Genomic DNA, 47,826 nt, shown 5'->3' with positions numbered 1-47,826 from the left:
GTCGGGGGCCACGCAGGCGGCCCAGCGCGCCTCGGGCGCGGGCGCCTCCTCGGCGACGGTGCCCGGCGCGCCCGGGATGCCGACCGGACGGCCGAGCGGGCGGGCGGACAGCGCGTCCGGGGAGGCCTCGGCGGGCTCCTCCGGTCCGCCGGCGATCAGGCGGGCGGAGGCGAGGTTGGCCACGGGGTGGACCGTCTCGTCGACGCGGACGAAGAGGGCCCCGGACTCGGCGCGCAGGACGGCGGCCTCGCCCGGGTCCGGGGCGGGGTCGATGACGGCGAGCAGGCCGGCGCCGGCGGCGACCAGGCCGGCGGCCGCCGCACCGATCAGCCCGGCGCGCCGGCGGCGGGCCAGCGGGTCGTGGATCATGCGGATGTCGCCGAAGACCAGCCCGTGGCGCAGGCGGCGGGTGAGGAAGCGGTGGCCGGAGACCTGCGCGCGCGTGGTCGGTGCCGGCCCCGGCGCCGGTCCGCGCCCGGGCGTGCCCGCGGCTGCGGCGCCGGCTGCGCCGCGCGCGGCTGAGTGGTCGTGCCTTTGTGACATGGTCCTCCCCCGTCTAACCGTGGTGTTCCCCCTCGGCTGCGGGCCCGGGTCAGCTCCGGTCCGCGCCGCCTTTGGCGCACACCCTAGCGCGGGGCAGGCGGGCGCGCCCGGTGAGCGGGTCCGGGCCCCGCGGCCTGCGGGCCGGTCCCCCAAAGGCGCACCCACGGCTCAGCCCGGGTAGGGCAGGTCGATCAGCTCGGGGCCCAGCCCCGCGGCCGCCGCCCCCGGGGCGAGCCGGCCGCCCAGGTACCCATGCGCGGGCGTGACCAGCCCGCCGGGGGTCCCCTTGAGCCGCTCCGGGCGCGGCACCGTGGGGCGGTGGTGGCGCGGCGCCTGCGCGTCCTGCGCCTCCGGGTCCTCGAGCACCTGCGGCTGCGGGCGCGGCGAGGCGGGCGACTCGGCGCGCAGCCGGTCGAGCTCGGTGTCGGTGAAGGCCTGGTTGACCGCGTAGACGACGGTCCCGCCGTCCTCGAAGACCGGGGTGAGCCCGGGCGAGCGGCGCAGCGCCGGGGAGATGAAGTCCGAGGCGGCCTGGAAGGCCCAGAATCGCGGCGGGGAGTCGATGATGAAGCGCACGTCGAGGCGCTCGGCGGCCTCGTCGACGGCGTTGGCCATCCGCGGGTCGCCGAAGTCGCCGGCGCCGAGCAGGTTGGCGCGGAAGGCGACGAGATCACTGTCGGAGCCCAGCCGGGCGACCGGCCAGTTGTAGTGGCGGAACAGCGTGGGCACCCCGGCGTACGGGTAGGCCCAGGCGTGCCCGTCGGCCGGTTCGCCGGAGACCAGACCGCCGCGGACCTCGGGGCGGGTGGCCAGCCACTCGAAGGCGCGCTGGTCGGCCGCCGAGACCATGCGCTGGTTCGCGTGGTTCTCGGCGACTGCCCAGCGGGCCCCGCGCGCGGTGCCGGCGACCGACCACCACAGGCAGCCGGCGCCGACGGCGACGGCCAGCACCACGGTGACCACGCCGCGCGGCCCGCGGCCCCGCGTGAGAAGCGCACCGAGCCCCGCGACCACGGCGCCCAGCCCGGCGGCGGCGAAGGCGACGGTGAGCATCGCCACCGGCATGACCAGGCGGGTGTCGGAGGAGTAGTGCATCGAGGCCACCGCGCCCAGCACGCCGCCGGGGACCCCGGCCCAGGGGCTCAGCGCGTGGGCCAGCAGCGCAGCCTGGAACGCCCAGAGGGCCAGCGCCCACAGCCCGCGGCGACGCAGCACCGACCACACCGCGCCCACGGCGGCGACGACCAGCAGCGGCACCGGGTTGAAGTCGGGGAACTCCTCACTGTGGGTGACCGCCATGGTCACCGCGTCGTGCCAGGACTCGGCGTGGCCGATGCCGCGCTCGAAGTTGTAGCCGGCGATCTCGCCGACCTGCCCGACCGCGGAGAGGACCTGCGGGGCGACCGCCGCCGCGGCCACCACACCGGGGCCGGCCAACCAAGCGAGGTCGCGCAGGCGGCGACGCCACCCGGGAAGCGTCGGGCGCCACAGGCCGGCCAGCAGCCACCAGAGTGCGACGCCGAGGACGACGACGGTGACCGGGCCGGGCTGCAGCTGCAGCACACCGGCGAGCCCGAGGGCGGCCGGCAGTGCGGCCCGGGGCCGGGCGGGCACCGCAACGAAGAGCGCGAGCACCGCCCCGAACGCGGTCATGGCGACCAGGTACGGCCAGGCGCCGATGAAGTAGCCGACCCACATGACGGCGGGCACCCAGGTGACGCACGCCCCACCCAGGGCGGCGGCGACGCGGGCCGGCCAGCCGCGCGAGCCGGCGATGCGCCAGGCCAGCGCCGCCGTCGAGACGGGGAGCGCCAGCGCGGGCAGCACCACGGCGGCGTGCTGGACGGCGGGCACCACCCCGGAGCCGGTCAGCCGGGCGGCCAGGGCGACGGCGGCGTGCCAGGCCGTCGGGTAGTAGAGGTAGGCGCCGGTCTCGATGTTCTGCAGCTCGCCCATCCGCGTCGGCGTAGCGACGCCGGTCTCCAGGATGAAGCGGACCACGCTGGCGTGCCAGAGGGGGTCCCAGCCCTGGTCGACGGTGGCCATGCCGTCGCGCAGCGGGGCGCGCCAGCCCACGGCGGCGCCGACCGCGCCGACGACCCCGACGAAGACGCCGAGGGCCGGCAGCGGCCAGTCCCACCGGCGCGTGACGGCGCGGGCGCCCGCACCGGGTGTGCGGGCCTGAGGCCGGGTCCCGCGGCGCGTTTCGACCCGCGCCTCAGCCCGCTCCTCAGCCCGCGACCGGCGCCGCGGGCGCGGCAGCGGCGGGCGTCGCCAACCCTCGGCACCGACGACCCAGCGCCAGACCAGTGCGACCGCCAGGGCGATGGCCCAGGCGACGAGCGCGGTCACCGGGCCGAAGCCGACGCCGAGCAGCCCGCAGACCCAGGCGGCCAGCCCGTAGACGCCGAAGCTGACAGGCAATGAGACGACCGCCGCCCACGGCAGTCGCAGGCCGGCGGCCAGCCCGACGAGGCCGCCGGGCAGCGTCGCGGTGAGCGCGAGGACGACGATCAGCGTCCAGGAGACGCTCATCGGAGGGTGTCTTCGGGATCGCCGCCGGCGGTGCGGTCGCCGTCGGCGCGGGCATCGCCCGGGTGCGCGGGCGGTGCGGGCACCGTGCGCCTGGTGCGGGTGGTCGCGGCGCGGGCGGCCAGTTCCCCGGGGGCCGGATAGTCGACGCCGACGAGGCTGAGTCCGCAGGCCGGGGCGACCGGCACGGCGGAGCTGCGCGAGGTCTCGGACAGAAGTGCGTGGGCGAAGTCGGGCTCGCGGCGGCCCTCCCCCACCGCCAGGCAGCAGCCGACCAGCGAGCGCACCATCGACCAGCAGAAGGCGTCGGCGCTCACCCGTGCCTCGTAGAGCTGCGGCTCGGCCGGGGTGGAGACGTCGTGCCAGGTGAAGGTCTGCAGGTCGCGCACCGTGGTGGCGTGCTCCCGGGGCTTGCAGAAGGCGGCGAAGTCGTTGAGGCCGACGAGCCTGGCGGCCGTGGCGTTGAGCCGGTCGAGCTCGACGGGCTTGGGCCACACGGCGGTGTCGCGCGCCCGGGTCGGCAGCGCTCCCGAGGGCGAGGTGGTCACCCGGTAACGGTAGTGGCGGCGCAGCGCGGAGAACCGGGCGTCGAAGCCCGCCGGGGCGAAGCTGCAGGCGCGCACGATCACGTCGGGCTCGAGCAGCTTGCGCAGCCGCGGCACCAGGCGTGCCGGGTCCCCGGCGATGGAGCGCTGCCCGAGCACCGCCGCGGGCACGTCGACGTGGGCGACCTGCCCGGAGGCGTGCACGCCGGCGTCGGTGCGCCCGGCGACGGTCAGGGTGACCGGCTCGCGGAAGATCAGCGAGAGCCGGTCGGTGATCTCGCCCTCCACGGTGCGGATGTCGGGGTCCTTCTGCCTGGCCCACCCGTGGAAGTCGGTGCCGTCGTAGGCGATGTCGAGGCGCAGCCGGACGTGTCCGGCCGCCTCCTCGTGGTCGGTGCTCCCCGTCTCCGGGCTCATCGGCTTCCGTGGCCTCTCTTTCCGCTTTAGCGTCCGTACGCAGGGGTGAAGCAGATTAACGGTACCAACCGACACAGACGACCGCCGCGCCTCCCTCGACGGGTGACGCGGCGGTCGGTTCAGGCGGGTGGGAAGGTGCTTTACTTGCCGGCCTTCGGGTCGGTGACGCCCTCGGTGTCGAACTGCTCCTTGCGGACGGTCTCGGAGACGGTCTCGGTGTCCTGGACCTGCTCCTTGTTCAGGGCGATCTTCTCGACCGGGACGGTGTCCTTGGAGACGTTCACGCGCTCCTCGTGGAGGGTGACCGAGGCCTCCTCCTCGCCGATCTTGCCGGTGAAGTTCTTGGCGTCCTCCTCAGAGATCGGGGTGCGCTCGACGCGGACCTCCTCGCGGGTGACCGGGACCTCGACCTGCTCGGTGTCCTCGACGACGTACTTGCGCAGGCGGGCCTCGCCGGAGGCGACGCGTTCCTTGCCCACGTTCAGGCGCTCCTCGGATCGGATGATCTCGTCGGCGTTGCCTGCCGCCTGACGCTGGGCGTCGACATCGGCGGCGGCGCGACGCTCGGCGTCGACGTCGTCCTCGGCGTGGTGCTTGCCGTCAGCGGCGGCACCGACACCGGCACCCGCGCCCGCACCGGCCGCGGCGTAACCGGCCTTGTCGCCGGCGACCTCGCGCTCACCGGCGGCGGCCTCGCGGCGGTCGGAGCCCACACCGGTGATGCCGGGGGCGTCCTGCACGCCGTAGTGGCGGTAGAGCTCGTCCTGCTGCTCCGAGGTCAGGTTGCGGTCGGAGTCCAGTTCCGGGGCGTCCTTGACGCGGTCCTTGGAGAAGGCCAGGTTCAGGGCGTCGCCCTCGAAGTTGGCGCCGCGCAGCGGCACCAGGCTGGAGCTCATGCCGAACAGACCGTGGCCGACCTCGACGAAGGTCGGGGCACCGGTCTCGTCGTCGACGAAGATCTCCTTGATGTCGCCGAGCTTGTCGCCGGTGTTGTCGTACGCGGTCGCCTCGAAGAGCTCCTTGAGATCGCGCTCGTTGGCCATTGTTCGTTCCTTTCGCTCGGCGCCGTCCAGCGGCGCCCGGTCGGTGATGCGTCTGAAAAAGAAAGGTTGCGGGCAAGCCCCGCTTCCTGCCCGCCAGGCTATGGACATCGCAACCGACATGTCCGCCCCACCGCGGCCCTCCGGGGCCCAGAGACCCCGAAATTGAACAGAAAATGAACAGCCCGGTCCGCTTTCGCCACCAAACGCGCCGCCGGTGCCAGCCCATTCATCACGCCCGCTGAATGGTTTGAGCCCGCGACACCCCGTCACGGGCCGAGAAATGAAGATTTGGTAACACTTGGAACCAACTGCGGTGACGACCTTTCTCCAGTCATCTTACGTGTCGCCCGACCGCCGTCGCGATTGCCGACGTCGCGCCCCGCGCCGTCGGTGGTCCGCCTCACCGCCGGTGTCCCTCACCGTCGACGCCCCTCCCCCGTGCGCGGGCTCCCCCACGTATGACGAAACCCCGCGCATGAGATGCGCGGGGTTCGGGCGCCCGGTGGGCGCCGGCTCATACCGGGTCAGTCCGGTACGGGAGAACTACTTCTCCTCGGCCTCAGCCTCAGCGGCCTCGGTCTCCTCAGCCTCAGCCTCGGTGGGCTCGTCGGCCTTGTCCACGGCGTCGGCCTCGGCGGCCTTCTCCTCTTCGGCCTTCTGCGAGGCGGCCACGCGGTTGGCGCGGGAGGCGTCCTTGCCGGCGACCTCCTCGAGAACCAGGGAGATCTGGGACATCGGCGCGTTGTCGCCGGTGCGGTTCTCCAGCTTGATGATGCGGGTGTAGCCACCCTCACGGCCCTCGAACTGCGGGGCGAGATCATCGAAGAGGTGCTTGACCACGGCCTTGTTGGTGACCTTGGCCAGGACCTCGCGGCGGTCGGCGAGCGTGCCGGCCTTGGCCTTGGTGATCAGCTTCTCGGCGTACGGGCGCAGGGCCTTGGCCTTGGCGTCCGTGGTCTTGATGGCGCCGTGCTCGAACAGCGACGAGGCGAGGTTCGCGAGAACCTTGCGCTGGTTGGTCGCCGATCCGCCGAGGCGGGCGCCCTTCTTCGGGGTAGGCATTGATTACTCCTCGTGTGAAAGTTGGTGAGCGGGCGTTCTACTCTTCGTCCTCGGCCTCGTCGTCCACGAATCCACCGGTCTCGGCGTCGTAGCCCTCCAGCTGCGTGGGGTCGAAGTCCTCCGGCGCGTCCTTGAGCGTGAGCCCGAGGCCGGCCAGCTTGATCTTGACCTCGTTGATCGACTTCTGCCCGAAGTTGCGGATGTCCAGCAGGTCCGACTCGGTGCACTCAGCGAGCTCACCGACGGTGTGGATCTCCTGGCGCTTCAGGCAGTTGTAGGACCGGACGGAGAAGTTCAGGTCCTCGATCGGCATGCTGTAGGCGGCCAGCGACTCGGACTCCTGCGGAGAGGGCCCGATCTCGATGCCCTCGGCCTGCTCGTTGAGCTCGCGGGCGAGCCCGAACAGCTCGACGAGGGTGCCGCCGGCGGACGCCATGGCGTCGCGAGCGGTGATGGAGTTCTTCGTCTCCACGTCGATGACCAGCTTGTCGAAGTCGGTGCGCTGCTCGACGCGGGTCGCCTCGACCTTGTAGCTGACCTTGAGCACCGGCGAGTAGATCTGGTCGACCGGGATGCGGCCGATCTCGCCGGCGGTCTGAGCCGCTGGGACGTAGCCGCGGCCGCGCTCGACCACGAACTCGATTTCCAGGCTGCCCTGCTCGTTGAGCGAGGCGATGTGCAAGTCCGGGTTGTGGATCTCGACACCGGCCGGCGGCTCAATGTCGCTGGCGGTGACCTCGCCCGGGCCCTGCTTGCTCAGGTACATCACGACGGGCTCGTCGGAGTCCGAGGACAGCACCATCGACTTGATGTTCAGGATGACGTCGGAGACGTCCTCCTTGACACCGGCGATGGTGGTGAACTCGTGGAGCACACCCTCGATCTTGACGCTGGTCACGGCCGCGCCCGGGATGGACGACAGCAGGGTGCGACGCAGCGAGTTGCCGAGGGTGTAGCCGAAGCCGGGCTCCAGCGGCTCGATGACGAACCGGGAGCGCGACTCGTCGATGTACTCCTCGGTGAGGGACGGTCGCTGAGAAATGAGCATGATTCTCTCCTTTGGCGCCCGCTATATGACGCCGGTAGGTGGAAAGGTGGAGGACGGGACTCGGAGGATTACTTCGAGTAGAGCTCGACGATGAGCTGCTCCTGCAGCGGGATGTCGATCTGGGCGCGCTCGGGCAGCTGGTGCACGAGGATGCGCAGGGTGTCGGGGACGACCTGGAGCCAGGCCGGGACGACGGAGTCGTTCAGGTTCTCCTGGGCCTCCTCGAACCAGACCATCTTCTTGGAGCGGTCACGCACGTCGATGATGTCGTACTGCGAGACCTGGAACGACGGAACGTTGGTGTTCTTGCCGTTCACGGTGAAGTGGCCGTGGGAGACCAGCTGGCGGGCCTGGCGGCGGGTGCGGGCCAGACCGGCGCGGTAGACGACGTTGTCGAGACGGGACTCGAGCAGGATCAACAGGTTGTCGCCGGTCTTGCCGGGAAGGCGGTTGGCCTTCTCGTAGTAGCGGTGGAACTGCTTCTCCATGACGCCGTAGGTGAAGCGGGCCTTCTGCTTCTCCTGCAGCTGGAGGAGGTACTCGGACTCCTTGATACGGGCGCGGCCGGCCTGACCCGGCGGGTAGGGGCGACGCTCGAAGTAGCGGTCTCCGCCGACGAGGTCGACGCGGAGACGGCGGGACTTACGGGTTGCGGGACCGGTGTAACGGGCCATTTCTTCCTAACCTTTCCTTTCCCTTAGACGCGGCGACGCTTCGGCGGACGGCAGCCGTTGTGCGGCTGCGGGGTCACGTCGGAGATCGAGTTGACCTCGAGGCCGGAGGCCTGGAGGGAGCGGATGGCGGTCTCGCGGCCGGAGCCCGGCCCCTTGACGAACACGTCGACCTTCTTCATGCCGTGGTCCATCGCCTTGCGGGCGGCGTTCTCGGCGGCCATCTGCGCGGCGAACGGGGTGGACTTGCGGGAGCCCTTGAACCCGACGTGGCCGGAGGAGGCCCAGGAGATCACGTCACCGTTCGGGCCCGTGATGGACACGATGGTGTTGTTGAAGGTGGACTTGATGTACGCGTGGCCGGCGGCCACGTTCTTCTTCGGAGTGCGGCGCCCGCTGCGGCGTGCGCCAGAGCGTGTCTTCGGAGGCATGTGTTACTTCTTCTTTCCGGCGATCGTCTTCTTCGGGCCCTTGCGGGTCCGGGCGTTGGTCTTGGTGCGCTGACCGTGCACGGGCAGGCCGCGACGGTGGCGGCGACCCTGGTAGCTACCGATCTCGATCTTGCGACGGATGTCGGCCTGGACCTCGCGGCGCAGGTCACCCTCGACCTTCCAGGACGCCTCGATGACGTCGCGGAGGGCGGAGACCTGCTCGTCGGTCAGGTTGTCGGTGCGCAGATCGGGAGAGATGCCGGTCTCCTCGAGCAGCTTGGCGGCACGGGCGGGGCCGATGCCGTAGATGTAGGTGAGCGCGACCTCCATGCGCTTGTTGCGCGGGAGGTCGACGCCGGCTAGACGTGCCATGTGGCAGTACCTTTCCGGTTGTTACGGTGGTTTGCTCCTCTTCCGTCCACGCCAACCGGCGTCCCGTCCGGACCGTTACCCGGAGAGGTACGCCGTGGTGCGCGCGGCTCCAGCCACCGTGGCCGGAGGTGTGCAGCGCCCCGCGCCCGTCGTACGGGAGCGGGGTACCTGGGAAAAGAGGAGGCGAAAATGTCCTACTTGTAGCGGTAGACGATGCGACCGCGGCTGAGGTCATAGGGCGACAGCTCGATGACCACGCGGTCCTCGGGGAGGATGCGGATGTAGTGCTGACGCATCTTTCCGCTGATGTGCGCGAGAACCTGGTGTCCGTTGTCCAGCTCGACCTTGAACATCGCGTTCGGCAGGGGCTCGATGACGCGGCCCTCGACCTCGATGGCGCCTTCCTTAGCCATATCCTCCACATTCCCGGACGGCCGTGGCCGCCCTCGTCGTTTGCACTGCAAGTCAGGCGTGCGCGTATGCCGCACACGCCGTCGGGTAACCCTACCCAGGTAGCAGGGAAAACGCAAAAACACCCCGGTCGCGGGACCGGGGTGCTTGACGACGTCGCGCGGGGCGGCGCGTGCGGGTCTAGTAGACGTAGACCATGTCGCCGACCTGGAGCTGGTCGAAGTAGGTCACCGCGTCGTCGTGGTTGAGGTGGATGCAGCCGTGCGAGAGCAGGTTGACGTTGCCCTGGTGGAAGGCCACACCGGTGTTGGTGAAGTACACCGAGTACGGCATCGGGGCGTTGCCGAACTCGTGCGAGATCTCGTCCTTGACCTTGCGGTTGACGAAGTGGGTGCCCTTCGGGGTCGCGGTGGCCGGCGAGGGCGCGCCGGCGGACATCGGCACGGGGCCATAGGAGACGCGACCGCCGTCCTGCAGCCAGGTGCGGCCGCCGTCGATGTCGATGCAGGCGCGGGCCTGGGCCGGGCAGGGGCCGGTGTCCACGCCGGTGTTAGCGGCGGGCGGGGCCGGGCGGGCGGCCGCCTCGGCGGCGGCGACGCGCGCGGCCTCCTCGGCGTTCTTCTGGGCGATCAGGCCGGGAAAGAGCCCCTCGACGACCTGGTCGACGAACTGGCGGGCCGGCTCCTGCATCTCGGGCGACAGGGCGGCGGCCTGCTGGTGCAGCCAGACGCGCGAGTCCCAGGCCTGCTCACGGGCCTGGTCGGCGAGGTCGTCGATTTGGGCCTGGAAGTCGGCGGGCAGCTGCAGGGCGGACGAGCCGACCTGCGGAAGCTCGGCGGAGCCGGGTCCGGAAAGGGCCTGGGCGTTGGCGTTCACCGGGCCGGCCACGAGCGTCGCGGCGGCCGCGCCACCGGCGAGCAGGGCGCCGACGCGGCGACGGGCGCGCGACGGCTTGGCGTGACGGGGCTTGTAAGTCATGCGGCGAGTATAACGTCTCCCCTACTCAACCGCGCGCGACGCCCGCGCCGGACGGCGAACCGCTCCGCGCTCGGGGCGCGGGGCGGCGTCGGAAATCGGATTCAGTCCGGGCGCGTCACTCAGCCCGCGGGGTGAGGATCCGGGGACCGTCGGCCGTGGCGGCGACGGTGTGCTCCCAGTGGGCGGCACGGGTACCGTCGGCGGTGATGACCGTCCAGTCGTCGTCGAGGATCTCAGAGTCCCAGGTGCCCAGGGTCAGCATGGGCTCGACGCACAGCGTGGTTCCGTCCTGGATGACCGGGCCGTGGCCGGCACGGCCCTCGTTGGCCAGGTACGGGTCCTCGTGCATCTCGTGGCCGATGCCGTGGCCGCCGAAGCCATCGACGATACCGAAGGCCAGGCCGTGGCGCTCCTCGGCGGCGTGGGTGGCCACCTCGAGGGCGTGCGAGACGTCGGAGAGCCGGGCGCCGGGCACCATGGCGGCGACCCCGGCGAGCATGACCTCCTCGCAGGCCTCGTTGAGCGCCTGCGAGTCCGCGTTGAGCTCGCCGACGCCGAAGGTGAAGGCCGAGTCGCCGACCCAGCCGTCGAGCGTCGCACCGCAGTCGATGCTGACCAGGTCGCCCTCGACGAGCACGGTGTCCTCGTTCGGGATGCCGTGGACGATGACGTCGTTGACGGAGGCGCAGATGGAGCCCGGGAACCCCTGGTAGCCCAGGAACGTCGGGTAGGCTCCCGCGTCACGGATGGTCTGCTCGGCGACCGCGTCGAGCTCCTTGGTGCTCACCCCGGGACGGGCCGCGGCGCGCACGGCGAGGAGGGCCGCGCCGACCACGCGGCCGGCGGCCTCCATCGCGTCGAGCTCGCCGGGGGTCTTCGCCGGGATGCGCTTACGCCGGAAGATCAACTTCGCTTAGCCCTCGACGTGATCGTTGATGGCGGCCAGGGCGCGGGCGTTGATCTCCTCGATCTCGCCCTCGGCCTCGACGTTGATCAGCTGGCCCTCGTAGTGCTCGATCAGCGGGGCGGTCTCGTCGCGGTAGACCTGCAGACGGGTACGGATGGTCTCCTCCGTGTCGTCGGCGCGACCGCGGGCGAGCATGCGCTCGACCACGACGTCCTCGGAGACGCGGAAGTTCAGCACGCCGTCGAGCTTGAGGCCCTTCTTGGACAGCAGGTCGGTCAGGATCTCGGCCTGCTCGACCGTGCGCGGGAAGCCGTCGAGCAGGAAGCCGTCGGCGGCGTCCGCCTCGTCGAGGCGGGACTCGACCATGCGGGCGGTGACGTCGGTCGGCACGAGCTTGCCGGCGTCGATGTACTGCTTGGCCTCCACGCCCAGCGGGGTGCCCTCGCCGATGTTGGCGCGGAACAGGTCGCCGGTGGAGATGTGGGGGACGTTGAGCTTCTCGGAGAGAATGGCGGCCTGGGTGCCCTTGCCGGCACCGGGGGGCCCGAGGAGAACGAGTCTCATTTGAGGAGTCCTTCGTAGTTGGATTGCAGGAGCTGGCTCTCGATCTGCTTGACCGTGGTCAGGGCGACCGAGACGAGAATCAGGATGGCGGTGCCGCCGAAGGCGGTCATGCCCGATCCTTGCTGGCTGCCGACGCCCAGGTCCAGGGCGATGTTCGGCAGCACGGCGATGATGCCCAGGTAGATCGAGCCCACGAACAGCAGGCGGTTCATCACGTACCCGAGGTACTGGGCCGTGGGACGCCCCGGACGGATGCCCGGGATGAAGCCACCGTACTTCTTCATGTTCTCCGCCTGATCATTCGGGTCGTACTGGACCGAGACGTAGAAGTAGGAGAAGAAGATGATGAGCACGAAGTAGATCAGGATGTAGATCCACGACGAGGGCGTCATCAGGTGCGAGATGACGTTGCGCTGCCACCAGTTGTCCGGCGCGCCCGCCTGGCCCGAGTTGACGATCTCGGTGATGAGCACCGGCATGTAGATCAGGGACGAGGCGAAGATGACCGGGATGACGCCGGCCTGGTTGACCTTCAGCGGCAGGTAGGTCGAGGAGCCGCCGTACTGGCGGCGCCCGACCATGCGCTTGGCGTACTGGACCGGGATGCGGCGCTGGCCCTGCTCGACGAAGACGACGCCGACGACGAGCACGATGACCGCGGCGATGACGATGCCGAAGACGAGGCCGCCGGAGTTGTTGAGCACGCTCATGCCGTCGTTGGGCAGGCGGGTGGCGATGCCGGCGAAGATCAGCAGCGACATGCCGTTGCCGATGCCCTTCTCGGTGATCAGCTCACCGAGCCACATGACGATGATCGCGCCGGCGGTCATGGTCACCACGAGCACGATGAGGTCCCAGAGGTTGCGGTCGGCGACGAGGACCTGGACACCCTGGCCGAGCAGCTGCTCGCGGTCCGCCAGGGCGACGATGCCCGCGGACTGCAGCAGCGCCAGCGCCACCGTCAGGTAACGGGTGTACTGGGTCATCTTCGTCTGACCGGACTGCCCCTCCTTCTTCAGCTGCTCGAAGTGGGGGATGACCACGGTCAGCAGCTGCACGATGATGGAGGCCGTGATGTAGGGCATGATGCCGATCGCGAAGACCGACAGCTGCAGCAGCGCCCCACCGGAGAACAGGTTGATGAGCGAGTAGACGCCCGACTGTCCATCGGTGAGGTCGCGGAGTCGCCCGGCGATGGACTGGTAGTCCACTCCCGGGGACGGGATCTGCGCGCCGACGCGATAAAGGATGATCATCGCGAGGGTGAAGAGAATCTTCTTACGCAGATCGGCGTCCCTGAATGCCTGGATGATGGCGGACACGAACCCTCCTGGCTTCCCGCCGGCTGAGCACGAGGCTCGCCCTCCCGGTTCGGGAACGGGCACAAAAAATAGCCGCTCAGCTGCGGGAAGTGTTCTCATGGCCCCGCCGCTTACCAGGCGTGCGGGACTGGTGGACACAATTGACTCTCTTACCCTACCAGCAGCACCGCGTTCAGCCACCAAACCCGGAAGGGTTAAGCATCACCAGAGTGCACCCGCAGGCGCATTGGGTTAACATTTGGTTAACCCCCGGTTAAAGGAGAGATCACCGTGTCGAACAACGACCTTGCCCCCGAGCACTTCGACAACGTGCGCCGCGATCTGCACCGCCGCTTCGGCCACCGGATCGACGCCGAGACCGTCGACCGCGTCCTCGACGAGGCCATCGCCGCCTCCTCGGACGCCGCGGTCTCCACCTTCCTGCCCACGCTCGTCGACCGCGAGGCCTCCGACCGCCTCAGCGAGATGCTCACCGCCGACGACCCCGACGCCGCCTGCCGCCAGGAGATCGTCTACGTCTCCCGCCGCAACGCCGGCCGCACCCAGCTGGCCGCGTCCATCACCCGCGCGCTCGCCGACGAGGACGTCGTCGTGCGCGAGATCGGCCTCGAGCCCGTCGACGGCATCAACCCGCATGTGGTCCCCGTCCTCGAGGAGAAGGGGCTTCCCACCGACATCCTCGGCCAGATCCACCTGGTGCCGCGCACCGTGCACCGCGCCGACGTGGTGGTGCTCATGGGCGTCGACGTCGACGAGATCCCGGACGTGCCCGGCGACCGCTACGTGCACTGGGACGTGCAGAACCCCGACGGCCGCTCGCTCGAGGACGTGCGCGCCACCCGCGACCGCCTGCTGGAGCTGATCCCGGGCCTGCTGAACGACATGGGCGTGCGCACCACCGCCACCGTCGCGTAAGCAATAACGCCGACGCCGCACACCGCGGCGTCGGCAATTTCTTTTTCAACGCGCAAAAAGGACCCCGTCGGTCGCACTCAAGCGACCGACGGGGTCCTTCTCTCACCTCCGCGGCTCCCGCGTGCGCGGGGCCGGGACGAGGCGCCTTAGTCCTCCGTGTTGACGGAGCCGCCGGCGGCCTCGATCTTCTCCTTGGCGGAGCCGGAGAACTTGGCGGCGGTGACGTTCAGGGCGACGTCGATGTCCCCCTGACCGAGCACCTTGACCGGCGCCTTCGGGCGCACGAGGCCCTTGGCGGCGATCTCGGCGGCGGTGACGTCGCCGCCCTCCGGGAAGGCCTTGGCCAGGTCGCCCACGTTGACCACCTGGTAGTAGACCTTGTTCGGGTTGCGGAAGCCCTTCAGCTTCGGCAGGCGCATGTGGATGGGCATCTGGCCACCCTCGAAGCCCGGCGGAACGTTCTTCCGGGCGCCGGTGCCCTTGGTGCCGCGGCCGGCGGTCTTGCCCTTGGAAGCCTCACCGCGGCCCTTGCGGGTCTTGGGCTTGTTCGCGCCCTTGGCCGGGCGCAGATCGTGGAGCTTGATGATGTCGCTCATGGTTTACCTACTCCCCTGCCACTTCTTCGACGGCGACGAGGTGGCGCACCTTCTGGATCATGCCGCGCGTGGCACCGTTGTCCGGCTGGACGACGGTGTGGTGCGGGCGCTTCAGGCCGAGGGCCTCCAGGTTGGCGCGCTGGATCGGGTTGAGTCCGACCCGGCCGCGGGTCTGCGTGATCTTCAGAGCCATGGTTTAGGCCTCCTGTCCAGCGCGAGCGCGCAGCATACGGGCCGGGACGACCTCTTCCAGGGACTTGCCGCGGCGGGCCGCGACCTCCTCCGGACGCACGAGGGCCTTCAGGCCCGCGACGGTGGCGCGGACCACGTTGATGGCGTTGCCCGAGCCCAGGGACTTGGACAGCACGTCCTGCACGCCGGCGCACTCGAGCACCGGGCGGGCGGCGCCACCGGCGATGACACCGGTACCGGGGGCGGCGGGCTTCAGCATGACGCGGCCCGCGGAGTCCTCACCGATGACCGGGTGGGTGATGGTGCCACCGACCATGGGCACGCGGAAGAAGTTCTTGCGAGCCTCCTCGGCACCCTTCTGGATGGCGGCCGGCACCTCCTTGGCCTTGCCGTAGCCGACACCGACCATGCCCTGGCCGTCGCCCACGATGACGAGGGCGGTGAAGCTGAAGCGGCGGCCGCCCTTGACCACCTTGGACACGCGGTTGATGGTGACGACGCGCTCGATGTACTTGTCGCGCTCGTCCTGCTGGCGGCGGTTGTTGCGGCCGCCGCGGCGGTCGCGGCGCTCGCCGCGCTGCTCGTTGTTCTTCTTGTTCTCGTCGGCGGAGCGTCCGCCGTCACGCCGTTCACGTCCCGGCATTACGCGATCCTTCCGTAGATGTTCGTCTTGGCTGCGGTCATCAGAACTTCAACCCACCTTCGCGGGCGGCGTCGGCCAGAGCGGCGACGCGGCCGTGGTACTGGTAGCCGGCGCGGTCGAAGACGACGCGCTCGACACCGGCCTCCTTGGCGCGGGCGGCGAGCAGCTCGCCGACCTTGGCGGCCTTGGCCTTCTTGTCGCCGTCCAGATTGCGCAGCTCCGCCTCGGTGGTGGAGGCCGCGGCCAGGGTGTGGCCGACGGTGTCGTCGATGATCTGGGCGTGCATGTGACGCGAGGAACGGTGGACGACGAGGCGCGGGGCCTCGGCGGTGCCGCGCAGGTTGCGACGCACGCGGGCGTGACGCCGGCTGCGGGCCAGACGACGACGCGTCGAGATGTCCTTGCCCACCGGGACGCGCTTCTTGCTGTTCTCTGCGGTGTTGCTCATCTTTACTTACCCGTCTTTCCGACCTTGCGGCGGACCTGCTCGCCCTCGTAGCGGATGCCCTTGCCCTTGTAGGGGTCGTGGCGGCGCAGACGACGGATGTTGGCGGCGAGCTGGCCGACCTGCTGCTTGTCAATGCCAGTGATCGAGAACTTCGTGGTGCCGTCGACGCCGAAGGTGATACCCTCCGGCGCCTCGACGGTGATCGTGTGGGAGTAGCCCAGGGAGAACTCGAGGTCCTTGCCCTTGGCGACGACGCGGTAGCCCACGCCGAAGATCTCCATGTTGATCGTGTAGCCCTCGGTGACACCGACCACGCAGTTGTTGATCAGCGAACGGGACAGGCCGTGCAGGGCACGGTTCTTGCGGTCGTCGTCGGGACGGGCGACCTTGATCTGGTCGTCCTCGACGGCGGCGGTGATGGGCGCAGGCAGCGCGACGTGCAGGGCACCCTTGGGGCCCTTCACGTCGACGTCCTGGCCGTCGATGTTGATCTCGACACCGCTCGGGATGGTGATCGGGGCGTTACCGACACGCGACATTAGTTAATCACCCTTCCCTTACCAGACGTAGGCGAGGACTTCCCCGCCCACACCCTTCTCGTTGGCCTGTCGATCGGTCATGAGGCCGTGGGACGTGGAGATGATGGCCACGCCCAGGCCGCCCAGGACCTTCGGCAGTTCGGTGGACTTGGCGTAGACGCGCAGGCCCGGCTTCGACACGCGGCGCAGACCGGCGATCGAGGCCTCGCGCTGCGGGCCGTACTTGAGGTCGAGCGACAGGGTCTTGCCGACCCGGGCGTCCTCGACGGAGTAGTCGGAGATGTAGCCCTCCTGCTTGAGGATCTCGGCGATGTTCACCTTGATCTTGGAGGACGGCATCGACACGCGCTCGTGGTGCGCGCCGGAGGCGTTGCGCACACGCGAGAGCATGTCGGCAATAGGATCAGTCATGGTCATGGATGTGACCGTTGCCTTTCTCGTTGCGGTTCCTGAGGATGCCCCACCGAATGCGTTCTCCGGGTGCTGTCTCGGGCCACTTGTGCCGGTCGGACTCAGTAGTCCGCCTGCTCGCTGCCCTTCGTCCACCACGGTCCGCGTGACCGGCGGGGGGCCTACAACAAAGTAGGAAGTACTTACGGTTGGACCCCGCCCACCGGGCAGAGGTCCGTCGACCGAGGCTACAGGCCCGCACGCCCTCGTGGCAAATCCCGATTTCCGACGTCGCGCCCTCCCCCGTGCGCGCCCGCAGCAGGCGCCGGGCGCCGGGTCACCGCGGGCGCACCGCCCGCCGCGACGGGCACGGGCCTAGAGTGGGCCGTGCCGATGCGGCGGCGCCCCGCCCCGCCGCCAGTGAGAGCAGGAAGGAACCCAGCGTGAACGACCCGACCCGGGACAACACCGCCAACCAGTGGCTGCTCGAGGCCTGCGAGGTCCTCGACATCGACTACGAGGGCTTCAAGGCCGTCATCCCCGATCTCCTCGACCTGACCCGCGACGTCGCCCACGGCCCCTCCCGTCCCGCCGCGCCGCTGACGGCGTTTCTGGTCGGCGTGGCCGCCGGCCGCGACGGCGCACAGCTGCCCGAGCACGGCCACGACCGCGTCGCCCAGATCACCGAACGCCTGCGCGCCGACGGCTACCTGGACTGATCGCCCCACCCGCAGACCCGCCGAAAGGAACCCGCACGTTGTCCCGCATCACCCCGTCCTTCGCGGTGAAGAAGGTCCGCCTCGACGAGGCGGGCGCCGTGGAGACCGACACGCGCGCCGACGTCGTCGCCGGTGAGGAGCCCCTCGAGATCCGCGTCGGCGGGAAGACGCTGACGACGACGATGCGCACCCCCGGCGCGGACATCGATCTCGTCCACGGGCTGCTCTACTCCGAGGGGCTGATCAGCTCCGCCGACGAGGTCACCGAGGCCCGCTACTGCGCCGGGGCCTGCGGGCCGGACGGGGTGAACACCTACAACGTCCTGGAGTTCGAGCTGGCCGGCGGGCGCGCCCCGGCCCCGGAGTTCATCCGCACGCTGCCGACCTCCTCGGCGTGCGGGGTGTGCGGCTCGACCTCCATCGAGCAGATCATGTCGAAGGCGCGCCACCCCATCGTGCCGCTGGCCCTCGACCCGCAGCTGGTAGTCGGCCTGCCGGAGAAGCTGCGCACCGGGCAGAAGGCGTTCCGACGCACCGGCGGCATCCACGCCGCCGGCGCCTTCACCGCCGACGGGGATCTGGTCAGCGTGCGCGAGGACATCGGCCGGCACAACGCGGCCGACAAGGTCATCGGCGACCTGCTGCGCACGGGCAGGATGCCGGCGGAGAAGATGATCCTCGTGATGAGCTCGCGCGCCAGCTTCGAGCTGGTGCAGAAGGCCGTCACCGCGGGCTTCTCCGCGCTTGTCGCCGTCTCGGCGGCCAGCTCCCTGGCCGTCGAGCTCGCCCGCGAGGCGGGCCTGGCGCTGACCGGCTTCACCCGCCCGGGCCGCTTCAACCTCTACTCCGGCGAGCTCGCCTGAGCCCCCGCCCCACCGACGAGAGCGGCCCCGCCTCAACAAGAGGCGGGGCCGCGGTGTCTCACGGGTGTGGGATCAGTCCCGGTAGACCTCGTTCTTGGACATGTTCAGGTAGGCGTAGACGCCGCCGATGAGCAGGCCGCCGCCGACGAAGTTGCCCAGCCAGACCATCAGCCAGTTGATCCCGACCGCCCCGATAGTGAAGTTCTCGGGCATCAGCGCCGGGTCGAAGCCGGCGTTGAAGAAGGTCAGGGTGAACAGCGAGAAGTTGGCGATGATGTGCTCGAGGCCGAGGCCGACGAAGATGGCGATGAACGGCACGATCACGAAGAACTTGCTCACCAGGTCCTTGGCGAACAGCGCGCCGACGATGCCCATGTTGACCACGAAGTTCGCGCCCATGCCCTCGACGAAGGCTTGCCAGGGCCCCTTGTCCAGCTTGCCCTCGGACAGGGTGGCGATCAGGTGGCTGGAGTCGAAGTCGTTGAACTTGGCGGAGTAGCCGAGCAGGGCGGCGATCAGGGCCGCGCCGATGAGGTTGAAGAACGTGGTGACCACGAGCAGCCAGACGGCCTTGCCCCAGCCGATCTTCTTCTGCACCGCGCCGTAGGACATGAACATCATGTCGCCGGTGGCCAGCTCGGCGTTGAGGATCACGATGGCGAAGAGCCCCAGGCCGAAGAACAGGGCGAAGAAGACCGCGCCCAGGGCGGTGTTGTCCAGCGCCGTGTTCACGCCCTGGCCGACGACGGCGGCGAAGGCCGTGGCGACGGTCAGGTAGACGCCGGCCAGCGTGGCGCGCGTGGCGAAGCGCAGAAAGTCGTGGGTGAGCAGTTCGTCCTTCTTCTTGACCGCTCCCGCGACGGTCTCGTTCAGGGACATGGGCAAAGCCTTCCTCTTCAGCGTCCGGTCGAACCGGGGTGACGTCCCCGGCACGCCCGGGGCGATTGTCCCGGCCGAACCGGGTGAAACATCGACGTGCCCGGCACCGCGCTTCGGTACCGGGGCGACGCGGGACACCTTACTCCCCGGCTGACCTGCGGCCCACATGGAGGTGCGAGATCCTGGACACAACAGCATTGTCCCGGACCGAATCTCGGAAAACCCGGGCATGCAGAAGACCCCCGCCCGAAGGCGGGGGTCTGTGCGCTACGCGGCGCTCACGCGGGGACGTCGCCCCGACGCGGCGTCGGAAAGCGGAAGGCTCTTAGGCCTCCTTGGCCTGCATGCGGCCGTCCTTGCCGGCGAAGGGGAAGCCCAGCAGACGCAGCAGCGAGCGGCCCTCCTCGTCGCCACCGGCGGTGGTGACCAGCGTGATGTCCATGCCGCGCGGACGGTCGATCTTGTCCACGTCGATCTCGTAGAACATCGTCTGCTCGGTCAGACCGAAGGTGTAGTTGCCGTTGCCGTCGAACTGCTTGTCCGACAGGCCGCGGAAGTCACGGATGCGGGGCAGCGCGACCGTCAGCAGACGGTCGAGGAACTCCCACATGCGGTCGCCACGCAGGGTGACCTTGGCGCCGATCGGCATGCCCTCGCGCAGCTTGAAGTTCGCGATGGACTTGCGCGCGCGGCGGATCTGCGGCTTCTGACCGGTGATCGCGGTCAGGTCCTCGATCGCGCCGTTGATCAGCTTGGAGTCGCGGGCGGCGTCGCCGATGCCCATGTTGACCACGATCTTGGTCAGGCCGGGCACCTGCATGACGTTGTCGAAGTTGTACTTCTCCTGCAGCTTGCCGCGGATCTCGTCGCGGTAGACGGTCTTGAGCCGCGGGGTGTAGTTCTCAGCCATTTAGATGTCCTTCCCGTTGCGCTTCGAGATGCGGACCTTCCGGCCGTTCTCGTCGAAGCGGTACCCCACGCGGGTGGGGTTGCCGTCCGAGTCGAGGACCGCCACGTTCGAGACGTGGATGGGCGCCTCCTGGGTGACGATGCCGCCGGACTCGGCGCCACGCTCCTGGGCGGAGTCGGCGACGTGCTTCTTGATGCGGTTGACACCTTCGACCAGGACCTTGTCGCGCGCGGGGTAGGCCTCGATGACCTTGCCGCGGGCGCCCTTGTCCGGCCCGGAGATGACGAGGACCGTATCGCCCTTGTGGATCTTCACCTAGATCACCTCCGGTGCGAGGGAAACAATCTTCATGAACTTCTTCTCACGCAGCTCACGGGCGACGGGCCCGAAGATGCGGGTACCGCGCGGCTCGTTGTCGTTGCGGATGAGCACGGCGGCGTTCTCGTCGAACGCGATGTAGGAGCCGTCCTTGCGGCGGGTCTCCTTCTTCGCACGGACGATGACGGCCTTGACGATCTCGCCGGCCTTGACGTTGCCGCCGGGAGTCGCCTCCTTGACAGTCGCCACGACCGTGTCGCCGATGCCAGCGAAGCGTCGGGTGGAGCCACCGAGCACGCGGATGACCAGGATCTCCCGGGCACCCGTGTTGTCGGCGACCTTCAGACGCGATTCCTGCTGAATCACTGGGGTCTCCTTGACCTGGTTGCATGTGCGTCAGATTTCCGTCCTGTACGCACGCGGTCTCTTGCTTCTTTGCCTCGACGGCGCCGCGCATCACCTGCGCCGGCGTCCCGCGGGACGTCGGGCGGCTCGGAAACGCACCGCCGCGCCCGCCCGTCGGGGCAACCCGAACATTAAACCACCCGGTCCCCGCGCCGGTCAAACCCCGTGTCGGGGCGCACACGGGCCCGATTTCCGACGCCCCGCCACGCGCCCGTGGGCGCGCGTGCTAACGGTCCGTCGGGTCCCCCGGCGCGGAGCCCTCCGCGTCCGCGTAGGCGTCCGCCGCGGTGGTGCCGGCGTCCGTTCCTGGCCCCGCCGGTTCCTCGCCCACGGCGGTGGGCTCGGTCTCGGCGACGATGCGCACCTCTCCGGGGATGAGCGGGCGGTTCTTCGCGTCCGCCCAGAACTCCTCGCTGTCGAAGGAGTCCGCGTCGAAGTCGGCGTCCGGGTCGCCGGCGAGCTCGTCGACGACGTCGGCGGTGATCACGTCGCGCAGGCCCTCCCCCTCGACGCTGGCGGCGCGCTCGTGGCGGGCGAGGTCCACCCAGTCCTCGCGGGAGAAGCGGCCCTTGCGGTCGATGCGGCGCAGGATCAGCGCGCGGATCTTGTCGCGGCGGCGCGACTCCGCGGTGATGCGGCGGCGCCCCTTGGACAGCCAGGTGATCAGCAGCACCGCGATGAGCACGATGCCCAGCCAGCCGAGCCACGGGAAGACGTTGGCCACCAGCAGGGTGAAGTCGAAGAAGCTCAGGGCGAAGCCGGCCAGGGTGACAACAGTGAAGATGATCCGGTAGCGGTTCGGGGTGGCCACGGAGACGCGCTTGCCCAGGGAGTAGAAGACGCCCAGGGCGGTGGAGAAGATCATCAGGTAGGTCGCCACCGAGGCGAAGATGCCCAGCGCGGTGTTCATCTCGGTGATCAGGGCCAGGGTCGGCAGGTCCGCGTCGTGGACGGAGTCGATCTGGAAGATCAGCGCGACGGCCATCACGATCAGAATCGCGCCGAAGAGCCAGCCGCCGATGAAGCCGCCGCGGCCGGCGGTGCGCGGGTGCCAGTTGTTGCCGCCGATGATCAGGGCCATGGCGATGCCGGAGAACATCTACAGGCCGATGTAGTTGAAGGTCGACAGCCACCAGTTCGGCAGCGGGGACTCGACGGACTCGCGGGCGAAGGCCTCGGCCGCGGCGATGTCGTCCGGCGGGTTGGCCACGCCGTAGAGGGCCGCGGCGAGCAGCACGAGGATCATCACCGGGGTGATCGTGCCGATCATGTTGGTGACCTTGTCCACGTTGAACATGCCGGCGGCGAGCACGAGGGCGACCATCAGCGCGGAGCCGACCCACAGCGGCAGGCCGAACTGCTGGTTGAGGTGGATCCCGCACCGGCGAGCATGACGAAGCCGATGCAGAACTGTGAGATCGACAGGGAGTAGTCGAGGAACTTCGCCATCAGCGCCGAGGTGATCGACTCGAAGACCATGCCGTGCGACTGGGCGCGGAAGTAGCTGCCGTACTGCAGGATCACCATCGCGGTGAGCGGCATGAGCAGCAGGACCACCGCGCCGCCGGCGATGCCCCACCATCCGTAGGAGACGTAGTACTGCAGCATCTCCTGGCCGGAGGCGAATCCGGCGCCGACGGTGGCGCCGAAGTAGGCCAGGGCGATCACGAGGATCTTCTTCACGGTGGTGGTCCCTCTCCTCTCCTTCAGTTTCGTGTCATGTACCCATCTTGGTGGTCGCAGACGGTCGTGCCAAACCGAAGCGCGAGATTTCTCCCCTGCGCACACGGCTGACACACGCCTGCGGCCCCGTCCCGGAGGGGGCGGGGGCCGCGGGTTTCAGGCCGGTCTACCGGGGCGTCAGGCCTTGGTGGCCGTGCCCGTCGCGCCGGAGGCCGCGGGCGCCTCGGCCTTTGTGGAATCGACGGTGTAGAACGCGTCGCCGGCGGCGACCGGACCGGGCACCGCGAGCCCCTCGGCCGGCAGGACCGGGCCGAGCTTCTTGGCGTTGGAGACGACGACCGGGGTGGTCACCGGGTAGCCGGCGGCGTTGATCGCCTCGATGTCGAACTCGCACAGCTTCTGGCCGCGGGTGACCTCGTCGCCCTTGTTGACCAGGGAGGTGAAGTGCTCGCCCTTGAGGTTGACGGTGTCGAAGCCGATGTGCATCAGGATGTCGACCTTGGCGCCGTCGGCGGCGGTGGTGCGCACGGCGTAGGCGTGCTTGCTCGGGAAGGTGACCACGACCTTGCCGTCGACCGGGGAGACCAGCTCGCCGACCTCGGGCTCGACGGCCAGGCCGTGGCCCAGCTTGCCCTCGGCGAACATTGGGTCGTCCACGGCCGGCAAGGCGACGACCTCACCGGTCAGCGGGCTGGTCACGGCCGTGGCGTCGGCGGCGGCGACGGCACCGGCGGCCGCGGTGGAACCCGTGGCGGCGGCACCGGTCAGCGCGGCACCCGTGGCGGGGTCGCCGCCCTCGGTGCCCACGGCGTCGGGGTCGATGGAGCCGTTGCGGGCGATGAGGCGGCGGCCGTAGATCCAGTTCGCCGCGAAGGAGAGGACGAAGACTATCACGGCGCACAACAGGAAGCGGCCCCAGTCGCCGGCGCGCATGGAGACGACACCGATGAAGCCGGCCGCGCCCAGGGCGGTGGCCTTGACGTCGAAGAGGGCGATCATCGCGCCGCCGATGGAGGCGCAGCCCATGCCGATGAAGAACGGCCAGCGCAGGCGCAGGTTCACACCGAAGATGGCGGGCTCGGTGATGCCGAAGATGGCGGAGAAGCCGGAGGCGCCGGCCAGGCCCTTGAGCTTCTCGGACTTGGCCTGGGTCCACACGGCCAGCGTGGCCGCGCCCTGGGCGATGTTGGCCATCGAGGCGATGGCGAAGATGAAGGAGCCGCCCGCGGTGGCCCACAGCTGGATCTCGATCGGCGGGAAGGACTGGTGCAGGCCGGTGATCACGATCGGCGAGTAGACCAGGCCGAAGACGAAGCCGCCGACGGGGCCGGCGAAGTCGTAGAGCCAGGACAGGCCCTCACCGAGCCAGTCGCCCGCGGTACGCATGACCGGGCCGACGGCGATGAAGGTGATGAAGCCGGTGACCAGCAGGGTCAGCACCGGGGTGACCAGGAAGTCGACGGTGCCCTTGAGGTGCTTGTGCAGGAACTTCTCGATGGTCGCCAGTATCCAGGAGACCACCAGCACCGGCAGCACGGTGCCCTGGTAGCCGGCCTGGGCGACGTTGAGACCGAAGATGTCCCAGTAGAGCATATCGCCGGAGGCCATGGTGGCCGCCACGTCGTAGCCGTTGACCAGGCTCGGCATGACCATCGCCATGCCCATGCCGGCGCCGAGGAACTCGTTGCCGCCGAAGCGCTTGGTCGCGGTGAAGCCGACGAGGATCGGCAGGAAGGCGAACGGGGCGCTGGCCAGCAGGTTGATCAGGCCCGAGACGTCCTCGAGGACGGGCACCATCTGGATCAGCGACTGCTCGCCGAAGACGCCCTCCGCCACGAAGACGTTGTTGAGGGCCATCAGCAGACCGCCGCCGACCAGGATCGGGATCAGCGGGACGAAGATGTCCGCGAGCATCTTGACCGCGCGGGTGAACCAGTTGCCCGACTGGGCGACGACGTCCTTGAGCTCCTCGGTCGACACGGCGATCGACTTCGAGGTCTGGCGGTCCAGCTCGTCGAAGACGTAGTCGACGTCGCCCGGGCCGACGATGACCTGGAACATGCCGCCGGACTCGAAGGTGCCCTTCAGGTCCGGGTCGTTGTCCAGCTTCTCACGGTTGACCTTGGAGTCGTCCTTGAGCACCATGCGCAGTCGCGTGGCGCAGTGCGCGGCGGCGACGATGTTGTCCTCGCCGCCGATGTCGGCCAGCACCCTGCTGGCCACGTCTTTGTAGTCCACTGCCTTGTGGCCCTTTCTCCCCGCCTGCGGCGGGGTCCGGTACGTATTCTCCCGGCCGGTCGTACGGGGGTTCACTCTGGTTTGTCTGTCGCTTCGGTTGACTGTCTGTCCCGGTCAGCCCGCGGCCCGGGGCGGCGACCCGGCGCGCACGGGCGCCCAGCGCTCCCCCGCCGTCGGCCACGCAGTCAGCGCGGCCGCCACGGCCCCGTCGCCGGCGAAGACCTCCACGGCCGCGGCGTCGACGATCACGCGGCAGCGCCCGGGCGGGCACCGGAAGACGCGGGTGTCGGCGGCGTTGCCGTCGCCGGCGTCCGTGCGCGTGCCGGCCCCGGCGCGCGTGAGTGCCACGCTTTCCGACGCCGCGTCCCAGGTCACCGTCACAGCGACCGTCCCGGCCGTGTCCACCAGTTCCACTCCGGCGTCCGTGCCCGCGACGAAGTCCACGGTGACGTCCTGCACCCCGGCGACCGACGCGGCGTCGGCGAGCACGGGCTCCTGGATGAGACGCCCGGCCTCGAAGCGCACGCGGCGCGGCAGGGTCAGCGTGTGCACCCAGCCGTCGGCGAGCGTGGGCGCCTCATCGGCGCCGGGCAGGCCCATCCAGCCGAGCATCAGCGCGTCGCCGTCCGGGTGCGCGATCAGCTGCGGGGCGTAGAAATCGTGGCCGAGATCCAGCTCGCTGAAGCCGCGGGTGACCTCGAAGGTCAGCGCGCCCGGCTCACCGGTCAGGTGGCCGACGAGGTAGCCGCACTGGTCGGAGCTGGCGTAGTGGGTCACCGCGACGTCAGGGTGCTCGGGGTCCATCTCCTCGACCTCGTCGAGGCCCTGCGGACAGACGACGAGCACGTCGTAGTCGCGGCCGTCGGCGTGGTCGGTCAGGGTGATGAGGTTCGGGCACTCCCACATGTAGCCGCCGGGCACGAGGTCCGGGGCGTCGCCGGGGGCGGTATGGGTGGTGTCGAAGACCGGCTCACCGGCGAAGTCCCAGTGCTCCAGGTCGGTCGAGGTGTAGACGACGACGGTGCCGGTCTCGTCGGCGCGCTGGGCGCCGAGGACCATCCGCCAGCCGCCGTCGGCGACGCGGGTGACGTGCGGGTCGCGCACATGCCCGGTGTAGCCCTCCGGCGAGCCGTCGATGAGCGGGTTGACCCCGTCCAGGCGGTGGATGCCGCCGGCCGGGCCGTCCGGGTCGGTGACGAAGACGCGGTTGACCGACGGGGTGCGCACCCCGTCCTCCTTGAGGTTGCCCGTGTAGAAGAGCTGGACCCGGCCGGCCTCGTCGGTGACCGCGGAGCCGGAGTAACAGCCGTCGCGGTCGTAGGCCTGGCCCGGGTACAGGGCGTCCGGCAGGTGGTGCGGCTCGCCGCCGGACAGCGGCAACGTGGTGTGCGCCCAGCCGGTGCGCTTGTGCGCGAAGGGAAAGACCGGGTCGTGCTGGTAGTAGACGTGCAGGGTCTCCCCCGAGACGAAGAGTCCGTTGGGGTCGTTGAGACGACCGGCCGGGGGCGCGACGTGCAGCCGGGGGCGCGGGTGGTTCAGGCCGCCCTCCGCCCCGGGGGCGGGGTCTGCGGCGTGCTCGATGGCCATGGACCTGATGGTATCGACCGGAAGTTGCTAAATCCATTTATCAGATTGTGATTCCGCTCCCACCTCCCGGTTCCGGGGCTTGACAGGCTGCGGCGGCTGCCGACGGTACGGCGGACCGGACCGCGCCCGGGATTGACCCAGGCCCGCCCCGGGGCGCACGCGGTGGATGCGCGGTGCTTTCGCTAGCCTGGAGAACATGATCACCGTCTACGGCGAGGGCCTGGTCGACCTGGTCCCCAGCCAGAACAACCCGCTCTCCCCGCTCGTGCCCGCCCTCGGCGGCGGCCCCTTCAACGTCGCCGTCGTCCTGGCCCGCCAGGGCGCCAAGGTCGCCTTCCAGTCCCGCGTCTCCGAGGACAACTACGGCGACGCGCTCATGCGCCGCCTCGAGGAGGAGGGCGTGGACACCTCCGGCGTCCAGCGCGGCCCCGAGCCGACCACGCTCGCGGTGACCACCATCGATCAAGAGGGCTCGGCCTCCTACAACTTCTACTGCGAGGGCACCGCCGACCGCCTCGTGGAGCCGGCTGCCGTCGACTGCGACATCGCCTGCTTCGGCACCGGCTCGCTGGCCTGGGAGCCCGGCGCCTCGCGCTACATCGAGGTGCTGCACCGCCACGCCGCCGCCGGCCGCCTGGTCGCCCTCGACCCGAACATCCGCCCCGACTTCGCCACCGACGCCCACCGCGAGCGCCTGCTGGGACTCCTCGACGACGTCAACCTGCTCAAGCTCTCCGAGGAGGAGGTCGAGTTCTTCGGCGGCATCGACCGGCTACGCGTCAGCTCCGTCGAGGCGATCGTGACCACCCGCGGCGGCGCGGGGCTCAGCCTCGACTGCGGCGAGCTCCACCTCGACGTGCCCGCCCACCACACCGAGGTCTCCGACACCATCGGCGCCGGCGACACCATCATGGGCTCGCTGCTCGCCGCCATCGAGCGCGCCGGCCTCAACGCCGGCCAGCTGGGTCAGGCCACCGAGTCGCAGTGGCACGAGATCCTGACCCTGGCCGCCGCGGCCGCCGCGATCACCTGCTCGCGCACCGGCGCCCAGCCGCCGACCCTCGACGAGGTCGCCGCCGAGCTCGGGCGCTGACCCTCCCCCACCCCGGGCCGGCCTACTTCTCGGCGCCGGCCAGGGGCTTGTCCAGGTCGATGTAGCGGCCGAGCACCCAGTCGCGGTCGGTGAGCATGCGGGCGGTGACCAGGCCCGCGCCGATGGCCAGCACGGTCATCACCGCCGTGGCCGCCGCGTCCACGCCGAGCTCGATGTTGCCCGAGGTCAGCGCGTAGACCGAACCGAACATCGCCGGGCCCGGGATCATGATCACCGAGGCCGGCACCGTGGTGGTGATGCGGGGGATGTCCGCCTTCTTGGAGGCCACCGCGCCCAGCAGCCCGATGGCCAGGCCGCCGAGGAAGGCCGCCGCGTACGCGCTCGCCCCGGCCTGTACGAGCACCAGGCGCAGCACGTTGGCGGCCATGCCGACCACCGCGGCCACGAGCACCATCCGCCGCGAGGAGTTGAACAGCAGGGCGAAGCCCGCGATGCCCACGAACGAGGCCGCCGCCGCCAGCAGGAACCAGCGCGGGTCGTCCACCACCGCCGGCCGCGGCGGCGGGGCCATCCCCGTCACCCCGCTGACCAGTGCGACCGAGAAGGTCGCCGCCACGATCACCGTCGCCGCGTACGTCAGGCGCGACAGGCCGGCGATGAAGTCGAAGCGGGAGAGGTCGATGATCGCGGAGAACAGCGGAAATCCCGGCACCACGAAGAGCACCGAGGCGACGAAGCCGGGGGCGGCGGCCGCGGGCTCGACCAGACCGGCCAGGCCCAAAAGCTCGATGACCGCCCAGAAGACCAGGCAGGCCGTCACCGCGGCCGCCGCCACGGCGCCCAACTGGCGCACGTGGCGGTGCAGCAGCAGGCCGCGCACCGCCTGGCCGCACCCGGCGGCGACGGCGACCACCAGGACGTCGGCAAGCGAGAAGTGGTTGAGCACGGCGAACCCGGCGCACGCCAGGCCGGCGGCGGGCACCAGCACCGGCAGCGTCCAGCGCTTGACCACGCCGGACTCGATGCGGTCGAGGCGGGCGTTGAGCCACTCGGCGGAGATGTGGCGGTCCAGGTTGTGGGTCAGGGTCTCGAGCGCCTCGATGCGCGAGGCGTCGACCCCGGGGCTGTCCTGGCCGGCGACCACGGTGCGGAACTGGTCGCCCTGGTGGAACGTGCAGGTGATGGTGGTCACCGAGATCTGCGCCTCCAGGCGGTCGAAGCCGAGCGCTCGCCCGGCCCGCTTCATGCCGCGGATGATGCGGTAGCCGCCGGTGCCGGCGGCCATGAACATCAGGCCCAGGCGCAGCACCGCGTCGGCGGCCACCCCCATGCGGTGCTGACGCTCCGCGTCCCAGCCCCCGTTGTCGCCGGCCACGCCGGCTGAACTCTCGCTCAACGAACAAGTCCTCCTGTCGCGGCGATCTTTCCGCCGCGAGAAACTCACTCGTAGCGTAGCGCGTCGATCGGGTCGAGCTTCGCGGCCTTGCCTGCCGGGTAGTAGCCGAAGAAGAGCCCGACGCCGAGCGCGAAGAGCAGCGAGACGGCCACCCCGGAGAGCGGCGGCAGCACGAAGGTGCCCAGCGCGGCGGAGCCGATCATGCCCGCGACACCGCCGATAACCACGCCCAACAGGCCGCCGAGCAGGCAGACGATCATCGCCTCGATGACGAACTGGACGCGGATGTCGCGCCGGCGGGCGCCGAGCGCCTTGCGCACGCCGATCTCGCGGGTGCGCTCGGTGACGGTGACCAGCATGATGTTCATCACGCCGATGCCGCCGACGAGCAGGGAGATGCCGCCGATGGCCGAGAGCACGATCGACATGGTGCTGAACAGCTGGTTGAGCGCGTCGAGGCTCTCCTGCAGGTCGATGACCTTGGCGTGGTTGTCCGTGTTGTCGCGGTAGAACCCGTCCGCCCAGGTCTGCACGTCGCGGCCTAAGGTCTTGGAGTCCTCGCCCTCGGCGGCGCGCACGCGGATCTCCGCGTAGCCCTCCGTCGCGTCCTCCGCGCCCTGGCCCGACCCGGCCGCGCCCGCGCCCGCGCCGGCGCCGGAGCCGCCGGCGGCGAGCTCCTGGTCGGCGCCGAGCGGCAGGTAGATCTGCGGGTTCGGGCCGCCGTCGTCGACGACGAGCAGCCCGCCGCGTGCCTGCGACTCGTAGACGCCGACGACCACGACCGTGGTCTCGGCTCCCTTGTTCCGCAGCCGGAGCTCGTGGCCGAGCGCGGCGTGCGCGTCGCCGCCGAAGAGGTCGTCGACGGTCTGCTGCGGCACCACCGCCACCGGGCGGCGCCCGGCGACGTCCTCGGCGGTGATCAGGCGCCCGGCGACCGCCACCATCTTGGTCAGCGGCATGATGTCTTGGTTGGCCGTGCGCACGTCGGCCTTGCCTCGGCTGAATCCGCGGGTGACCTCGACGCCGGAGGTGGTCTGGCCTTCCACGGCCACGCCGGCGATGCGGCCCTCGAAGCGGGTGCGCAGGTCGTCAACCATCTCGGGCGTGATCAGGTCCTGCGGCGGCACCGGCCCGGAGACGTAGCCGGAGTCCTCCTCCTTGGTGTCGCGCGGCTCGACGACGAGCGTGACGTCGTTGGCGCCGATGTCGTCGAGGGAGTTCATGGTCTGGGCCTGCAGCGAGCGGCCCAGGGTGAGAATCGCGACGACGGCGGCGATGCCGACGACCACGCCGAGCAGGGTCAGCGCCGAGCGCATCTTGTTGGTGCGCAGACTGGTCACCGCGAGGGTGACGGCCTCGGAGAAGTTCACGCGATCACCCCGTCGCGCATCGTGAGCACCCGCTCGGTCTCCTCGGCCAGCTCCGGGTTGTGGGTGATGAAGACGATGGTCATCCCCTGTTCCTCGTGCAGTCCGTGGAAGAGGTCCATAACCTGGCGCCCGGTGGCGGTGTCCAGCGCACCCGTCGGCTCGTCGGCGAGCAGCAGCACCGGCCCGTTGGCCAGGGCGCGGGCGATGGCCACGCGCTGCTTCTGCCCGCCGGAGAGCTCGTTGGGCCGGTGGCGGGCGCGGTCGGCCATGCCGACCTGCTCGAGCAGCGCCATGGCCCGCTCGCGGCGCTCGCCGCGCGGCACCCCGGCGTACGTCATGGGCATCTCGACGTTGCGCAGCGCGTCGATGCGCCCGACGAGGTTGAAGCTCTGGAAGACGAAGCCGATCTCGTCGGCGCGGTAGCGCGCCAGCTCGTCGTCGTCGACGGCGAGGACGTCCACGCCGCCCAGCTCGTAGGTGCCCGAGGTCGGCCGGTCGAGCAGCCCGATGATGTTCATCAGCGTCGACTTGCCGGAGCCGGAGGTGCCCACCACGGACAGGAACTCGCCGCGGGCGACGTCGACGTCGCAGCCGTGGAGCACGGTGATCTCCGCCTCGGTGCCCTCGTTGAAGCGCTTGACGACGCCGCGCATCTCGATCAGGTGGGGCTGGCTCGGCGTCGGCGTGGGTTCCGGCGCCTGCGGCGCCTGGGCCGCCGCCAGCTCCTCGGTCGGCTGGTCGTTCGGCTGGGGCCGGCTCACTGCCCCTCCCCCGGCTGGTCGGCGGGCTCCTCGACGGCGACGGTCTCGCCGACGGCGTCGCGGTAGTCCGCGGCGCGGTTGACCACGAGGTCGCCGCGGCGCAGCGGGCCGCCGGTGACCTCCACCTGGAAGTCGGTGACCAGGCCCGGGGTCACGCCGCGCTCCTCGATGCGGCGCTGGCCGTCCTCGCCCTCGGCGAGCACGAGCACGGCCTGGGTGCCCTTGGCGGTGTCGAAGACCGCGTCGCGCGGCACGCTGAGCACGCCCTGTGCCTTGTCGGTGAGCACGCGGGCCTTGGCGGTGGCACCGACGGGCAGGCCCTCGGGGCTGCCGGAGATCTCGATCTCCACCGGGTAGGTCGGCTTGGTCTGGGCCCCGGCGGCCGCGGCCTCGGCGGGCACGGGTTCGGCGACGGGCGACATCTTGGACACGGTGCCCCTGAGCTCCTTGTCGCCGGTGGTCGGGGTGGTCAGGGAGACCTCGTCGCCGGTGTGGATGCGCCCGGCGTCGGCCTCGTTGACGGTGCCGCGCACGACGAGGCGGGCCGGGTCGCCGATGGTGACCACGGGGCCCTGGGCGGGCGCGCCCTCCTTGGCGCCGACGGAGACGACCACGCCGTTGGCCGGCGCGCGTAGGGTGGCGGCGTAGATGTCGTCCTGCAGGGCGGAGATCTGGCTCTGCAGCTGGCGGCGGGTGGTGGCCAGGCTCTGGCGGGCCTGCCCGACGGCGGCGGCCCCGCTCTGCGGGTCGGCACCGGCCGCGCCGGCGCCCTCGCCGGTCGCGTCCTCCTCGCCGGTGCCGGCGTAGCCCGCCGCACCTCCGGCCTGGGCGGCGGCGTAGGCGCTCTCGGCCTGGTTGATCTGCTCGGCGCCGCCGGCCTCCGCGTCGGCCAGCTGGCCGCGCAGCGAGTCGAGCTGGCGCTGCATGTCGGTGGTGTCCATCTCGGCGACGACCTGGCCCTCCTGGACCTGGTCGCCGAGACCGACGAGCAGGCTCGCCACGTTGCCGGTCGCCCGCGTGGTGATGTTGGTGGTCTCGGCCGGCTCGACGCGGCCGGTCACCGCCACCCGGGTCTCCAGGTCGCCCGGTTCGACCTCGGTGTAGTCCTCGGCGCTCATCGACCGCGACGGGCCCATCGCAGCCAGGGCGAACCCGGCGACCAGGGCGACGACGACGAGGGCCAGCAGGACGGCGCCGGCGATCCAGAGGCCGCGGCGCTTCTCGGGGAATCTCATTTTCACGCGACAAGGTTACTTCACGGTGACCGTGAAGAGAATCGGGGGTTTCCCTGAATTCGCCACGGATCGATCCCCCATACGGCGCCGCCGGCGCGGCGACGGTGTGCCGCGCCGGCGGCGCGGCCACGCGCCGGTCCGTAGGCCTGCCGCGCACGGGCGAGGGGCGCGGCGTCGGCAATCTCTCTGACGCACACGAAAGGGCCCGTCCCGGACGAATCCGGGGCGGGCCCTTGAACCCGTGACCGTCAGACGGTCACCGGGGCGGACAAACTACTTGGCCTTCTCGAGGATCTCGACGAGGCGGAAGTGCTTGTTCTTCGACAGCGGGCGGGTCTCCTCGATGAGGACGCGGTCGCCGACGCCGGCTTCCTCGTTCTCGTCGTGGGCCTTCACGCGCGAAGAGGTGCGCATGATCTTGCCGTAGAGGGCGTGCTGCTTGCGGTCCTCGACCTCGACGACGATGGTCTTCTGCATCTTGTCGGAGACGACGTAGCCGATGCGGCGCTTCTGCGCGGTCTTCTCGAGGGTCACGTTCTCAGCGTTCTCGGTCATTTAGCCTTCAGCCTCCTCGTCACCCGGAACCACGGACAGGCCCAGCTCACGCTCACGGATGACCGTGTAGATGCGGGCGATGTCGCGCTTGACGGTGCGCAGACGGTTGTTGTTGGTCAGCTGCCCGGTGGCGGCCTGGAAGCGGAGGTTGAACAGCTCCTCCTTGGCCTCGGACAGACGCTCGGTGAGTTCCTCGGCGTTCAGCGCGCGGAACTCGTGGGCGGGGGTACCGGTAGCCATCAGAACTGGTCCTCCTTCTTGATGATGCGCACCTTGCACGGGAGCTTCTGCGCGGCACGGCGCAGAGCCTCGATGGCGGTGGCCTCGTTCGGGTAGCTCATCTCGAAGAGGATGCGGCCCGGCTTGACGTTGGCGATCCACTTCTCGACGGGGCCCTTACCGGAACCCATGCGCACGCCGAGCGGCTTCTGGGTCAGCGGACGGTCCGGGAAGATGTTGATCCAGACCTTGCCGCCACGCTTGATGTGGCGGTTGATCGCGATACGACCGGCCTCGATCTGACGGTTGGTGATGTACGCCGGCTCGAGAGCCTGGATGGCGTAGTCACCGAAGGTGATGCGGTTACCGCCCTTGGACAGCCCGGAACGACCCGGACGGTGCTGGCGGCGGTACTTCACGCGCTTCGGGATAAGCATCGCTTAGTCCTCCTGCTTCTTCTCGGCGCGGGGACGGCGCTGGCCACCGCGGCGCGGACGGCCACGGCCGCCACGGCCACCGCGACGGTCGTTCGACGGCGCGGCCAGGTCGCTCTCGCGACGGCCACCGACGACGTCGCCCTTGTAGATCCACACCTTGACGCCGATGCGCCCGAAGGTGGTGTGGGCCTCACGCAGGCCGTAGTCGATCTCGGCACGGAGCGTGTGCAGCGGCACACGACCCTCGTGGTAGCGCTCGGTGCGGGACATCTCGGCACCGCCCAGACGGCCGGAGCACTGGATCTTGATGCCCTTGACCTGCGGCTGACGCATGGCCGACTGAATGGCCTTGCGCATGGCGCGGCGGAACGCGACGCGGCCGGCGAGCTGGTCGGCGATGTTCTGCGCGACCAGGGCGGCGTTGGCGTCGATGTTCTTGACCTCGAGGATGTTCAGCGCCACCTGCTTGCCGGTGAGCTTCTCCAGCTCGCGGCGGATGCGGTCGGCCTCCGAACCGCGGCGGCCGATGACGATGCCCGGCCGGGCGGTGTGGATGTCGACGCGCACACGGTCACGGGTGCGCTCGATCACAACGTCGGCGATGCCGGCGCGCTCCAGCCCGTGGGACAGGAACTCGCGGATCTTGATGTCCTCGGCGACGTAGTTCTTGTATTCCTTCTTGTCGGCGTACCAGTGGGTCTTCCAGTCGGAAGTGATACCCAGCCGGAGGCCGTGGGGGTGAATCTTCTGGCCCACTACTTGGCCCCTTCCTTCTGGCTCTCGACAACCACGGTGATGTGGCTGGTGCGCTTGCGGATCATGAACGCGCGTCCCTGGGCGCGCGGCTGGAACCGACGCATGGTCGGTCCCTCGTCGGCGTAGGCCTCGGAGATGACCAGCGAGCGCGGGTCCAGGCCGAAGTTGTTCTCGGCGTTGGCGGCGGCCGAGGCGACGACCTTGGCCACCGGCTTCGCGGCACCCTGCGGGGCGTACTTCAGGATCGCGAGGGCCTCGGACACGGACTTGCCGCGGACGAGGTCGATGACGCGACGGGCCTTCATCGGGGTGACGCGGACGTAGCGCGCGGTGGCGCGGGCGGAGGTGATGGTTTCACTCATCGCTTATCGACGTCCCTTCTTGTCGTCCTTCTGGTGACCGCGGAAGGTCCTGGTCGGGGCGAACTCGCCCAGCTTGTGACCGACCATGGACTCGTCGACGAACACCGGCACGTGCTTCCGGCCGTCGTGGACGGCGAAGGTGTGGCCGATGAAGTCGGGCAGGATGGTCGAACGGCGCGACCAGGTCTTGATGACCTGCTTCGTGCCCTTGTCGTTCTGAGCGTCCACCTTGTTGAGGAGGTGCTCATCGACGAACGGCCCCTTCTTCAGGCTGCGTGGCATTGTGACTTACCTCCTCTTATCGCTTGTTGGAACGCGACCGGCGACGACGCACGATCATGTTGTTGGAGTAGCGGTTCGGGTTGCGGGTGCGGCCTTCCTTCTGGCCCCACGGGCTGACCGGGTGGCGGCCGCCCGAGGTACGACCCTCACCACCACCGTGCGGGTGGTCGACCGGGTTCATGACGACACCACGGACGGTCGGGCGCACGCCCTTCCAGCGCATGCGGCCGGCCTTGCCCCAGCGGATGTTGATCTGCTCGGCGTTGCCGACCTCGCCGACGGTGGCGCGGCAGCGGATGTCGACGCGACGGATCTCGCTGGAGGGCATACGCAGGACGGCGTAGTTGCCTTCCTTACCCAGCAGCTGGATCGAGGCGCCGGCCGAGCGGGCCAGCTTGGCGCCGGCACCCGGCTTCAGCTCCACCGCGTGGACGGTGGTACCGGTCGGGATGTTGCGCAGCGGCAGGTTGTTGCCCACCTTGATGTCCGAGTCCGGACCGGCCTCAACGACGGTGCCCTGCTTCAGGCCCTTCGGGGCGATGATGTAGCGCTTCTCGCCGTCGAAGTAGTGCAGCAGCGCGATGTTCGCGGTGCGGTTCGGGTCGTACTCGATGTGCGCGACCTTGGCCGGCACGCCGTCCTTGTCGGCGCGACGGAAGTCGATGACACGGTACTGACGCTTGTGTCCTCCACCCTTGTGGCGGGTGGTGATGTGGCCGTGGACGTTACGGCCGCCGGTCTTGCTCAGGGGGCGCAGCAGGCTCTTCTCCGGCTTCGAACGAGTGATCTCGTCGAACTTGGAGACGGAGCTGGCGCGGCGACCCGGAGTTGTCGGCTTGTACTTGCGAATAGCCATAATGGTTCCTTTACTTCTCGACCTTCTTTAAGCGGTCGCGCCGCCGAAGATGTCGATGGAGTCGCTGCCCTCGCGGAGGGTGACGTAGGCGCGCTTGGTCGCCTTGCGGCGGCCGAACCCGGTGCGGGTGCGCTTACGCTTGCCCTCGCGGTTGACGGTGTTCACCGAGGCCACCTTGACGCCGAAGATCTCCTCGACGGCCTGGCGGATCTGGGTCTTGTGGGCGTCGGGGCGCACGAAGAACGTGTAGGTGCCCTGCTCCATGAGACCGTAGGACTTCTCGGAGACGACCGGGGCGATGATGATGTCGCGGGGGTTGACGGTCTTGGCCATTACTTGCTCTCCTCCTTGTCCGCGCCGGTGACGCGGTTGATGAAGGTGTGCAGCGCGGCGACCGAGAACACGACGTCGTCGGAGTTGAGCACGTCGTAGGTGTTCAGCTGCTCCGGGACGAGGACGTTCACGTTCGGCAGGTTGTTGGCGCTGCGACGGGCGTTGAGGTCCTCACGGCCGACGACGAGCAGCACCTGCTTGCGGTCGGTGATGCGCTCGATGAACGCACGCGCCGACTTGGTCGAGGGCTTCTGGCCCGGGACCAGCTCGTCGATGACGTGGATGCGGTCGCCGGCGGCCCGGTTGGACAGGGCGCCGTTCAGGGCGGCGGCCTTCATCTTCTTCGGGGTCCGCTGGGTGTAGTCGCGCGGCTGCGGGCCGTGGACGGTGCCGCCGCCGGTGAACTGCGGCGCACGGGTCGAGCCCTGGCGGGCGCGGCCGGTGCCCTTCTGACGGTAGGGCTTGCGGCCACCGCCGCGGACCATGCCGCGGGTCTTGGTGGCGTGGGTGCCCTGTCGCTTCGCGGCGAGCTGCGCGGTCACGACCTGGTGCAGCAGAGCCGTGGAGACCTCACGGTCGAAGATCTCCGCCGGCAGCTCCACCTGGCCGTCGGTGCCGCCCGCGGCGGTCTGGACGTCCAGAGTCAGGTTGGTCATGCGTGAGCACCGCCCTTCACTGCGGTCTTAACGGTCACGATGCCGCCGCGCACGCCGGGGATGGCCCCCTTGATGAGCAGCAGGTTGGCATCGGCGTCAATCTTCTGAACCTTCAGGTTCTGGGTGGTGACGCGGTCATTACCCATGCGGCCCGCCATACGCTTGCCCTTGAAGATGCGACCCGGGGTGGCGCAGGCGCCGATGCCGCCGACGCGGCGGTGGGCGGCCTGGTTACCGTGGGCGGCACCCTGGCCGGCGAAGCCGTGGCGCTTCATGCCGCCGGCGAAGCCCTTGCCCTTGGAGGTGCCGGTGACGTCGACGAACTCGATGCCGTCGAAGACCTCGACGGTGACGTCCTGGCCGACCTCGTAGGCGGAGACGTCGTCCATGCGGATCTCCGTCAGGTGACGCCGCGGGGTGACGCCCGCCTTGGCGAAGTGGCCGGTCTGCGGCTTCTTCACCTTGCGGGGGTCGATCTCGCCGTAGGCGATCTGGATGGCGTTGTAGCCGTCGGTCTCGGTGGTACGGATCTGGGTGACCACGCACGGCCCGGCCTCGACGACGGTCACCGGAACGACCCGGTTCTCCTCGTCGAAGACCTGGGTCATGCCGAGCTTGGTGCCCAGAATGCCCTTGATCTCGTTTTCACTCATTGTCTGTTCTCCGCAGTAGTTTCAGGCGATCACTGGATGTTCACGTCGACACTGGCCGGAAGGTCGATGCGCATGAGAGCGTCGACGGTCTTCGGCGTCGGGTCGAGGATGTCGATGAGGCGCTTGTGGGTGCGCATCTCGAAGTGCTCGCGAGAGTCCTTGTACTTGTGGGGAGAACGAATAACGGCGTACACGTTCTTTTCGGTGGGCAGTGGCACAGGCCCGACGACGCGTGCGCCGGTACGGGTCACGGTCTCGACGATCTTGCGCGCAGACGCGTCGATCGCCTCGTGGTCGTAGGCCTTGAGCCGAATGCGGATCTTCTGTCCCGCCACGCTTATCCTCTTCCTCGCTCGGTCCCACTTGCTCTCCCGGTCGCCCGGGGGCGCAGAGGTGGGAACTCGCTTCCTGATGTCTCTATAACGTTGTCCGGTCCTCTACAGGGCACGGGCGCAACGCCAGTTCATGGTTCTTGACCGTTCGGTGCCGGCCGGGGGTCTCGACGGGGCGTGACCGATAAACACGCCACAGGGACCTCGCCGTCCGGCTGGGTCAAGTCCGAGGGGGATCACGCGCCACCGGGACGCGTAAGCGTGGCCCTCGTGTACTGCCGCTGTTTATTTGCCATGCCCCTCCTCCGGTCTCCACGCTCGGGACTGCCACGTCTTGATCGACTGACCTACCCCGATTGCGGAGCCTTCCACGGGTCCGAAGACCCGAGCGAAGGTGTCATGTTCGCTCCACCAGCGGCGCCACCGGGCATGCGGACATGCGGCGGGGACGCCGTGTTAAAGCAACCCGAACATTAAAGCACGCCGACCACGCAGAGCGCAAACCACGGACTTTCAAGGCCCCTCCCCGATTGCCGACGTCGCGTGGGTCACCGTCGCCTCGCCCCTGCGCCGTTACCCCCTGCGCCGTTACAAGATTGCAACGCACGCGAAAGAAATCAGCTCTAGACTTGGTAGCGCAACACATGTCACCTATCCGAAGGGATCCACACCATGGCTGACCAGAACAAGAACGCCGCCAAGAACGACGACAAGGACGTCGCCGTCCCGGCCGTCGCCGAGAACAAGGCCGACGACCACGGCCGTACCACCATCGAGGACGTCGTCGTCGGTAAGATCGCCGGCCTGGCGGCCCGCGAGGTCACCGGTGTCCACGCCCTGGGTGGCGGCGGTGCGCGCACCGTCGGCGCCATCCGCGAGGCCTTCGGCGCCTCCGAGAACGTCCAGCAGGGCGTCTCGGTCGAGGTCGGCGAGACCCAGGCCGCGGTGGATCTGTCCATCGTCGCCGAGTACGGCGTGGCCATCCACGAGCTGGCCGAGGCCATCCGCCGCAACATCATCCGCGCCATCGAGCGGATGACCGGCCTGGAGGTCACCGAGGTCAACGTGACCGTCACCGACGTCCACCTGCCCAACCAGGACGACGACCGCGACGACGAGCAGCACGAGCTGTCCGCCGCCGAGCAGGAGCAGGCCGCCCCGCGCGTCCAGTAGCCGATGACCGCCGCTGATCTCATCGAATACCCGCAGGCCGCCGAGCTGGCCGAGCGGGTCCTGGCGGTCGACGGCGTGGCGGATCTCCACTCGGGCTCCTTCGGCGAGGTCGCGCTCCTCTACCCTGGCCACCGTGTGCCGGGACTGCGCCTCGACCGGTCCGGCCGCCTGGAGGTCCACGTGGTCGCCGACCTCGCCCGCGCCACCGACCTGCGCTCCCTGAGCGAGGACGTGCGCGGCGCGGTCGGCGGCGACCGGCCCGTCGACGTCGTCGTCGCTGACGCCACCGGAACCCCGCCCGCCACCGCGTAACCGTGTGAAGGAAACCTCCATGAAAAACATGACCGTCATCGGCGTGGCCTTCGGCCTCGCCGTCGCGCTCGCAGCCATCCTCGGTGGGCTGTCGGGCTTCGTGTGCGCGCTCCTCTTCGGCGCTCTGGGCGGCGTCGTCGGCGCCCACTTCGAGGGCCTGATCGACCTGCGCAACATCACCGACGCCTTCCGCACCGGGCGCGGGGGCCGCGGGTGAGTTCCGTGGACCCCTCAGAGAACCCGCCGGGCGGGGAGGTGTACATCACCGACCGCGCCGTGCACAAGGTCGTCACCGCGGCCACGGCGTCGGTGCCGGGCACCGTCTCCGCCGGCGGCGGCTTCGACAAGCTGACCGGCATGAGCTTCCCGCGCTTTGACCTGCTGGTCGACCGCGCCAGCCACATCGTCACCGTCGAGGCGACGATCGCGGTGTCCTGGCCCTCGCCGGTCACCGACGTCGCCGAGAAGGTGCGCACCACCATCGCGCGCTGGATCACCGACGCGACCGGCATGAACGTCGGCCACGTCAACGTGGTCGTGGGCAACGTCGTCGGCGCCCCGGACCCGGTGACCGCCCTGCAGGTGGCCGCCGCCGACGAGCAGCCGACGCTCGCCCCCGTGGCCGTGGCGCCCTCCGAGGTGACCTCGCCGCGCTACCGGCGTCGGTCCGCCGCGCTGGCCACCACCCGTGAGCTGCCCGTGCGCACCCGGCCGGCCCGTCAGCTGGACCAGGTGCACACGGCCGCCGAACTACCGCTGGCCGCGGTGCAGGTGGCCCCCGAGCGCCCGCTCGAGCAGGTGCACACCGCCGTCGAGCGCCCGATGGACGCCGTCGAGGTGCGCCCCTCCCCCGAGCCCGCGGTCCCCCGCGAGCCCGAGGAGCTGCGCACGGTGCCGGTGCACGTCGCCGAGGAGCGGCCGCTGACCCCGGTCGACGTGGCCGAGGAGCTGCCGCTGCGCGAGCCGCGGGTGGTCGGGTCGACCCCCGTGGTCACCCCGGCCGCCCCGCTGCCGCGGCGTCTGACCCCGGTGCGTGTGGTCTCTGGCCCGGAGCCCGTGCACGCGGTGCTGCCCGTGCGCGCGGAGCCTTTTGTGCCGAAGCTGCCGCCGAAGCGTCCGCTCACGCCCGTCCGTATCGTCCCGCGGGGCCGCTTCAGCCCCGCACAGCAGAAGGGAGGCCCCTATGGCCCCCGAGTCGACTGAGGTCCGCGCCGGCGCCGGCCAGGAGCCCCGGGCCACCCCGGCGGCCCGCTGGCTGGCGGTGCTGCTGGGCCTGGCGCTGGTCGCCCTGGGCGTCGTCGCCGGCCGCGAGCTGTGGCTGCGGCTCTCCGACGGCGTGTCCTGGCGCAGCTGGCTCGACCCGGTCCTGGAGATGGTCGCGGAGAACCGCTTCCAGCCCTGGATGACCTGGGCGTCGATCATCGCGGTCGTCGTCGGGCTCATCCTGATCGTCGTCGCGTTCAAGCCGCGCGCCCGCACCCACCGACGCCTGGCGTCGAGCACCTCGCTGTGGGCACGCCCGGTGGACATCGCCCGGCTGACCACGGCCACCGCCAAGCGCACCCCCGGGGTGGGCAGCGCCTCGACCCGGGTCTCGGGCAAAACCGTCACCGCCGTGGTGCAGGCCAACAGCACCGCCGACGGGGTGGCCGAGTCCATCCGCTCGTCCATCGAGTCGACGGTGGGCCCGCTGCTCGCCGAGAACGCCAAGTTCCGCATCAAGGTCCTCGAGCCCGAGGCCCCGCAGGTCTCGGCCCGCGGCACCGCCCCGGCGGCCGGACGTGACGCCGCCCGGGGAGAGGAGGTCACGCAATGAGCCACGCACTCGCGGCACTCGACCGCATCCTGCTGTTCCTCATCGGCCTGATCGCCCTGGCCGCCGGTGTGGCCGTCATCCTGGTGTGGGCCCAGGTCCCGGAGGCCACCGAGTACTCCGACCGCCTGGACCTGGCAGGGGCCGCCTCAATCACGGAGAACACCTGGTACGACGTCGCGCTCGGCGCGGTCGCCGTGCTGGGCGTGATCCTCGGCCTGTGGCTGATCGCGGCGAACCTGCGCCGCCGCGGCTTCAACCGGGTGCGCTCCTCGGCCACGGACAAGACCGGCTCCGTCGACCTCGCGGTCGCACGCCTGGCCGGTGCCGTGGACGACTCGATCGAGCAGTTCCCCGGCGTCACCGACGTCTCGCACCGCGTCGCGATGGACCGCTCGCGCCCGACGGTGACCTGGACGGTCACCGCGGACCCGAACGTGGACGTCAGCCGGCTGCGCGCCGAGCTGGAGAACAGCGAGACGGACTTCCGCTCCGCGGTCCGCGACATGGACCTCGACACGGTCTACCGTCTCCACGTCAATGCGGTGAAGCAGCAGTAGCGCCGCTCACCGCAAAACACCCCAGCCCCGCGGCCCCGCTCCCCGACCAGGGAGCGAGGCCGCGGCATTTTCTACTCCTCCCCGCCGAGCTCCACGGCGAAGATCTCGGTGACCTCGCCGTAGACGTGCTCCGGCCCGCCGCCGCGGGGCGCCACGCGCAGCTGCCGGCCGACCTCGGCGCTGACCAACTTGGCCCACTTGAGGTGCTCGTGCTCGACCTCGCGGCCGACCTTGGCGTAGACGTCGAGGCCGCGGCCGGCGAGCACCATCCGTTCGGTCTTGCCCTCGGTGCAGCGCAGGGCGTAGACGTCGCGGTCCAGGGAGCCGCGCGTGAGGCCGGTCAGCGAGGTGCGCGCCGTCCTGCCGGCCTCCACGGTGATGCCGGCGACCACGCCGAGGCGGTGGTCCACTCCCCCGCTGTCGCGCAGCACGCACGGCATCCCGACGCGCAGGCGCACGACGTCCTCGAAGAGCCAGCTGACCGGCTGGCGGCCCTTGACCCCGGAGCGCACGGTGACCCGGCGGGCGGCCATGTCGAGAGTGAGGCGGGCCGCCGGCGACTCGGTGCGCACCATCACCAGGCCCGGGGTGTCAAGGCCCACAGACTCGGGGTGCCGGGCCTCCATCACCTCGAGCGCCTTGATGAGTTCCTCGTCGTCGGCGCCCCAGCCGATGCCCTCGTTGGCGAGCATCGCGAAGAGCGTGGCCAGCTCGAGGTCGGGGCGGCCCTCCCAGGCGCGTCGCACCGCGTCGAGGACGCGCGGGATTCGGGTCGGGTCTTTCACGCCCGCCACTGTATCCGTCGCCGCTCCGCCGGCTGGACGCACCCCGGCCCCGGTGGGCGTCTCACCGTCCCCCGGTGGGCACCTCCCCATCTCCGGTGGCACCCCCGTCTCCGGTGGACGCACCCCGTCCCCGGTGGGCACCTCCCCATCTCCGGTGGCACCCCCGTCTCCGGTGGCACGGCGAAGCCGTGCTTCCCCCAGACATGAGAAACCGCCTCCCCCCGTGACGGGGAAGGCGGTTTCTCTGGCACACGGCCGGGGAGCGTCAAACGCTACCCGGCGGGAGGCCGGTCAGACCAGCAGGTAAGCGAACTTACTTGATGATCTTGGTGACGCGGCCGGCGCCGACGGTGCGGGAGCCCTCGCGGATGGCGAAGCGCAGGCCCTCGTCCATGGCGACCGGGGCGATGAGCTCGACGCGCATGTCGACGTTGTCGCCCGGCATGACCATCTCAGTGCCCTCCGGCAGGTGCACGACGCCGGTGACGTCGGTGGTGCGGAAGTAGAACTGCGGACGGTAGTTGTCGAAGAACGGGGTGTGGCGGCCGCCCTCGTCCTTGGCCAAGACGTAGACGGAACCCTCGAACTCGGTGTGGGTGGTGTAGGCGCCCGGCTTGACGACGACCTGGCCGCGCTCGACGTCCTCACGCTTGGTGCCGCGGAGCAGCAGACCGCAGTTGTCGCCGGCCTCGGTGTAGTCCAGCATCTTGCGGAACATCTCGATACCGGTGACGGTGGTGGTCTGAGCCTTGTCCTTGATGCCGATGATCTCGACATCCTCGTTGACGTTCAGGCGACCACGCTCGACACGGCCGGTGACGACGGTGCCGCGGCCGGTGATGGTGAAGATGTCCTCGATCGGCATCAGGAACGGGTGATCGACGTCGCGGACCGGGTCCGGGATGGACTCGTCGCAGGCGTCCATCAGGTCGACGATGGACTGGGACCACTTTTCGTCGCCCTCGAGGGCCTTCAGAGCGGAGATGTGGACGATCGGGGCGTCCTCGTCGTAGTCCTGCTCGGCGAGCAGCTCGCGGATCTCCATCTCGACGAGCTCGATGATCTCCTCGTCGTCGACCATGTCGCACTTGTTCAGGGCGACCAGGATGTAGGGAACGCCGACCTGACGGGCGAGCAGCACGTGCTCACGGGTCTGCGGCATCGGGCCGTCGGTGGCGGCGACCACGAGGATCGCGCCGTCCATCTGAGCCGCACCGGTGATCATGTTCTTGATGTAGTCGGCGTGGCCCGGGGCGTCGACGTGAGCGTAGTGACGCTTCGGGGTGGAGTACTCAACGTGGGAGATGTTGATCGTGATGCCACGCTCCTTCTCCTCCGGCGCCTTGTCGATGGCGTCGAAGGCGAAGGCCTGGTTCTCCTCGGGGTACTTCTCGGCCAGCACCTTGGTGATGGCGGCCGTGGTGGTGGTCTTGCCGTGGTCAACGTGACCGATGGTGCCGATGTTGAGGTGCGGCTTGTTACGCTCGAACTTCGCCTTTGCCACTGTGTGTCCTCCTGGACTTCATGGTGGCTACGACTCTCGCAGCCACGTGGTTTACGGATTGCCACCCTCGCTCCGGCCGAAGCCGGACTGCTGGCGATGGCGTTTTTGTAGTGTGCCAGTTACACGATCCTAGGGTCCGCCAGCGTCTTTTTCAAACCTGGCCTGACCCTGCGTCGTCGGGTTTCGCGGCCCTGAACGTCTCTTCGCCGGGATCCGTGCCGTACCGGCCAACCCGACCTCACCCCGCACCTTGTACGTGCAGGCGGGGTGAGACCCGGTGTGGCCGCTACGACCCGGTTTCAAGCCGGCGGCGTCGACGGGGTCCCCGGGCACAACGGGGACCTGGACCGCCAGGGGCGACCGGCGCGACGTCGTCAATTCAACGGGCGCCGCGCCGCGGCGCCTTACTTGCCGGTGCGCTCCTCGATGATGGCCTGGGAGACGCTCTGCGGCACCTCGCCGTAGGAGTCGAAGACCATCGTGTAGTTCGCGCGGCCCTGCGTCTTGGACCGCAGGTCACCGACGTAGCCGAACATCTCGGACAGCGGGACCTGGGCCTTGACGACCTTGGCGCCGGCGCGGTCCTCCATGGCGTTGACCTGGCCACGGCGGGAGTTGATGTCGCCGATGACCTCGCCCATGTACTCCTCCGGGGTGATGACCTCGACGGCCATCAGCGGCTCGAGAAGCACCGGCTTCGCGCGGGCCACGCCCTCCTTGAGGACCTGGGAACCGGCGATCTTGAACGCCATCTCCGAGGAGTCGACCTCGTGGTACTGGCCGTCCTCGAGGGTGGCCTTGATGTTGACCAGCGGGAAGCCGGCCAGGTGGCCGTACTGCATCGCGTCCTGGATACCGGCGTCGACCGAGGGGATGTACTCCTTCGGGATGCGGCCACCGGTGACCTCGTTGACGAACTTGTAGGTGGCGGACTCGCCCTCCTCCAGCTCGTCCTGGCTCGGGTGGTAGGGCTCGAAGGAGACGATGACCTTAGCGAACTGGCCGGAGCCGCCGGTCTGCTTCTTGTGGGTGAATTCGACGCTCTGGACGGCCTTCTTGATGGTCTCGCGGTAGGCCACCTGCGGGGCGCCGACGTTGGCCTCGACCTTGAACTCGTCCTTCATGCGGGTGACGAGGACGTCGAGGTGCAGCTCGCCCATGCCGCCGATGACGGTCTGGCCGGACTCCTCGTCGAGCTCGACGGTGAAGGTCGGGTCCTCCTCGGCCAGCTTCTGGATGGCGACACCCAGCTTCTCCTGGTCGGACTTGGTCTTCGGCTCGATGGAGACCTTGATGACCGGGTCCGGGAAATCCATGGACTCGAGGATGATCGGGTCGTTCTGGGCGCACAGGGTGTCACCCGTGGTGGTGTTCTTCAGACCGATGACGGCGTAGATGTTGCCGGCGTGGGCGAAGTCGACCGGGTTCTCCTTGTTCGCGTGCATCTGGAAGATCTTGCCGATGCGCTCGCGGTGCTCCTTGGTGGAGTTCAGGACGGTCTCGCCCGGCTCCATCGTGCCCGAGTAGACGCGCACGAAGGTCAGCCTGCCGAAGAACGGGTGAGCGGCGATCTTGAAGGCCAGGGCCGACAGCGGGGACTCGTCGGAGGGCTTGCGGGTCAGCTCGGTGTCCGGCTCGCCCATCTTGTGGCCGTGGACCTCGCCGACGTCCAGCGGGTTCGGCAGGTAGTCGACGACGGCATCGAGCAGCGGCTGAACGCCCTTGTTGCGGTAGGCGGTACCGCACAGGACCGGGAAGATCTCGGAGGAGACGGTCATCTTGCGGATGGCGCTCTTGATGTCCTCGACGGTGAGCTCCTCGCCGCCGAAGTACTTCTCCATGAGCTCCTCGTCGGACTCGGCGACGGCCTCGAGCAGCTTCTCGCGGTACTCGGCGGCACGGTCCTGCAGCTCGGCGGGGATCTCGGTGATGGTCGGCTCGGCGCCGACCTCGACCTTGCCCGGCCAGACGATGGCGCGCATCTCGACCAGGTCGATGACGCCCTCGAAGTCGTCCTCGGCGCCGATCGGGAGCTGGAGGACGAGCGGCTTGGCGTTCAGACGGTCGACGATGGTGCCGACGGTGTAGTAGAAGTCGGCGCCCAGCTTGTCCATCTTGTTGATGAAGCAGATGCGCGGCACGTCGTAACGGGCGGCCTGACGCCAGACCTGCTCGGACTGCGGCTCGACACCCTCCTTGCCGTCGAAGACGGCGACGGCGCCGTCCAGGACGCGCAGGGAGCGCTCGACCTCGACGGTGAAGTCGACGTGGCCGGGCGTGTCGATGATGTTGATCTGGTGACCCTCCCAGAAACAGGTCACCGCAGCGGAGGTGATGGTGATGCCGCGGTCCTTCTCCTGCTGCATCCAGTCCGTGGTGGACTGGCCCTCGTGGGTCTCGCCGACCTTGCGGTTGATACCCGTGTAGTAGAGGATGCGCTCGGTGGTCGTGGTCTTACCGGCGTCGATGTGGGCCATGATGCCGATGTTGCGGACCTTGTGGAGGTCCTTAAGCACTTCTTGTGCCACAGTCTTACCCCAACTTAAATGTCGTGGACGTCTCCCGGAGCCCCGTCGCCTGCGGGCGGACGGGGACGGGACGGCGCCTCGGATGTTCGGTGTTGCGTCGTACAGGTCGTGGCCCGGCGTGCGGTCTCGTGCCGACGCCGCCGAGCGGCCGACTGCTCAGTGTAGTGCCGCCGAGCCGGCTGCGCAGAGCGCACAGGCCGGTCAGCTGCACAGACACCGGGCCCGGCTGACTACCAGCGGTAGTGGGCGAAGGCGCGGTTGGCCTCGGCCATCTTGTGGACGTCCTCGCGGCGCTTCACCGAGGCGCCGAGGCCGTTGGAGGCGTCGAGGATCTCGTTGGCGAGGCGGTCCTTCATGGTGTGCTCACGACGCTGACGGGTGAAGGTCACCAGCCAACGCAGCGCCAGGGTGGTCCCGCGCGCGGGGCGCACCTCGACCGGCACCTGGTAGGTCGCACCGCCGACGCGGCGGGAGCGGACCTCCAGCTCCGGGCGGATGTTGCCCAGGGCCTTGTCCAGGGTGCCCACCGGGTCGGTGCCGGTCTTCTCGCGGCACTGCTCGAGCGCGCCGTAGACGATGCGCTGGGCGGTCGACTTCTTGCCGTCCTGGAGCACCTTGGTGACCAGCATGGTCACCAGCTCGGAGTCGTAGACGGGGTCCTTGATGATTTCGCGCTTAGGAGCTCGCGACTTACGCATGTTTTACTTCTCCTTCTTCGCGCCGTAACGGGAACGGGCCTGCTTGCGGTCCTTGACACCCTGGGTGTCGAGGGAGCCGCGGACGATCTTGTAACGGACACCCGGAAGGTCCTTCACACGGCCGCCACGCACGAGCACCATGGAGTGCTCCTGCAGGTTGTGGCCCTCGCCCGGGATGTAGGCGGAGACCTCGATGCCGGTGGTCAGGCGCACACGGGCGACCTTACGCAGAGCGGAGTTCGGCTTCTTCGGGGTGGTGGTGTACACGCGGGTGCACACACCGCGACGCTGCGGCGAGCCCTTGAGGGCCGCGGTGGCGACCTTCGCGGACTTGGAGTGGCGGCCCTTGCGGACCAGCTGCTGGATAGTGGGCATGTACCGTCCTTTTGACGTAGTTGAAGTTCTTCATCACGGTCCGGGCTTCCTCGTCGGAGGCCCTGACCGCCGGCCACCGCTGGAAGCGGGAGCGTCAAGACATGAAAAAACGGAGGCTCTTTCCCGGGGCCCTGCCGTTCGTGTCCAGGCACCGTCGCGATGAGTCGCTTCGGTGTCAGACTCCCACCGCCACTGGTGACGGGGGACTGTCGCGTGACCTTACACGCACCGCCGGGTGCTGCACAAATCCCGCTTCCCGCGATCGTCCCCGATTGACGACGTCGCGCCCCTCCCCCGGTGCGAGCGCATGCGGCTGCTGCGTGGGGCCGGCGCCGGGCGCCGGCGTGGGCGCGCCCGCCGGCGAGACGCGCTCCGAGCTGCCTGCCGCGCGCCGACCTGCCTCGCGCGCGCCGGCGTGGTTGCTACTCGAACTCGTAGCGCGGCGGCTCGATGTTGAATCCGTCGAGCGAGTCGAGGAAGCGCTGGAGCTCGGCGCGCATGTCCCGCCGCACCCCGCAGTTGATCGTGTAGGGCTCCGGCCGCGTCAGGGTCGACGGCTCCGGCGGCCGGGTCCGCTCGTTCTCGATGATCGTCCGCAGGCGCCGCACCTCGCGGCGGGTCCTCCCGGACGCCCAGTCCTCGGCCAACGA

Annotated in this window: 60 protein-coding genes (1 of these 60 cut by a window edge); 10 read left to right on the top strand and 50 right to left on the bottom strand. The window is 69.7% G+C overall.

Going from position 1 to position 47,826, the window contains the following annotated elements:
- From eccB to secY, 14 genes are all read right to left on the bottom strand, one after another.
- The coding region (eccB, locus tag QQA02_RS06650) for a type VII secretion protein EccB (RefSeq protein ID WP_284863772.1) at window positions 1-543 on the bottom strand (543 nt) is incomplete at its 3' end.
- Window positions 544-711: 168 nt separating this feature from the next.
- On the bottom strand, window positions 712-3,078 hold the full coding sequence (locus tag QQA02_RS06645; RefSeq protein WP_284863770.1) for a DUF6541 family protein: 2,367 nt from the start codon (window positions 3,076-3,078) through the stop codon (window positions 712-714).
- The gene (truA, locus tag QQA02_RS06640; RefSeq protein ID WP_284774391.1) at window positions 3,075-4,037 is read right to left on the bottom strand and encodes a tRNA pseudouridine(38-40) synthase TruA; all 963 of its coding nucleotides are present in this window, start codon (window positions 4,035-4,037) and stop codon (window positions 3,075-3,077) included. The genes QQA02_RS06645 and truA overlap by 4 nt, the downstream gene beginning before the upstream one ends.
- 140 nt (window positions 4,038-4,177) lie before the next feature.
- Window positions 4,178-5,080: a PRC and DUF2382 domain-containing protein gene (locus QQA02_RS06635; protein WP_284774389.1), complete on the bottom strand. Its 903-nt coding sequence runs from the start codon at window positions 5,078-5,080 to the stop codon at window positions 4,178-4,180.
- Window positions 5,081-5,623: 543 nt separating this feature from the next.
- Complete coding sequence (gene rplQ, locus QQA02_RS06630) at window positions 5,624-6,142, bottom strand: 50S ribosomal protein L17 (RefSeq protein WP_284863768.1); 519 nt, start codon at window positions 6,140-6,142, stop codon at window positions 5,624-5,626.
- Window positions 6,143-6,179: 37 nt separating this feature from the next.
- Window positions 6,180-7,190: a DNA-directed RNA polymerase subunit alpha gene (locus tag QQA02_RS06625; RefSeq protein WP_284863766.1), complete on the bottom strand. Its 1,011-nt coding sequence runs from the start codon at window positions 7,188-7,190 to the stop codon at window positions 6,180-6,182.
- A 68-nt stretch (window positions 7,191-7,258) separates the two neighbouring features.
- A complete protein-coding gene (rpsD, locus tag QQA02_RS06620) occupies window positions 7,259-7,864 on the bottom strand; it encodes a 30S ribosomal protein S4 (protein ID WP_284774386.1) in 606 nt (201 codons plus the stop codon).
- A 23-nt stretch (window positions 7,865-7,887) separates the two neighbouring features.
- The gene (rpsK, locus tag QQA02_RS06615) at window positions 7,888-8,292 is read right to left on the bottom strand and encodes a 30S ribosomal protein S11 (RefSeq protein WP_075663257.1); all 405 of its coding nucleotides are present in this window, start codon (window positions 8,290-8,292) and stop codon (window positions 7,888-7,890) included.
- 3 nt (window positions 8,293-8,295) lie between these two features.
- A complete protein-coding gene (gene rpsM, locus QQA02_RS06610) occupies window positions 8,296-8,664 on the bottom strand; it encodes a 30S ribosomal protein S13 (RefSeq protein ID WP_075663256.1) in 369 nt (122 codons plus the stop codon).
- A 194-nt stretch (window positions 8,665-8,858) separates the two neighbouring features.
- Window positions 8,859-9,077 carry a translation initiation factor IF-1 gene (gene infA / locus QQA02_RS06605; RefSeq protein WP_075663255.1) on the bottom strand — a complete coding sequence of 73 codons (219 nt, stop codon included), beginning with the start codon at window positions 9,075-9,077 and terminating at the stop codon, window positions 8,859-8,861.
- A gap of 178 nt (window positions 9,078-9,255) precedes the next feature.
- Window positions 9,256-10,053 carry a L,D-transpeptidase gene (locus QQA02_RS06600; protein WP_284863762.1) on the bottom strand — a complete coding sequence of 266 codons (798 nt, stop codon included), beginning with the start codon at window positions 10,051-10,053 and terminating at the stop codon, window positions 9,256-9,258.
- 115 nt (window positions 10,054-10,168) lie between these two features.
- Window positions 10,169-10,960: a type I methionyl aminopeptidase gene (map, locus tag QQA02_RS06595; protein ID WP_284863761.1), complete on the bottom strand. Its 792-nt coding sequence runs from the start codon at window positions 10,958-10,960 to the stop codon at window positions 10,169-10,171.
- 6 nt (window positions 10,961-10,966) lie between these two features.
- On the bottom strand, window positions 10,967-11,524 hold the full coding sequence (locus QQA02_RS06590) for an adenylate kinase (protein ID WP_284774381.1): 558 nt from the start codon (window positions 11,522-11,524) through the stop codon (window positions 10,967-10,969).
- Entirely contained in the window at window positions 11,521-12,846 is a 1,326-nt protein-coding gene (secY, locus tag QQA02_RS06585; RefSeq protein ID WP_284774379.1) for a preprotein translocase subunit SecY, read from the bottom strand. The genes QQA02_RS06590 and secY overlap by 4 nt, the downstream gene beginning before the upstream one ends.
- A 270-nt stretch (window positions 12,847-13,116) precedes the next feature.
- Between secY and QQA02_RS06580 the strand changes: the two genes are divergently transcribed.
- Window positions 13,117-13,761: an arsenate-mycothiol transferase ArsC gene (locus tag QQA02_RS06580; RefSeq protein WP_284863758.1), complete on the top strand. Its 645-nt coding sequence runs from the start codon at window positions 13,117-13,119 to the stop codon at window positions 13,759-13,761.
- A gap of 146 nt (window positions 13,762-13,907) precedes the next feature.
- Here QQA02_RS06580 and rplO read toward each other — a convergent pair whose 3' ends face one another.
- The 6 genes from rplO to rpsH are packed head-to-tail and all read right to left on the bottom strand — an operon-like array spanning window position 13,908 to window position 16,596.
- Window positions 13,908-14,357: a 50S ribosomal protein L15 gene (gene rplO / locus QQA02_RS06575; RefSeq protein WP_284863756.1), complete on the bottom strand. Its 450-nt coding sequence runs from the start codon at window positions 14,355-14,357 to the stop codon at window positions 13,908-13,910.
- Window positions 14,358-14,364: 7 nt separating this feature from the next.
- Window positions 14,365-14,550 (bottom strand): 50S ribosomal protein L30, encoded by a 186-nt coding sequence (rpmD, locus tag QQA02_RS06570; protein ID WP_284774374.1) that lies wholly within the window; start codon window positions 14,548-14,550, stop codon window positions 14,365-14,367.
- A 3-nt stretch (window positions 14,551-14,553) separates the two neighbouring features.
- Window positions 14,554-15,192 (bottom strand): 30S ribosomal protein S5, encoded by a 639-nt coding sequence (gene rpsE, locus QQA02_RS06565; RefSeq protein WP_284774372.1) that lies wholly within the window; start codon window positions 15,190-15,192, stop codon window positions 14,554-14,556.
- A 40-nt stretch (window positions 15,193-15,232) separates the two neighbouring features.
- Complete coding sequence (rplR, locus tag QQA02_RS06560) at window positions 15,233-15,640, bottom strand: 50S ribosomal protein L18 (RefSeq protein ID WP_284774370.1); 408 nt, start codon at window positions 15,638-15,640, stop codon at window positions 15,233-15,235.
- A gap of 2 nt (window positions 15,641-15,642) precedes the next feature.
- The gene (gene rplF, locus QQA02_RS06555; RefSeq protein ID WP_284863754.1) at window positions 15,643-16,179 is read right to left on the bottom strand and encodes a 50S ribosomal protein L6; all 537 of its coding nucleotides are present in this window, start codon (window positions 16,177-16,179) and stop codon (window positions 15,643-15,645) included.
- A gap of 18 nt (window positions 16,180-16,197) precedes the next feature.
- Entirely contained in the window at window positions 16,198-16,596 is a 399-nt protein-coding gene (gene rpsH, locus QQA02_RS06550; protein WP_284774366.1) for a 30S ribosomal protein S8, read from the bottom strand.
- A 416-nt stretch (window positions 16,597-17,012) separates the two neighbouring features.
- On the opposite strand from rpsH, the gene QQA02_RS06545 reads away from it, so the two are divergent.
- Window positions 17,013-17,288 (top strand): DUF6457 domain-containing protein, encoded by a 276-nt coding sequence (locus QQA02_RS06545; protein WP_284774364.1) that lies wholly within the window; start codon window positions 17,013-17,015, stop codon window positions 17,286-17,288.
- 38 nt (window positions 17,289-17,326) lie between these two features.
- Complete coding sequence (gene fdhD, locus QQA02_RS06540) at window positions 17,327-18,151, top strand: formate dehydrogenase accessory sulfurtransferase FdhD (RefSeq protein ID WP_284863752.1); 825 nt, start codon at window positions 17,327-17,329, stop codon at window positions 18,149-18,151.
- A 72-nt stretch (window positions 18,152-18,223) separates the two neighbouring features.
- Here fdhD and QQA02_RS06535 read toward each other — a convergent pair whose 3' ends face one another.
- The 9 genes from QQA02_RS06535 to QQA02_RS06495 form a co-directional block, all read right to left on the bottom strand.
- Complete coding sequence (locus QQA02_RS06535; RefSeq protein ID WP_284774360.1) at window positions 18,224-19,030, bottom strand: formate/nitrite transporter family protein; 807 nt, start codon at window positions 19,028-19,030, stop codon at window positions 18,224-18,226.
- Between the two features lie 325 nt (window positions 19,031-19,355).
- Window positions 19,356-19,940, bottom strand: a complete 585-nt coding sequence (gene rplE / locus QQA02_RS06530) for a 50S ribosomal protein L5 (protein ID WP_284774359.1) — start codon at window positions 19,938-19,940, stop codon at window positions 19,356-19,358.
- Window positions 19,941-20,255, bottom strand: coding sequence for a 50S ribosomal protein L24 (gene rplX / locus QQA02_RS06525; RefSeq protein ID WP_075663239.1), 315 nt, complete (start codon window positions 20,253-20,255; stop codon window positions 19,941-19,943).
- Complete coding sequence (rplN, locus tag QQA02_RS06520) at window positions 20,256-20,624, bottom strand: 50S ribosomal protein L14 (RefSeq protein ID WP_075663238.1); 369 nt, start codon at window positions 20,622-20,624, stop codon at window positions 20,256-20,258.
- Window positions 20,625-20,889: 265 nt separating this feature from the next.
- Complete coding sequence (locus QQA02_RS06515; protein WP_284863748.1) at window positions 20,890-21,762, bottom strand: hypothetical protein; 873 nt, start codon at window positions 21,760-21,762, stop codon at window positions 20,890-20,892.
- Window positions 21,763-21,987 carry a hypothetical protein gene (locus tag QQA02_RS06510; RefSeq protein ID WP_284863746.1) on the bottom strand — a complete coding sequence of 75 codons (225 nt, stop codon included), beginning with the start codon at window positions 21,985-21,987 and terminating at the stop codon, window positions 21,763-21,765.
- Window positions 21,987-22,346, bottom strand: a complete 360-nt coding sequence (locus QQA02_RS06505; RefSeq protein ID WP_284863744.1) for a hypothetical protein — start codon at window positions 22,344-22,346, stop codon at window positions 21,987-21,989. The genes QQA02_RS06510 and QQA02_RS06505 overlap by 1 nt, the downstream gene beginning before the upstream one ends.
- 177 nt (window positions 22,347-22,523) lie before the next feature.
- Window positions 22,524-24,584, bottom strand: coding sequence for a sucrose-specific PTS transporter subunit IIBC (locus QQA02_RS06500; protein WP_284863742.1), 2,061 nt, complete (start codon window positions 24,582-24,584; stop codon window positions 22,524-22,526).
- 114 nt (window positions 24,585-24,698) lie between these two features.
- Complete coding sequence (locus QQA02_RS06495; RefSeq protein WP_284863739.1) at window positions 24,699-26,171, bottom strand: GH32 C-terminal domain-containing protein; 1,473 nt, start codon at window positions 26,169-26,171, stop codon at window positions 24,699-24,701.
- Between the two features lie 196 nt (window positions 26,172-26,367).
- Between QQA02_RS06495 and QQA02_RS06490 the strand changes: the two genes are divergently transcribed.
- Window positions 26,368-27,264 carry a carbohydrate kinase family protein gene (locus QQA02_RS06490; protein ID WP_284863737.1) on the top strand — a complete coding sequence of 299 codons (897 nt, stop codon included), beginning with the start codon at window positions 26,368-26,370 and terminating at the stop codon, window positions 27,262-27,264.
- Between the two features lie 22 nt (window positions 27,265-27,286).
- Here QQA02_RS06490 and QQA02_RS06485 read toward each other — a convergent pair whose 3' ends face one another.
- The 15 genes from QQA02_RS06485 to rpsJ all read right to left on the bottom strand — a co-directional run bounded on the left by QQA02_RS06485 (window position 27,287) and on the right by rpsJ (window position 37,431).
- On the bottom strand, window positions 27,287-28,555 hold the full coding sequence (locus QQA02_RS06485) for a threonine/serine exporter family protein (RefSeq protein ID WP_284774421.1): 1,269 nt from the start codon (window positions 28,553-28,555) through the stop codon (window positions 27,287-27,289).
- Window positions 28,556-28,665: 110 nt separating this feature from the next.
- Window positions 28,666-29,991: an ABC transporter permease gene (locus tag QQA02_RS06480; RefSeq protein WP_284863735.1), complete on the bottom strand. Its 1,326-nt coding sequence runs from the start codon at window positions 29,989-29,991 to the stop codon at window positions 28,666-28,668.
- Entirely contained in the window at window positions 29,988-30,644 is a 657-nt protein-coding gene (locus QQA02_RS06475; RefSeq protein ID WP_284863779.1) for an ABC transporter ATP-binding protein, read from the bottom strand. The genes QQA02_RS06480 and QQA02_RS06475 overlap by 4 nt, the downstream gene beginning before the upstream one ends.
- A gap of 104 nt (window positions 30,645-30,748) precedes the next feature.
- Complete coding sequence (locus QQA02_RS06470) at window positions 30,749-31,987, bottom strand: efflux RND transporter periplasmic adaptor subunit (protein WP_284863777.1); 1,239 nt, start codon at window positions 31,985-31,987, stop codon at window positions 30,749-30,751.
- A 273-nt stretch (window positions 31,988-32,260) separates the two neighbouring features.
- Window positions 32,261-32,542 carry a 30S ribosomal protein S17 gene (gene rpsQ, locus QQA02_RS06465; RefSeq protein ID WP_284863733.1) on the bottom strand — a complete coding sequence of 94 codons (282 nt, stop codon included), beginning with the start codon at window positions 32,540-32,542 and terminating at the stop codon, window positions 32,261-32,263.
- The gene (gene rpmC, locus QQA02_RS06460; RefSeq protein WP_075663230.1) at window positions 32,543-32,782 is read right to left on the bottom strand and encodes a 50S ribosomal protein L29; all 240 of its coding nucleotides are present in this window, start codon (window positions 32,780-32,782) and stop codon (window positions 32,543-32,545) included.
- A complete protein-coding gene (gene rplP, locus QQA02_RS06455) occupies window positions 32,782-33,198 on the bottom strand; it encodes a 50S ribosomal protein L16 (RefSeq protein WP_075663229.1) in 417 nt (138 codons plus the stop codon). Before rplP ends, rpmC begins: the two co-directional genes overlap by 1 nt.
- 3 nt (window positions 33,199-33,201) lie before the next feature.
- Window positions 33,202-33,954, bottom strand: a complete 753-nt coding sequence (gene rpsC / locus QQA02_RS06450; RefSeq protein WP_284774343.1) for a 30S ribosomal protein S3 — start codon at window positions 33,952-33,954, stop codon at window positions 33,202-33,204.
- Window positions 33,954-34,316, bottom strand: coding sequence for a 50S ribosomal protein L22 (rplV, locus tag QQA02_RS06445; RefSeq protein WP_284863730.1), 363 nt, complete (start codon window positions 34,314-34,316; stop codon window positions 33,954-33,956). The genes rpsC and rplV overlap by 1 nt, the downstream gene beginning before the upstream one ends.
- A 3-nt stretch (window positions 34,317-34,319) precedes the next feature.
- Window positions 34,320-34,598 (bottom strand): 30S ribosomal protein S19, encoded by a 279-nt coding sequence (rpsS, locus tag QQA02_RS06440; protein ID WP_075663226.1) that lies wholly within the window; start codon window positions 34,596-34,598, stop codon window positions 34,320-34,322.
- A gap of 16 nt (window positions 34,599-34,614) precedes the next feature.
- Window positions 34,615-35,454, bottom strand: a complete 840-nt coding sequence (gene rplB, locus QQA02_RS06435; RefSeq protein ID WP_284863728.1) for a 50S ribosomal protein L2 — start codon at window positions 35,452-35,454, stop codon at window positions 34,615-34,617.
- A gap of 27 nt (window positions 35,455-35,481) precedes the next feature.
- The gene (gene rplW / locus QQA02_RS06430; protein ID WP_075663224.1) at window positions 35,482-35,787 is read right to left on the bottom strand and encodes a 50S ribosomal protein L23; all 306 of its coding nucleotides are present in this window, start codon (window positions 35,785-35,787) and stop codon (window positions 35,482-35,484) included.
- Window positions 35,787-36,443 carry a 50S ribosomal protein L4 gene (rplD, locus tag QQA02_RS06425; RefSeq protein WP_284774336.1) on the bottom strand — a complete coding sequence of 219 codons (657 nt, stop codon included), beginning with the start codon at window positions 36,441-36,443 and terminating at the stop codon, window positions 35,787-35,789. Before rplD ends, rplW begins: the two co-directional genes overlap by 1 nt.
- On the bottom strand, window positions 36,440-37,096 hold the full coding sequence (gene rplC, locus QQA02_RS06420; RefSeq protein ID WP_284774334.1) for a 50S ribosomal protein L3: 657 nt from the start codon (window positions 37,094-37,096) through the stop codon (window positions 36,440-36,442). Before rplC ends, rplD begins: the two co-directional genes overlap by 4 nt.
- A gap of 29 nt (window positions 37,097-37,125) precedes the next feature.
- On the bottom strand, window positions 37,126-37,431 hold the full coding sequence (gene rpsJ / locus QQA02_RS06415; RefSeq protein ID WP_003854291.1) for a 30S ribosomal protein S10: 306 nt from the start codon (window positions 37,429-37,431) through the stop codon (window positions 37,126-37,128).
- 669 nt (window positions 37,432-38,100) lie between these two features.
- Here rpsJ and QQA02_RS06410 point away from each other — a divergent pair.
- From QQA02_RS06410 to amaP, 6 genes are read left to right on the top strand one after another with little or no spacing between them, the layout of a single operon-like run.
- The gene (locus QQA02_RS06410; protein WP_284774332.1) at window positions 38,101-38,601 is read left to right on the top strand and encodes an Asp23/Gls24 family envelope stress response protein; all 501 of its coding nucleotides are present in this window, start codon (window positions 38,101-38,103) and stop codon (window positions 38,599-38,601) included.
- A gap of 3 nt (window positions 38,602-38,604) precedes the next feature.
- Window positions 38,605-38,913: a hypothetical protein gene (locus QQA02_RS06405; protein ID WP_284863725.1), complete on the top strand. Its 309-nt coding sequence runs from the start codon at window positions 38,605-38,607 to the stop codon at window positions 38,911-38,913.
- Window positions 38,914-38,932: 19 nt separating this feature from the next.
- On the top strand, window positions 38,933-39,130 hold the full coding sequence (locus QQA02_RS06400; RefSeq protein ID WP_284774329.1) for a hypothetical protein: 198 nt from the start codon (window positions 38,933-38,935) through the stop codon (window positions 39,128-39,130).
- 5 nt (window positions 39,131-39,135) lie between these two features.
- Window positions 39,136-40,116, top strand: coding sequence for an Asp23/Gls24 family envelope stress response protein (locus tag QQA02_RS06395; protein WP_284863723.1), 981 nt, complete (start codon window positions 39,136-39,138; stop codon window positions 40,114-40,116).
- Window positions 40,097-40,729, top strand: a complete 633-nt coding sequence (locus QQA02_RS06390; protein WP_284863721.1) for a DUF6286 domain-containing protein — start codon at window positions 40,097-40,099, stop codon at window positions 40,727-40,729. The genes QQA02_RS06395 and QQA02_RS06390 overlap by 20 nt, the downstream gene beginning before the upstream one ends.
- Complete coding sequence (gene amaP / locus QQA02_RS06385) at window positions 40,726-41,286, top strand: alkaline shock response membrane anchor protein AmaP (protein ID WP_284774323.1); 561 nt, start codon at window positions 40,726-40,728, stop codon at window positions 41,284-41,286. The genes QQA02_RS06390 and amaP overlap by 4 nt, the downstream gene beginning before the upstream one ends.
- 71 nt (window positions 41,287-41,357) lie before the next feature.
- On the opposite strand, the gene QQA02_RS06380 is transcribed toward amaP, so the two are convergent.
- The 6 genes from QQA02_RS06380 to QQA02_RS06355 all read right to left on the bottom strand — a co-directional run.
- Window positions 41,358-42,071: a hypothetical protein gene (locus tag QQA02_RS06380; protein ID WP_284863719.1), complete on the bottom strand. Its 714-nt coding sequence runs from the start codon at window positions 42,069-42,071 to the stop codon at window positions 41,358-41,360.
- A gap of 313 nt (window positions 42,072-42,384) precedes the next feature.
- Window positions 42,385-43,575, bottom strand: coding sequence for an elongation factor Tu (gene tuf, locus QQA02_RS06375; protein ID WP_284863717.1), 1,191 nt, complete (start codon window positions 43,573-43,575; stop codon window positions 42,385-42,387).
- Window positions 43,576-43,979: 404 nt separating this feature from the next.
- Window positions 43,980-46,103, bottom strand: a complete 2,124-nt coding sequence (gene fusA, locus QQA02_RS06370) for an elongation factor G (protein WP_284863715.1) — start codon at window positions 46,101-46,103, stop codon at window positions 43,980-43,982.
- A gap of 230 nt (window positions 46,104-46,333) precedes the next feature.
- Window positions 46,334-46,801: a 30S ribosomal protein S7 gene (rpsG, locus tag QQA02_RS06365; RefSeq protein ID WP_284774314.1), complete on the bottom strand. Its 468-nt coding sequence runs from the start codon at window positions 46,799-46,801 to the stop codon at window positions 46,334-46,336.
- Between the two features lie 3 nt (window positions 46,802-46,804).
- Window positions 46,805-47,176, bottom strand: a complete 372-nt coding sequence (gene rpsL / locus QQA02_RS06360) for a 30S ribosomal protein S12 (RefSeq protein ID WP_284863713.1) — start codon at window positions 47,174-47,176, stop codon at window positions 46,805-46,807.
- Between the two features lie 422 nt (window positions 47,177-47,598).
- Window positions 47,599-47,826, bottom strand: partial view of a hypothetical protein gene (locus QQA02_RS06355; RefSeq protein WP_284863712.1) — the end only. Its footprint extends 429 nt past the window's final position; the window shows 228 of its 657 coding nt (coding positions 430-657); the start codon falls outside the window, past its right edge; its stop codon occupies window positions 47,599-47,601.

Origin of the sequence: Corynebacterium sp. MSK006 (assembly GCF_030232385.1) — a bacterium.
Taxonomy (GTDB): domain Bacteria; phylum Actinomycetota; class Actinomycetes; order Mycobacteriales; family Mycobacteriaceae; genus Corynebacterium; species Corynebacterium frankenforstense_A.
Note: the sequence above shows the minus strand (reverse complement) of the source record. Positions and strands in the feature narration are given on the sequence as shown.

Excerpts from the sequence above, each read along its gene's own strand:
- rplF (WP_284863754.1), bottom strand. The coding sequence starts at position 16,179 with ATGTCGCGTGTCGGTAACGCCCCGATCACCATCCCGAGCGGTGTCGAG.
- rpsQ (WP_284863733.1), bottom strand. The coding sequence starts at position 32,542 with ATGACCGAGAACGCTGAGAACGTGACCCTCGAGAAGACCGCGCAGAAG.
- rplB (WP_284863728.1), bottom strand. The coding sequence starts at position 35,454 with ATGGCTATTCGCAAGTACAAGCCGACAACTCCGGGTCGCCGCGCCAGC.
- QQA02_RS06485 (WP_284774421.1), bottom strand. The coding sequence starts at position 28,555 with ATGGGGGTGGCCGCCGACGCGGTGCTGCGCCTGGGCCTGATGTTCATG.
- QQA02_RS06400 (WP_284774329.1), top strand. The coding sequence starts at position 38,933 with ATGAAAAACATGACCGTCATCGGCGTGGCCTTCGGCCTCGCCGTCGCG.
- rpsH (WP_284774366.1), bottom strand. The coding sequence starts at position 16,596 with ATGACCATGACTGATCCTATTGCCGACATGCTCTCGCGTGTGCGCAAC.
- QQA02_RS06600 (WP_284863762.1), bottom strand. The coding sequence starts at position 10,053 with ATGACTTACAAGCCCCGTCACGCCAAGCCGTCGCGCGCCCGTCGCCGC.
- rplP (WP_075663229.1), bottom strand. The coding sequence starts at position 33,198 with ATGCTTATCCCGAAGCGCGTGAAGTACCGCCGCCAGCACCGTCCGGGT.
- rplW (WP_075663224.1), bottom strand. The coding sequence starts at position 35,787 with ATGGCCAAGACCGTCAACCCCCGCGACATCATCATCGCCCCGGTCGTC.
- QQA02_RS06495 (WP_284863739.1), bottom strand. The coding sequence starts at position 26,171 with ATGGCCATCGAGCACGCCGCAGACCCCGCCCCCGGGGCGGAGGGCGGC.
- QQA02_RS06625 (WP_284863766.1), bottom strand. The coding sequence starts at position 7,190 with ATGCTCATTTCTCAGCGACCGTCCCTCACCGAGGAGTACATCGACGAG.
- rpsM (WP_075663256.1), bottom strand. The coding sequence starts at position 8,664 with ATGGCACGTCTAGCCGGCGTCGACCTCCCGCGCAACAAGCGCATGGAG.
- rpsL (WP_284863713.1), bottom strand. The coding sequence starts at position 47,176 with ATGCCCACTATCCAGCAGCTGGTCCGCAAGGGCCGCCACTCCAAGTCC.
- rpsE (WP_284774372.1), bottom strand. The coding sequence starts at position 15,192 with ATGCCGGGACGTGAACGGCGTGACGGCGGACGCTCCGCCGACGAGAAC.
- QQA02_RS06645 (WP_284863770.1), bottom strand. The coding sequence starts at position 3,078 with ATGAGCGTCTCCTGGACGCTGATCGTCGTCCTCGCGCTCACCGCGACG.
- rplC (WP_284774334.1), bottom strand. The coding sequence starts at position 37,096 with ATGAGTGAAAACGAGATCAAGGGCATTCTGGGCACCAAGCTCGGCATG.
- QQA02_RS06535 (WP_284774360.1), bottom strand. The coding sequence starts at position 19,030 with ATGTCCCTGAACGAGACCGTCGCGGGAGCGGTCAAGAAGAAGGACGAA.
- QQA02_RS06515 (WP_284863748.1), bottom strand. The coding sequence starts at position 21,762 with ATGTTCTCCGGCATCGCCATGGCCCTGATCATCGGCGGCAACAACTGG.
- rplV (WP_284863730.1), bottom strand. The coding sequence starts at position 34,316 with ATGAGTGAAACCATCACCTCCGCCCGCGCCACCGCGCGCTACGTCCGC.
- QQA02_RS06635 (WP_284774389.1), bottom strand. The coding sequence starts at position 5,080 with ATGGCCAACGAGCGCGATCTCAAGGAGCTCTTCGAGGCGACCGCGTAC.
- amaP (WP_284774323.1), top strand. The coding sequence starts at position 40,726 with ATGAGCCACGCACTCGCGGCACTCGACCGCATCCTGCTGTTCCTCATC.
- rplQ (WP_284863768.1), bottom strand. The coding sequence starts at position 6,142 with ATGCCTACCCCGAAGAAGGGCGCCCGCCTCGGCGGATCGGCGACCAAC.
- QQA02_RS06590 (WP_284774381.1), bottom strand. The coding sequence starts at position 11,524 with ATGAGACTCGTTCTCCTCGGGCCCCCCGGTGCCGGCAAGGGCACCCAG.
- rpsG (WP_284774314.1), bottom strand. The coding sequence starts at position 46,801 with ATGCGTAAGTCGCGAGCTCCTAAGCGCGAAATCATCAAGGACCCCGTC.
- QQA02_RS06410 (WP_284774332.1), top strand. The coding sequence starts at position 38,101 with ATGGCTGACCAGAACAAGAACGCCGCCAAGAACGACGACAAGGACGTC.
- infA (WP_075663255.1), bottom strand. The coding sequence starts at position 9,077 with ATGGCTAAGGAAGGCGCCATCGAGGTCGAGGGCCGCGTCATCGAGCCC.
- QQA02_RS06390 (WP_284863721.1), top strand. The coding sequence starts at position 40,097 with ATGGCCCCCGAGTCGACTGAGGTCCGCGCCGGCGCCGGCCAGGAGCCC.
- rpsD (WP_284774386.1), bottom strand. The coding sequence starts at position 7,864 with ATGGCCCGTTACACCGGTCCCGCAACCCGTAAGTCCCGCCGTCTCCGC.
- rpmC (WP_075663230.1), bottom strand. The coding sequence starts at position 32,782 with ATGGCTACCGGTACCCCCGCCCACGAGTTCCGCGCGCTGAACGCCGAG.
- QQA02_RS06475 (WP_284863779.1), bottom strand. The coding sequence starts at position 30,644 with ATGCGCGGCGTCGTCAAGCGCTTCAACGAGGGCACCGAGGCGGAGATC.
- rpsK (WP_075663257.1), bottom strand. The coding sequence starts at position 8,292 with ATGCCTCCGAAGACACGCTCTGGCGCACGCCGCAGCGGGCGCCGCACT.
- truA (WP_284774391.1), bottom strand. The coding sequence starts at position 4,037 with ATGAGCCCGGAGACGGGGAGCACCGACCACGAGGAGGCGGCCGGACAC.
- QQA02_RS06405 (WP_284863725.1), top strand. The coding sequence starts at position 38,605 with ATGACCGCCGCTGATCTCATCGAATACCCGCAGGCCGCCGAGCTGGCC.
- rplO (WP_284863756.1), bottom strand. The coding sequence starts at position 14,357 with ATGAGCGACATCATCAAGCTCCACGATCTGCGCCCGGCCAAGGGCGCG.
- rplD (WP_284774336.1), bottom strand. The coding sequence starts at position 36,443 with ATGACCAACCTGACTCTGGACGTCCAGACCGCCGCGGGCGGCACCGAC.
- rpsS (WP_075663226.1), bottom strand. The coding sequence starts at position 34,598 with ATGCCACGCAGCCTGAAGAAGGGGCCGTTCGTCGATGAGCACCTCCTC.
- QQA02_RS06510 (WP_284863746.1), bottom strand. The coding sequence starts at position 21,987 with ATGGTCGCCCTCGTGCTCGCCGCCGGCATGTTCAACGTGGACAAGGTC.
- QQA02_RS06470 (WP_284863777.1), bottom strand. The coding sequence starts at position 31,987 with ATGAGATTCCCCGAGAAGCGCCGCGGCCTCTGGATCGCCGGCGCCGTC.
- rpmD (WP_284774374.1), bottom strand. The coding sequence starts at position 14,550 with ATGGCTCTGAAGATCACGCAGACCCGCGGCCGGGTCGGACTCAACCCG.
- QQA02_RS06490 (WP_284863737.1), top strand. The coding sequence starts at position 26,368 with ATGATCACCGTCTACGGCGAGGGCCTGGTCGACCTGGTCCCCAGCCAG.
- rplE (WP_284774359.1), bottom strand. The coding sequence starts at position 19,940 with ATGGCTGAGAACTACACCCCGCGGCTCAAGACCGTCTACCGCGACGAG.
- rplR (WP_284774370.1), bottom strand. The coding sequence starts at position 15,640 with ATGAGCAACACCGCAGAGAACAGCAAGAAGCGCGTCCCGGTGGGCAAG.